This is a genomic window from Arthrobacter sp. B1805 (assembly GCF_002929745.1).
Classification (GTDB): Bacteria; Actinomycetota; Actinomycetes; order Actinomycetales; family Micrococcaceae; genus Arthrobacter_D.
The window spans coordinates 225,031-279,548 of the sequence record NZ_PJIQ01000003.1 but is presented as its reverse complement, the minus strand read 5'-3'; the positions used below and the strand labels follow the sequence as shown (position 1 = coordinate 279,548).

Genomic DNA, 54,518 nt, shown 5'->3' with positions numbered 1-54,518 from the left:
CGGTGATGGAGCATGAAAGGCGGCTGTGAAAGACGGTTCCACCCCCGGGGACGGCCCATCGCCTTCCACCAATCCTTCGCCGGTGGCGGAGGCGCTTCCGGTGATCCAGCGCCCCTTCGACCCTACTGCTGACGAGAAGAAGAAACTGGCTGCGGGCAAGCGGGCCGGAGATGGCGGTGGCGACCGATCCGCCACGAAACCGGGCAGGAAATCGGCAACCCAGCCGAGGCCGGCGCGCGCCGGTCGCCAGCGCCAGCAAGCGGTTCGTCCCACGGACGCCCTGCCGACCACTCCCGAGCGCGTACCCTCAGCGGGGCGCTCCAACGCTGCTGCCCGCTCCATGCTCCGCCGCCTCGTGCAGGGCGAAGCCCCGCCCACGCAGGCGATGAGCATCGTCGAGCGCCTGGCCGGAAGCCCCTATGCCAATCCGATGATCCAGGTCGGCGGCCCCGATGCCAGCGCTCGGAAAGCACTGGACTTCGCGCTCAACCTGGCGGAGACCATGTTCCGGTACGGGGCGGGCGCGTTGGAGGTGGAGACCAGCATCATCGCCGTCACAGCGGCTTTCGGTCTGGACGACATCGAGGTCGACATCACCAACCAGTCCGTCGTGCTGAACTACTCGGCCAAGGACCAGACGCCGACCACGGTGCTGCGCGTGGTGCGGTCATGGACCAACAACTACGCAGGGCTCACTGCCATCCACCGCCTCGTGTCCGACATCGCTGACGGCGGCGTCTCCCGCACGGAGGCTGCACACCGGCTCGACGAGATCACCCACCGACCGAAGCCCTTCCCGCGGTGGATGGTGACGGCGGCCTTCGGAATTTTCTCCGCCGCGATCGTCGCCTTCATCGGAGGCACGCCGCTCGGATCCCTCGTCGGGTTCGTCAGCTGCATCCTGGTGGACCTCGTGAGCCGGAAACTCGGCGAGTGGAGGGTTCCCGAGTTCTTCTCCGTGGCGACGTCCTCCGCGCTCATCACCCTTGTGGCAATGCTGTTCTGGTGGCTCCGGGTTCCGATCGAACCGGCGCTCGTGGTGGTGGGCGGCATCCTCCTGCTGCTGCCGACCGGCCGGCTCGTGTCCGCCACCCAGGACGCGATCAACGGATTCCCCGTCACCGCAGCCGGCAGGTTCCTTTCTGCGATCCTTGTGTTCGCGGCCCTCGTGGCAGGGATCGCCGTCGCGCTGGTCGTCGGGGCAGCACTCGGAATCCCTGAGCTCGAGGTCCTCCAGTCAGCCGGCTCCCAGTACCCCTGGCCCGTTGTCGCCGTGCTGATCTTCATCGCCGTGGCCATGATCTGCATCGCGGAGCAGACCGACGTGAAGCTCGTGATCCCGACGTCGCTCGTCGCAGTGGCCGGCTACCTCCTGCTGGTCAGCGCCATGACGGCCGGCGTCGGGTACCGGCTCGCGCCGGCGCTGGCCGCGATCCTGATCGGCGCGTTGGCCCGCATCGTCGCCCTCCGGCTCGGGGCTCCACAACTCGTCGTCGCGGTGCCCGCTGTCCTCTTCCTGTATCCCGGGCTCACCATCTTCCGCTCCATGTACGCGCTCACGATCGAGCCCGACGTCGGATCCGGCGGAGCGCTGGGGCTCTTCAATGCGCTGACCGTCGTGCTGGCGATCGCCGCAGGCGTCGTGCTGGGCGACAACCTCGCGCGGCCCTTCACGCGGAAGCTCAGCTCCAACGAGAGGCAGCGCAACCGGCGGCGATAGGCTGCCCTGCCGACCTCCGGATCCTGGAGGGGCCGTCCCCTCGAGAGCCGGGGGCAGGCGTCGTACTGGAGACCGTCCCTCGGCGCCGCCGAGGGACGGAGCGCTCAGGCGGCCCGGAGGGCAGTTGTTCGCGACCAGTCGATCGGCTCGGCGCCCTGCTGTTCGAGCAGGCCGTTCACGCGGGTGAACGGCCGAGAGCCGAAGAACCCACGGGAGGCCGACAGAGGGCTGGGATGCGCGGACTCGACCGTGGGTGTCCGGCCGAGCAGAGGCTTGAGGCGGAGGGCGTCCTTGCCCCACAGGACGGCGACGAGCGGACCTCCGCGTGTGACGAGGGCCCGAATGGCTGCGTCCGTCACGAGTTCCCACCCGAGGCCCCGGTGCGAGGCGATCTCGCCGGCGCGCACGGTGAGGACACGGTTGAGGAGGAGCACTCCCTGCTCAGCCCAACCCGACAGGTCACCCGACGCGGGTACCGCCGCCCCCGTGTCGGCGGACAGCTCGCGGAAGATGTTCACGAGGCTACGCGGGATGGGTCGCGTGGAGGGGTCGACGGCGAAGCTCAGCCCGACGGCGTGCCCGACGGTCGGGTAGGGATCCTGCCCCACGATGACGACCCGCACCCGATCGAGCGGCGAGGTGAAGGCGCGGAGGATGTGCTGCGCGTCCGGCAGGACCCGCCGGCCGCTGGAGAGCTCGTCCGTGAGGGCCCCTGCCAGCCCATGGAGGACCGGCTCGACGGGTTTCAGTGCAGCGGCCCAATCAGCGGGCAGCAGGTCCTCCACCCTCGCCGGAGCGGCGAACGGGAACGAAGCGTTCGGCGCGGGCAGCGGAGAGGCCGGTGGTCGCGGATCGCGCACGCTCGGCGTCCGCTGCGTGCCCCGGGGGAGATCCGTCAGGTCGAAGAGCGCGCCGTCGTCGTGGATCATGGTCCCATTCTCGCCTGTGCCGCTCTGAGGTGCCGCGTAAATGACAGGCGTGTAATTCGGAACTACCATGGTCTGAGTTGTGCCGAGTCGACGGAAGGCGGAAGCGGACATGGCCGAGCCACTGCGACGTATCGATGACACGCCCCCCGGTCAGGACGCGAAGCCGACCCTCGGGGACCGGGAGCAGCGCATGCTCGCGCTCGAACGCGAGTGGTGGAAGTATTCCGGCGCGAAGGAGCAGGCCATCCGTGACCTGTTCAACATGTCCGCCACCCACTACTACCAACTCCTCAACGCGCTCATCGACACCGAGGCGGCGCTCGCGCACGATCCCATGCTCGTCAAGCGGCTGAGGCGACTGAGGTCCACCCGCCAGAGGGAACGCTCGGCACGCCGTCTGGGTGCGGACATCTAGCGTCGCCCGAGGCACCCGACACACCGAAGGACAACCCTGAATCATGACTGACCACCCGCGGGACGAGTTCGACAGGATCCCGGAGTCTTCCGCGCGCCAGGGTGTGCACCGGGAACGGCTCATTCCGGCAGGATCGAGCGGTCTGGGACTCAAGATCACGGTGGGGATCCTCGCACTCCTCATCGGGTTGGGCGCCTACTTCATCCTTCCCCGGCTGGGCCTCGCCGGTGCTACCGAAGGTGCATCTGCAACCTCCACCACGAGTGATCCGGCACCGGCTGCCACTGCCACTGCCACTGCCACTGCCACTTCTTCTCCCACTGCTTCCGCCTCCGGAAGCGCACCTTCGGCCGCTGCACCAGCGGCGTCGAGCACGCCGTCACCCGCAGTCACCCCGGACGTGACGGTGAGCACGGATCCGACGGAACAGGTCGGCGCCGCCGCAACTCCGTCCGCCATCGACGAGCAGGCCGGAGTTCCCGACCGGACCCAAGCGGTGAGCGTCCTCAATGGCACGGGCGCTCCGGGCCTGGCGTCCTCGGTGGCCGGTCGACTCGCCGCCGCCGGGTGGAACTCCGCTTTCCCCGGCAACTGGGCCGGTACCCCCGTCGATGCTTCGGTGGTCCTCTACAGCGGTGAAGCACAGCGCGCCAGCGCCGAGGCGGTAGCAGCCGATCTCGGTATCGCGAGCCTCGTGGACAGCCCTTCCGTCGCTTCCGGCATCCTCGTCGTCCTCGGACCCGGATTCCAGTAATCGTTCCGCTGCAGCTCGAGGGACGGCTGGTCCGGATCAGGGACTGGCGAGCGGGGGACCTGCCAATCTACCGCGAGTGGCTGCGCCCCCACCACGAGTGGCATGACTGGGACGGGCCCTACTTCCCCGTGCCCGACGACGCCGAAGCGGACAACCTCGTGCGCTCGCTCGGTGTGCTGCTGAATCAGCCGCGCACCGCTGCCCCACCGCGCAGGGCCGTCGTCGCCGACCGTGGCACGGACTCCCTGATCGGCGTCGTGTCCTGGTACTACGAGTGCGAGGTCTCCGACTGGCGCCGGGTCGGGATCACGGTCTTCGATCCAGGGCTCCGTGGACGTGGAGTTGGGCTCGAGGCACTCACCCTGTGGGCGGCTCACCTCTTCTCCTCGACGGGCATCCGCCGGCTCGACTTCGCGACCTGGTCGGGCAATGCCGCCATGTGCAGGGTCGGGGAGAAGGCGGGGTGGCGGGAGGAGGCACGTTTCCGGGACGCGCGGGAGGTTCGCGGGGAGGTGTACGACGCCGTCGTGTTCGGTGTGACCCGCGGCGAGTGGGAGCGAACCGCCCCCACCCGTTCCGGCGTCAGTCCTTGAGTGGGATGCCCTGGGCGTCCCTGCGGAACTGCTCCGAGCCGACCAGGATCATGATGCCCTCGACGAGTCCCCAGATCCCGGCCGCGATGGCGCTCAGACCGAACGTGAAGATCGCGCCGACCGTGGACATGAGGATCTGCACGATCCCGATCGTGGTGTACCCGAGGTAGAACCGGTGGATCCCGAGCGATCCCAGCAGGATGCCGAGGATCCCGGCGATCACGCGGGATTTCTGCGGCGCGTAGGGCTGGCCGAAGGGCCCCTGGTTGTACCCGCCCTGCTGAAACGCGCCCTGTCCGTACGGGGCCTGGGCGTAGGGTGCCTGGCCGTACTGTCCCTGTGGCGGCGGAGTCTGACCGAACCCGGGCTGGCTGTACTGTCCCTGGGAAGAGGGGCCGGCCGCGTACGGATTCGGCGCGGCTGCCTGCGGCGCAGAGGGGTGCCCATCCTGAGGCGAGTACGGAGGCTCGGAGATGATCCCCGGGCCGCCGGCCTGGGATTCGGGGATACCCTGCGTTCCAGGAGGCCGGGGCGCGGATGAGGCACCGCCTGCCCCGCCGTCCGCGACCTCGTTCCCCTGGCGATGCTCGTCGGATCCCTCGCTGATAGGACCGGTTGCTGGCGTGGACACTGTGCCTCCCGTTGCTTGTGGTTCGCCCAACCTATGCCCTCGCAGGCATCCGCGCCACGGCGTCCCGCCCAGCCGGTCCTCCCCATCCCCCAGCAGCGCGTACCACCGGTTCGGCGGGTTGCACTCATGGGGTGAGAGTGCTAATTATTGACTTAGCACTCACGCGCGCAGACTGCTAAGGCTGGGCGTAATGGGTGAAGCAGGCAAACCTCTGTGGTGGGGGCGGAGCCGGAACGTGAAAGAGATCGTTCCGGCGAGGCCCAGCCGTCGCGGGCACCACACGCAGGCAAGCATTGATGTGCTGAAATGCAACCGTCCCCGAAAGGACCTACGCCGTTATGGCCAAGATCATTTCTTTTGATGAAGAGGCCCGCCGCGGCCTCGAGCGAGGCCTGAACATCCTCGCTGACGCCGTCAAAGTAACCCTCGGCCCCCGTGGTCGCAATGTCGTGCTCGAGAAGAAGTGGGGTGCCCCCACCATCACGAACGACGGCGTCTCCATCGCCAAGGAGATCGAACTCGACGATCCGTTCGAGAGGATCGGCGCGGAACTCGTCAAGGAAGTTGCCAAGAAGACGGACGACGTCGCAGGCGACGGAACCACCACCGCAACCGTTCTCGCCCAGGCCCTCGTCAAGGAAGGCCTGCGCAACGTCGCGGCCGGCGCTGACCCGCTGAGCCTGAAGCGCGGCATCGAGAAGGCCGTCAAGGCCGTCATCGACGAGCTGCTCGCCTCCGCCAAGGAGATCGAGACCAAGGAGCAGATCGCGGCCACGGCTTCCATCTCCGCCGGGGACAAGCAGATCGGTGACCTGATCGCCGAGGCCCTCGACAAGGTCGGCAAGGAAGGCGTCATCACCGTCGAGGAGTCGAACACCTTCGGCCTCGAGCTCGAGCTCACCGAGGGTATGCGCTTCGACAAGGGCTACATCTCCGGCTACTTCGTCACCGACGCGGAGCGCCAGGAGACGGTCCTCGAAGATCCCTACATCCTGATCGTCAACTCGAAGATCAGCAACGTCAAGGACCTCGTAGCAGTCCTCGAGAAGGTCATGCAGTCCGGCAAGCCGCTGCTGATCATCGCCGAAGACATCGAAGGCGAAGCCCTGGCCACCCTCGTGGTCAACAAGATCCGCGGCACCTTCAAGTCCGTCGCCGTCAAGGCTCCGGGCTTCGGCGACCGCCGCAAGGCGCAGCTCGCGGACATCGCGATCCTCACCGGTGGTCAGGTCATCGCCGAGGAAGTCGGCCTCAAGCTCGAGACCGCCACCCTCGACCTGCTCGGTACCGCCCGCAAGGTCGTCGTGACCAAGGACGAGACCACGATCGTCGAGGGAGCCGGCGACGCCGACGCCATCGCCGGACGCGTTGCCCAGATCCGCGCCGAGATCGAGAACTCGGACTCGGACTACGACCGCGAGAAGCTGCAGGAACGCCTGGCCAAGCTGGCCGGCGGCGTTGCAGTCATCAAGGCCGGTGCCGCTACGGAGGTCGAACTCAAGGAGCGCAAGCACCGCATCGAGGACGCCGTCCGCAACGCGAAGGCAGCCGTCGAGGAAGGCATCGTCGCCGGTGGTGGCGTTGCCCTCATCCAGGCCGGTGCCAAGGCATTCGCCAACCTCGAGCTCTCGGGTGACGAGGCCACGGGCGCGAACATCGTCCGCGTCGCCATCGACGCCCCGCTGAAGCAGATTGCCTTCAACGCAGGCCTCGAGCCCGGCGTCGTCGTCGACAAGGTGCGCGGGCTGCCCGCCGGTCACGGCCTGAACGCCGCTACCGGGGAGTACGAGGACCTGCTGGCCGCCGGAGTCAACGACCCCGTGAAGGTCACCCGTTCGGCCCTGCAGAACGCCGCGTCGATCGCAGGCCTGTTCCTCACCACGGAAGCCGTCGTTGCGGACAAGCCCGAGAAGGCTGCTCCCGCCGGTGGCGGCGACGACATGGGTGGCATGGGCGGCATGGGCGGCTTCTAGTCCCCATACCGCTTGCTGCGCCACCTGCGCACACGCACGAGAAGGGCGGTACTCCCGGTCGGGGGTGCCGCCCTTTTCGTGCTCTGCTGGTCAGTGCTCCGGGATCAACTCATGAACATGCGCGCGTTGCTCTGCTCAGCATCCGCGTACTGCTGGGTCGCGACAGTGAGGGCCTGGTTGATGCCGGTGAGGGATTCCTCCACCTGCTGCTGAGTAGCCCGCCATTGCAGGATGAGTTGCTGGAAATTGGTGGCCGCTTGGCCCGTCCACAAACCCTCGAGTTCGCGTAGGCCGGCCTGCATCGAGTTGACCTCCGACTGGAGTCTCGCGATGGTGCCCTGCACCTGGCTGCTCTTGGCCGCCAGGCTGTCGGTGTCTACGTTGAAGAATGCCATGCTCTGCTCCCGTGTGCTCGCGCTTCCTTGACGGAGTCGACGCTAGGGCGCGGTGCATCAGGATCAGCGGTCGTCGCAGCTTTTGTGGACAACCGGTCCTGCAGGGGGCGCCTGTGGAGGAGTGATGGTGACGAGTGGGCGCTGCTGCGCGGGGGTCCGCATGCGCTCTTGTCCGGCATTCCGCTGGACCGCGGCGTCCGCGTCACCGTTCCCGTCGGCGTGGGCGTCGTCCCCCGACTCGGTGAACGGAACGTGCGGTAGCCGGATCGACAGGGTGGCTCCGCCGCCTTCGGTCTCCTCCAGGCGGACCGTGCCGTCGTGCTGCGCTACGAGCGCGGCGACGATCGCGAGCCCGAGCCCTGTTCCGCCCGTCTCCCGATGACGTGACGTGTCCGCACGGTAGAAACGCTCGAAGACCTTTGCGGCGTCGTCCTCCGAGATCCCGGGGCCGTGGTCGCGGACCTCGAGGACGGAGTCGCTGTGGCCGTGAAGGACCGGTGCAACGCCTACCGCGATCTCGATCGGCGAGCCCTCGGGTGTGTAGCGCAGTGCGTTGGTCATGAGGTTGGCGACGACCTGCCGGAGGCGGGCCTCGTCCCCCTTCGTGGGGGCGGACCGGGGCTTCCCGCCGTCCAGGCCGATCACGGTGATGGACCGGTCCGGGGCGGTTGCGCTCGCATCGAAGGCTGCATCGTGCCCGAGCACCATGAGATCCACGGGCTTCACTTCAGGAGGGCGCTGTTCGTCGATCCTGGCGAGGGTGAGCAGGTCCTCCACAAGTTGGCCCATGCGGATCGCCTCGCTCTCGATCCTGCCCATAGCGGCCGCGACGTCCTCCTCCTTTTGGAGTGCCCCATGCCGATACAGCTCGGAGTAGCCGCGGATGGTGACGAGCGGAGTCCGGAGCTCGTGCGAGGCATCGGCCACGAATCGCCGCATCTTCGTCTCCGAGGCGGTGCGCGCGGCAAACGCGCGTTCGATATGCGCGAGCATCGCGTTCAGCGATCTCGACAGCCGCCCGATCTCGGTGGCCGGACGCTCGACGGCTACCCGCCGTGAAAGATCACCGGCGGCGATGGCGGCTGCGGTCCGCTCCACGCGCGCGAGCGGGGCGAACTGACGCGTCACGGTGACGAAGGCGATGAGCGAAGCCAGTGCGGTGGTCACAAGCCCGGAGGTGAAGATGATCTCCGTTGCTTCCTGCAGCGACTCGTTCACCGTGTTCAGGCGGGAGGCGATGGCGAGATAGCCCTCGGTGTTCGCCAGGCGGAAGATGCGCACCCGCCAGCCCTGGCTGTCCGAATCGGTGCTGGCGACATCGAAACCGTCTCCGTTGAGTTCGATGATGCGCTTCTGGGTGACGCCATCGAGGTCGGGAACGTCCACCGCATCATCGGATTGGTTCGCCACGACGATGGAACCGTCGGGATCGAGCAGGGCCGCGTAGTACCTCAGGACGGCGCCGTCCGTCTCCTGTTCCGCGGAGTAGACGTCGCCAGCGACCTTCTCCGCGTTGTTCCTGAGATCGGCGTCGATGCGGTCCACGAGACCGTCGCGGAGCAGCGACACCGTCGCGAGTCCTGTGATGCCCACCGTCACGACCATCAGGAGCATGATGATCGCGACGAGTTGCGATCTGAGGGACGCCGCGTTCCAGCGTTTGAGCACAGGAGACGCTCTACCGCTTGTCGGCAGTCCGGAGCAGGTACCCCACGCCGCGCTTGGTCTGGATCAGGGCCACCGCGTTGGGGTTCCTGTCGATCTTGCGACGGAGGTAGGAGATGTAGGACTCCACGATGGAGGCGTCTCCGTTGAAGTCGTACTCCCACACGTGGTCGAGGATCTGGGCCTTGGACAGTACGCGGTTCGGGTTCATCATCAGATAGCGCAGCAGCTTGAACTCGGTGGGCGAGAGGTCGATGACTTCGCCACCGCGCCGGACCTCGTGCGCGTCGTCGTCGAGTTCGAGGTCGTCGACGCGGATCACGGCGTCGTCGTCCTCCAGGGGATGCGTGCGGCGCAGGACCGCTCGGATGCGCGCGACCACCTCGTCCAGGCTGAACGGCTTGGTGACGTAGTCGTCGCCGCCGACCGTCAGTCCGGTCACCTTGTCGTCGGTGTCGTCACGAGCGGTCAGGAAGACAACGGGAAAGTGCCGGCCGGCCGCCCGCAGCCGGCGCGTGACGGTGAAGCCGTCCATGTCGGGCAGCATGACGTCGAGCACCGCGAGGTCGGGGTTGTGCGTCTCAGCGGCGGCGAGGGCATCACGGCCGTTCGCCGCGGCGACGACGTCGAAACCGGCGAATCGCAGCGAGGTGGACAGCAGCTCGCGGATGTTCGGTTCGTCATCGACGACCAGGAGTTTCGCTTCAGGGCCAGTTTTCTTCACGCCACCAGTATCCGCACGGTGGCTGTGAATTCGCTGTACGCCTGCTGTAAGCCCCTTGTCAGTCCCTGGCTTCCTGGTCACCGATGGCCGACGCATCAAGGATGCGGTAGGCGTAGCCCTGCTCGGCCAGGAAACGCTGCCGTTTCGCAGCGAAGTCCTGGTCCAGCGTGTCCCGTGCGACGACGGTGTAGAAACGGGCGGCACGGCCGTCCGTCTTGGGCCGGAGCAGCCGTCCCAGGCGCTGCGCCTCTTCCTGCCGCGACCCGAAGGACCCGGATACCTGGATCGCCACTGACGCCTCCGGCAGATCGATCGAGAAGTTCGCGACCTTGGACACCACCAGCACATGGATCTCACCCGCCCGGAAGGCTGCGAAAAGCCTTTGCCGTTCCTTCACCGACGTGTCCCCCTTGATGACGGGGGCTCCGAGCCGGGCCGCGAGGTCGTCGAGCTGGTCGATGTACTGGCCGATGACCAGGAGCTGTTCACCCTCGTGTGCTGCGACGAGCTTCTCCACCACGTCCGACTTCGTGTCCGACGTGGCGCACAGGCGGTACTTGTCGGCGTCATCAGCCATCGCGTAGGCGACGCGCTCGTCACGCGGAAGGTCCACCCTCACCTCGACGCAGTCAGCGGGCGCGATGTAGCCCTGGGCCTCGATGTCCTTCCAGGGGGCGTCGTACCGCTTCGGCCCGATCAGGGAGAACACCTCGCCCTCCCTGCCGTCCTCCCGGACGAGGGTCGCCGTCAGCCCGAGCCGGCGCCTGGCCTGGAGGTCCGCCGTCATCTTGAAGATCGGAGCGGGAAGGAGGTGGACCTCGTCGTACACGATGAGGCCCCAGTCGTTCGCGTCGAGCAGCTCGAGGTGGGGGTACAGCCCGCCGCGCTTGGTCGTGAGCACCTGGTACGTCGCGATCGTCACGGGCCGGACTTCCTTGACCGCGCCCGAGTACTCGCCGATCTCCTCCTCGGTCAACGACGTTCGCTTGAGCAGCTCGTCCTTCCACTGCCGTGCCGACACCGTGTTCGTGACGAGGATGAGCGTCGTGGTCTGGCTCGTCGCCATGGCGGCCGCCCCTACCAGGGTCTTCCCCGCTCCGCAGGGCAGGACCACGACGCCGGATCCGCCGGACCAGAAGTTCTCGACTGCGAGCTGCTGGTAGGGGCGCAGGGTCCAGCCGTCCTCGTCGAGCACGATCGGATGCGGCGTCCCGTCGACGTAACCGGCGAAGTCCTCGGCGGGCCACCCGAGCTTGAGCAGCAGCTGCTTGAGCTGCCCGCGCTGGGAGGAGTGGACGACGACGGTCTCGCCGTCGATCCTCGGTCCCAGCAAGGGCTGGATCTTCTTGGCGTGCAGCACCTCCTCGAGCACCGGATAGTCGGAGGTGCGCAGCACGAGTCCGTGCTGCGGGTCCTTCTCCAACCGCAGCCGGCCGTAGCGCGACATCGTGTCCTCGATGTCGATCAGGAGCGCGTGCGGCACGGGAAAACGGGAGTACTTCAGGAGCGTGTCCAGCACACGCTCGGCGTCGAGCCCCGCGGCGCGCGCATTCCACAGACCGAGCGGCGTGAGCCGGTAGCTGTGCACGTGCTCGGGAGCGCGCTCGAGCTCGGCGAAAGCGGCGATCGCATGCCGCGCCTCCGTGGCCTGCTCGTGGTCCACTTCCAGCAGGATGGTCTTGTCGCTCTGGACGATCAGCGGCCCGTCAACCATCTGAGGGACTCCCTTCGAGGATTTCCACGTCCATGACGCGGTGGACGGACACGACCTTCTCTACCTGCTTCTCGGGGTCGAAGACGCGCAGGCGGCCTCCCGACACCGAGAGTGGAACAAGCACCTGCCGCACATGATTCCCTTCGCTGTCCGCGGTTCCGAGGCGGATGCGGCTGCGCGACCTGATCGCCGAGCGCAGAGTTTCCAGGCTGACGAGCGTCTCGCTGTCCGAAGCGGCGGCCGCGTCCGGGGAGCCGGCGCGCGCCGAGCGTAGGGCAGTAAGCTGCGCCGAGATCTCCTCCTCCGCGACCGACCACGGATTCAGCCGCGACCGGAGCTGCTCCGGGGGGACCCGCGCGGCGGGAACGGGCTCGCTCCGCTCCGTGACCGCTCCGATCCCCGCGACGGCGTCAGACGCGGGCGAGAAACCGAGGCTCCTGAGGAGCGCGGCCAGTTCCTGGGGGGAGGCCGGCGCCACCAGGACCGTCGGCGCGATCCGGTTGACCCCGAGCGAGGCCGCACGGGGGTCCGCCATGACCGTCGCGATGACGGCGTCGTCCTCCGTGTGGAGATAGCTGCCCGCTCGGCCCACCCGCAGGCTGCCGTACCGGGACGCGGTGTCCTCCACGAGGTAGGAGAGTGCCTGCGGGATCTCGGTCGCCGAGTGGGTCCGCAGGAACTCGAGGATCGACGGCGCATCCTCGCCGAGGTCCAACGCGGACCGGATGGACTCCGCGGAGAACCGGTAGGTCGTCGCCGGGCCCTGTCCCTCCGGCGTGGACAGCCGCAGCAGCCCGCGCGCCACCTCGGGCTGCAGGTACCCGGGTGCGACGGCGGTGAGGTCCGCCTGGAGGACGACGTGCGCCACCGGGGCGGGTAGGGCCTCCCCGACGGCGCGTGACGCATCCTCGAACCGCCCCTCGGCGACCAGTCGGCCCGCGAGCGTCAGCGCGCCACCTCCGGTCAGCCCGAGGAGTGCGGCCTCGACGAGCATCCCGGGCAGCAGCCGGGCGAAGCGCCGGTGCAGGCGCGGCTGATGCCAGGTGGCGAGGGCGATGACCGGCTCGTCGGTGAGGACCGGCACATCCCCTGCCTCGCCGTCGTCACCTGGTCCCGTGCGGGCGCCGCCCGGCCGGCCGGCCGGATTGTGGCTGGTGCCAGCCGTGCCGGACAGTTCCAGGGCGGCTGCAAGGAGCCTCTGGCGCACCATCGGGGCGTCAGGGCGCGAGGCCTCGGCGGCAAGGGCGTTGACGGCGGTGCCGTCCGGCATCCTGGAGCCGACCAGCGCCGGTGCCCGGTCGACCGAGAGCCATCCCTCGACGAGGAGCAGCCACTGCGCTTCACGGTCGAGCGCCTCCCAGGCGTCGAGTCGCGAGGCCTTCCAGCGTGAATCGTCGGGATCGAGGTTCAGGAGCCCGACGGCGGCGGCGAGTTCCAGCAGCCATGCGGCTTCCGCGTCGGTAGTGCGCAGGACCTCGCGGAGACGACGCAGTTCACGGACGCCCACTCCTCCCGAACGGAGCGTCGCTACCGGGGTGCCGGCGGCCGAACCGAGGAGCGCGGTCATCAGCCGGAGTGTTTCCGCGATCGCCCCGAACGCCGCGTTGTCCCTCACGCGCGCACGGACGGTGCGCCCGACGGCTACCGGCGGCACGGTCTCCAGTGCGGTGTGGACCGCGTGCCCGCGCAGCGCCATCCCCACGCCCCGCGGCAGTTCGACGTGCAGCGCGTCCAGCGGCGCAAGCAGGCACCGTTCCAGCAGCCAGCGCACGGCGGGCGAGACGCCGCCGTCTCCGCCCGTCGACGTCGACCCGACCGGCGCATCGCGTAAGCGGGAGAGGAGCATGGCGGCTCCCTCGGGAGCCTCGGTCATGACGCGGCTCCAGGTCAGGGGATCCGTCACGGCCCTGTCCAGCGCCTGGGCCGCGGAGGCCGAGTTCATGGCCTCGGTATCGATGCCGTCCACCACGAGCCGCACCGCGTCCACGAGTGCCGGACCGAAGCGCGGGATCGAGCGTGCGAGCGTCCGGAAGGGCCGTCCCAAACCGGCGGGATAGGGCCCCAGCGCGTCGGCCAGGGCTCCGACGGGCAGAAGCTCCTGCGGAACGGAACCGATGACGAGGGCCCGGTGTCCGAGCTCGGCGACGATGGCATCGAGGCCGGGACGGTCTGCCGTGGCGAAGGCCGACAGCAGGCGCTCGTAGGCGATGGTGCCGCCGTCGTCCTCGCTGAGTACCACGATCGCCTCGAGGACCTGGAGCTGCGGCCGCGTGAGGTTGTCGAGGGCCCGCTGCAGGCTGGCACGGGTGGATGCGCGTGCCGCGAGCGCGGCGAAATCGGGCACCGGGGGAAGGATGAGATCGGGTCGCACGGCCAGGAGCCTGCGTAGCTCGTCATCGCTCCGGCGGGCCAGCTCATCGGCCAGTGCTCGGATTGCGGACATCACCTCAAGGTTACCCGGCGCCTCCGACACACTTCAGGTCGTTCGACCCGCCCAACGTGCCGCCGAAGGTTCGGTCGGAGATCGCGCCGGCTACGTCGTCACGGTTGCCCCCGGAGTCAGGATCTCCGACGGGTGACGACGTACCAGAGGACGAGCGAGGTCATCAGCAGGAAGGCGATCGGCAGGCAGAGATAGGTCGCAAGCACGAAGCCCGGCCACACGTATCCCCCCAGGAAGGCCGCTAGAAGGATGGCCGCCAGGGACAGCAATCCGATGACGGCGAAGGCCACGGCGAGGATCATGACCACGAACCGCCCGCGCTGCGATTCCTCCGCCCCGCTGTCGCGGACATCCTCCGGCAGGGGCTGGTCGGGGGAGCGGCTCGGCGCTGGTTCGTCAGGAATCATAGCCGTCCAAGACTACAAGAACCACGGCCGGGGAGTGGCGGCAGAAGCTATATCCTAGGAGACACAGACTTCCCCGGCGGTGGCGGTGCCCGAGGGCGCCGGACGGTCCATGCGCGCGGGGCCACGACCGCAGGCGACTTCGCCCGGTACAGCTAAGAAGAGGTAAACGACGTGCCCATCGGCAAAGTTAAGTGGTTCGACGCGGACAAGGGCTTCGGGTTCCTGTCCACGGACGACGGCAAGGAAGTCTTCCTGCACGCCTCCGCCCTGCCTGCCGGCGTCAGCGAGGTGAAGGTCGGCACCAAGCTTGAATTCGGAGTGGCAGACGGTCGACGAGGGCTCCAGGCGCTCTCCGCGCGGATCCTCGAGCAGGCTCCCTCCGTCGTGAAGGCCACTCGCAAGAGTGCCGATGACATGGCCGTCATCACCGAGGACCTCATCAAGCTGCTCGACGGAGTGTCCAACGGCCTGCGCAAGGGGCGCTACCCCGAGAAGGCGCACGCGTCGAAGGTCGCGGCTGTCCTGCGGGCAGTCGCCGACGACCTCGACGCGTAGGCTTCCACCATGACCTCGAGCAACCTGGAGACCGCTGATGGCGCTGCTCCGACCGACACCGGAGCGACTGCGGGCGAGGCAGAGGCCGCGGTCGGGGCGCCCGTCGAGGCACCACGGAAACCGCGTGCGTCACGACGCATCCCGAAGTCGGACGCCGTCCTCGAAGCGGCCGTCGAGCGCGCCCGCCTCGGTGTGCTCGAGATCGCGCCCGAAGCGCAGGTAGGACGGCACGTGTCCGCCACCGTCGAGGGCGAGCGCCTGGTGACCCACCGGTTCGAGGCCTTCGTGCCCGGATACGGGGGATGGCAGTGGTTCTCGACCGTTGCCCGGGTGGCGCGCAGCAAGGACGTGACGGTGTGCGAGGTCGGACTGCTGCCGTCGTCGGCCTCCCTGCTGGCCCCCGAATGGCTGCCGTGGTCCGAAAGGGTGCGCCCCGAGGACTCGCAGCCGGACGAGGCAATACCTGCGGATCCGGCACCTGCGGGCAGTGCAGGCGAGGCCGGCAACCCGCCCGCCCCCGGGACCGCCGGCGGGTCCTCCTCGGATGATGCGCGCGCCGGTGATCCGACAGTCGATCTCCAGGACGCCGGGACGTCCGACGGGCAGCCCGACGCCGAGTGACGGACCAGTGGCGCCGAAGCGGGAGAAGGGGGCGTTGAGCACCTTCCGCTCGCTCGGTATCCACAACTACAGGTTGTGGTTCATCGGAGCCCTGATCTCGAACATCGGCACCTGGATGCAGCGGACCGCGCAGGACTGGCTGGTCTACGACATCCTCACGGAGCAGAATGCGTCCGCCCTCGGGATCGTGATGGCGCTCCAACTCGGTCCGCAGCTAGTCATCGCGCCCTGGGCCGGCCTCATCGCCGACACGGTCGACCGACGACGGCTTCTCGCGACCACGCAGGTGGCCATGGCGCTCCTGGGAGTCGGCCTCGGCCTGATGGTCATTCTCGACGTCGCCGCCCTGTGGCACGTGTATGCGTTCGCCCTGGCGCTGGGCGTCGTCTCGGCTTTCGACGCCCCGGCACGGCAGGCCTTCGTGTCCGAGCTCGTGCGGGACGAATACCTCCCCAACGCCGTGGCGCTCAACAGTGCCTCCTTCAACGGCGCGCGCCTGGTCGGTCCGGCCGTCGCCGGCCTGCTCACGGCCGGCGTGGGGCCCGGCTGGGTGTTCATGATCAATGCGGTGACGTTCGGGGCGATGGTCTACGTGCTGCTCGCCATGCGGAGCTCCGAACTCAACAAGCAGCCCCGGTCAGCGCCGGGCAAGGGGCGGATCCGCGCCGGATTCCTGTACGTTCGGCAGCGTCCGGACCTGATGGTGGTCATGCTCGCGATCTTCATCGTCGGTACCTTCGGCCTGAACTTCGCGGTGTTCATCGCCGCCATGGCGCGCACCGAGTTCGGGCAGGACGCCGGTGTCTTCGGCGTGCTGTCCTCGGTGATGGCTGTGGGGTCGGTCGCGGGCGCCCTGCTGTCCGCACGGCGGGAACGGCCCCGGTTGCGCTTCATCTTCGGGGCGTCGGCCGCGTTCGGGATCGCCTGCGTGCTGGCGGCCCTCGCTCCCACCCTGTGGCTGTTCGGGGTGGCCCTCGTGCCGGTCGGCCTGTTCGCGCTGACCCTCATGACGAGCGCGAATGCGTATGTGCAGACGACGACGGACCCCGCGATGCGCGGTCGCGTCATGGCGCTCTACTTCGCGATTTTCCTCGGCGGGACGCCCCTCGGAGCGCCCGTGGTCGGCTGGGTGTCGGACATGTTCGGTCCGCGGTGGAGCCTCGGAGTCGCTGCCGCCTCCGGGCTCATCGCTGCCGCGGCCGGCATCTTCTGGGCGTGGCGTTACCACGAGGTCCGCCTGCGGTACGACCGTTCCGCGCCGCGGCGGCTCCGCCTCGACCACGAGGCCGGCGCGGGGGACTGATCCAAGCTCCCGCAGCCCGCCTGAGCGGCGTGCCGCCTACAGCAGGTTCTCGACCGTGTAGTCGATGCAGGCGATCAGCGCGGAGACGTCGTCGGGCTCGATCGCCACGAACGTGGCGACGCGGAGCTGGTTCCGACCGAGCTTGCGGTAGGGCTCGACGTCGACGATCCCGTTCGCGCGGAGGACGGCGGCGATGCGCGCGGCATCGACGTCGCCGTCGAAGTCGATCGTGACGATGACGTTCGAGCGGTCCTCGGTCCGGGTGACGTACGGCGCTGCCACGGGCGAGGATTCGGCCCACGAATACAGCCGTCCCGCCGAGTCCGCCGTCCGGGCGGCAGCGAACGGGAGACCGCCCTGTTCGTTGAGCCAGGCGACCTGCGCGTCCAGCGTGACGAGCGTGGACAGCGACGGCGTGTTGTAGGTCTGGTTCAGGCGGGAGTTGTCGATGGCCGTCTGCAGGTTGAGGAAGTCCGGTATCCACCGGTCACCGGCGGCGATCCTCGCGGCACGCTCCAACGCCGCGGGGGAGAAGAGGCCGAGCCACAGACCGCCGTCGGACGCGAAGTTCTTCTGCGGGGCGAAGTAGTAGGCGTCGGCCTGCGCGACATCGACGTCGAGCCCTCCGGCGGCGGACGTCGCATCGACGAGGACGAGCGCTCCGTCGTCCGCGCCCTCGATCCTCCGCACCGGCGCCGCGACGCCGGTGGACGTCTCGTTCTGGGGCCAGGCGTAAGTATCGATCCCGGCCTCTGCGACCGGGTCCGGACGCGTTCCGGGTTCGGAGGTGACGATGCTGGAGCTCTCGAGGAACGGCGCCTTGTCGGTCGCCGATGCGAACTTCGAGCCGAATTCACCGAAGGACAGGTGCTGCGCCTTCCGGTCCACGAGGCCGAATGCCGCGATGTCCCAGAACGCCGTCGAGCCGCCGACCCCGAGTACTACCTCGTAGCCGTCGGGAGCCCCGAAGAAGGAGCTGAGGCCTTCGCGCACGCGGCCCACCAGGTTCCGCACGGGCGCCTGGCGATGGGAGGTCCCCAGCAGCGACCGGCCTGCGGAGACGAGGGCGTCGACCTGGCCGCTCCTGACCTTCGAGGGACCGGCTCCGAAGCGGCCGTCCGACGGCAGGAGGTGGTCGGGAATGCGGGGCGATTCGGTCATGGGTGCTCCAGCTGATCGACTGAGGGTGTGGCCCTCATTCTGCCCCAGCGGAGAGATGCCCTCCATTTGTTAACACCCTTCGTGGGCATCATCACCGGCGCCGCTCCACGTCGCCGATCCGTTTGCCAGCCTTCTCCCGCCATGGGTTAACCTTGGGAGGCGTGGGGCGGAACAGGCTGTGGCGGCCGTGCAACCCCTCATCGGCGTGAGGCATTCCCGCCGAGCACCCGCACCGCACCAAGGAGCTGACCCGCATGACGGACCTCATCGACACCACCGAGATGTACCTGCGGACAATCCTTGAACTCGAGGAGGAGAACATCGTAGCTCTCCGCGCGAGGATCGCGGAGCGATTGCGTCATTCCGGCCCCACGGTCTCCCAGACCATCGGCCGGATGGAACGCGACGGGCTCGTCGTCGTCTCGGGCGACCGACACCTCGAACTCACAGAGCTCGGCCGTCATCGTGCCACAGGCGTCATGAGGAAGCACCGCCTCGCCGAGCGCCTGCTGAGCGATGTCATCGGGCTCGATTGGGCCTACGTCCACGACGAGGCCTGCCGCTGGGAGCACGTCATGAGCGAGCGCGTCGAGCGCAGGTTGTACGAACTGCTCGGCAAGCCCTCCGAATCCCCCTACGGCAATCCGATCCCGGGCCTCGAGGCCATCGGCGGCGTCCAGTCGGAGCTGATCACGGATGGTGTGGTGACCCTGCTCTCGGCGATGGGGACGTACTCCCCGGACAAGCAGGTGACACTGATCCGGCTGGCCGAACCGATCCAGGTGGATCCCGAGCTGCTCACGCAGCTCGACGAGGGCGGGTTGCGTCCGGGAGCCCACCTCACCCTGGAGTCCGTGGGAGGGTATGTGTCCGTGCGCGTGCCGGGAGTGGAGGGCGCCCTCGAACTGCCGCCCGAGGTCGCCTCGCACGTCTTCGTGTCCGTCGCCGCCTGACGCTCAGCCACCGCCGTCGTCACCAATAACATACCGTTCCGTGATCTGAACGTGACATACCGGCGTATCTGTTGTAGCCTTCATCTCGTGCCAAATTCGCTCTAGATCCGGCACCCTCGTGCAAATCGCCTAGCTCTGCCATTGCCCGAGGTCCGTTCGCACCATCGCATGGCAGAGGCGGGGGAACCAATTTTTGGGTTTCGTCACAGAAATCCTTGGGGTTAAGTCGCTGTTTACGCAGCGGCCGGGTGACTCCCATCCGAATCCGACAGCTCACCTCGCAGGCGTTGGGAGAGGTAATCCAACGTGTCCAATAGCTCTTCGCTGGGCCGCCACCGCGCGCCCCAGACCACCAGCCCCCTGACTGCTCTTTCCACCGCTGTTGCGTCGAACGCCGGATCGGTGGGCCGCCAGGCAGCCGTCATCGTCGCCGCTTCGGGCCTGGTGCTCACCGCAGGCCTCCCGGCCCATGGAGCCACCACGGCCGAGCGTGAGGTGCAGTCCTCGACCGCTCTGACCGTCAGCCGCGTCGTCGCCGCCGAGGTCAGCGTCCCGGCCACCGCGAAGGTGTCCTTCGACCGCGTAGCCGTCGAGGTGACGCCGGCTCCCGAGGCGGTTGTGGAAGCTCCCGTCGTCGAGGCCGAGCCCGTCGTCGTCGAAGCCGCCGCCCCGGTCGCACTGCCCCAGGCCGCACCGGTAGCGGCCGCGCCGGTCGCAGCCCCCGTCGCCGCACAAGCCGCTCCCGCACCTGTCGCCGCACAAGCCGCTCCCGCACCTGTCGCCGTGCAGGCCGCATCCGCTCCCGTCCAGTCCTCCGGCGTCGCTGCCGGACTGGTCGCCTCCGCCTACGCCCAGATCGGCGTTGCGCAGGACTGCACCGCCATGGTCGAGAAGGCGCTGCGCTCGGTCGGCAAGTCCGTCGGTGACCTCGCGCCGGGACAGTTCTACCAGTTCGGCGACGTCGTCGGAACGCCCGCTGTGGGCGACCTCGTGATCACCGGCGGCCACGTAGCGATCTACGTCGGCAACGGCCAGGTCATCAGCGGTGGCCTCAACGGTATGAACACCGGCCTGCACAGCCTGTCAGACCTCCCCGGCGCCAGCTTCGTCCGCGTCCGCTAGAACACCCCCCACACTCGGAGTAACCCCCCATGTCTTCACGCGTCACGATCGCACGCCACCGAGGAGAAGCGCAGAGCGCTGCCGGCTTCTCCGCTCTCGCACAGTCCGTCACGACCAACGCCGGGGGGATGGGCCGCCAGGCCGCCGTCATCGCCGCGGCCTCGGGCCTCGTCCTGACCAGCGGTGTCGCAGCCAACGCGGCTGACCTGCAGCCGCAGCGCGAGGTATCGGCCTCGAACGTCACCGTCAGTTCGGATCGGCCGGTCGTCGTCGCCTCGAGCCAGACCGCCGTCTCCTTCAACATGACGCCGGTCAAGGTCAATGCGAAGCCCGTCGTCGTCGAGCAGGCACCGCTCGAGGAAGCTCCTGTCGTCGAGGAGCCTGTCGTCGAGGAGCCTGTCGTCGAGGTCCCGGCCGTCGTCCAGGCTCCCGCCGTCGCCGCCCCTGCGGTCACAGCCCAGTCGGCTCCCGTTGCTGCCGCCGGCGTCGCAGTTGCGGCCGCCACCCCGGCTCCTGCCCCCGTTGCTTCCTCCGGCGTCGCTGCCACCATCGCGGCAGCGGCCAAGGGCCAGCTCGGCGTCATGCAGGACTGCACCCGCCTCGTCAGCAACTCCCTCGCTGCCGCCGGCATCAACTTCCACGGCTGGCCGGCGGGCTACCTCTCCCTCGGCCGTACGGTGAGCGCCGGCGAGGCCATCCCGGGCGACCTCATCTACTATGCGGACGGCGGCATGGGTCTTGCCCATATCGCGGTCTACATCGGTGGTGGGCAGGCCGTGCACGGTGGCTTCAACGGCAACACCACGGTGATCGCCCCGGCCGAGCTCGGATCGGGCGGCGTCTACATCCGCGTCGGTGGCTGACCCAGCACCACGATGATTCGAGGAGGAACCGGCACACTGTGCCGGTTCCTCCTCGTTTAAGCAGGTAATCGAGTGCGTGCACCGGATGTGAGCGGCACGTCAAGCCCGCGTGGCGCTGATTAGCCCCCCGGGGGTCTCCGGCTTACCCTTGCAATGTCACATCCGAAGCTCTTCTCCCGCGCCCCGGGATGGCAACCGGTTGCGGGGAACAGGTCAGCAATGAGGCCAACGCATGCGCACTCTTGTTCTGAATGCAGGGTATGAACCACTGGCGGTCGTCACGTTCCGCCGGGCCCTGGTGCTTGTGCTCACCGGGAAGGCGAGTGTGGTCGCGGAGGACGACGATCCCGTCGTTGGCCCGACCGAAGTCCTCGGCCGGCCCTCGGTGATCCTCCTGAACAGGTATGTCAGGGTCCCCTACCGGCACGAGGTGACAGCCACGCGGCGAGGAGTCCTCCGTCGCGACAACCACCTCTGCGCGTATTGCGGGAAGACCGCCTCGACCATCGACCACGTCATGCCGCGTTCGAGGGGCGGTGCGGACACGTGGGAGAACCTCGTGGCGTGCTGCCTGAAGTGCAACAACGCGAAGGGGGACAAGACGCTCAGCAGCCTCGGCTGGAAGCTGAGGATCGTCCCGCTTCCGCCGAGGGGTCCACAGTGGCAGATCCGAGAGCTCGAGAAGCCGGCGCCGCAGTGGAGCGAGTTCCTCGCGGAGAGAGCTGCGTGACGGTACGGAAGCCACGGTTCGACGCCGTCGTCCTGGCCGGCGGTCGTTCGTCCCGCCTCGGCGGGGTGCCGAAGGCAGGCCTCGTGCTGGACGGCGCCACCCTGCTGGAGCGCACCTGCACGGCTCTGCGGCAGGCGGAGTCCCTGACGATCGTGGGCCCACAGGGCGATGCGTCCGGACCGCTGGCCGGAGAGCCTTCGTTCGTCCGCGAGGAGCCGGCCTTCGCCGGACCGGCAGCCGCACTCGTGGCCGGCTTCGCGGCGGGACCCGTTCCGAGGGCGCCCTGGTGCGCGGTGGTCGCCTGCGATATGCCCCGCATCGCCGGCCTGGTCGAGGCCCTGCTCGAGGAGGCCACGGGTGGAGGCACGACGTCGCTCGTCGCATTCGACGACGGCCGCGAGCAGCCCCTCGCCGCGCTCTACCGGAGCGAGGACCTCGCCGGAGCAATCGATCTCATCCTCGCTACCGGGTCCGCCGACAACCTCTCGATGCGCAGCCTCCTTGCTAGTGTGAGGACCAGACCCGTCCCGGTTCCGCCGGGAACAACGCACGACGTCGACACCTGGGCAGATGCACGAGCGCTCGGAGTCGACGTTCCCTAGCACCCCCGGAGGGCCCGTGGACGATCGCCAGAGACTACTGCAGGACTGGACGGAGACATTGCTCGCCGCCTTCGAGATCGACGGCACGAACGTCGATATCGACGCCGTCCTGGGCCTCGCGGGGAAGGCGGCGCACGGTGTCGTCCGCCCGGCAGCGCCCCTGACCACCTTCGTCGCGGGCTACGCGGCGGGGCTCGCCGTGGGCAGCGGGCAGGCCGACGAGCAGGTCGCGATGCGGTCCGCGATGGCTGTAGCCGATGCGTTGTGCTCAGAGGCCGCGGCAGGGGGAACCGCCGAATGAGCGAGACTGCAGGCGCACGCAACGTCGATTGGTCCGTCGCGCGCAGGCTCGCGCACGAGGCCGGGCGACCGCTTCCGTTCCAGACCGTGAACCTCGCCGATGCCCTGGGTCAGACGCTCGCCGAACCGGTACGGGCGTTGCAGGACATCCCGCACTATGCGTCGTCGGCCATGGATGGCTGGGCCGTGAACGGCGAGCCGCCGTGGACGCTCGTCGGCCATGCCGAGCCGGAAGAGCATCCGCGGGGCAGGGCCGCGCCGCATGCCGACTCGGGGGAGATCTCGCTCGCTCCCGGCGAGGCGACCTTCATCCTCACGGGAGGTGTCGTTCCCCGGAACGCTTCGGGCATCCTGCGGACGGAGCACGGCTCGGTCCGCGGCAGCGTCCTGGAACGCAACGAGTCCGCGCGGCAGGACGAGCCGGCACACCATGAGCATGTGCGCCCTGCGGGGGAGGAAGCTGCTGAAGGAGCCGAGGCGATCCCGGCCGGCGTCGTGCTGAACCCGGCACAGATCGCCCTCGCCGCCGTGTGCGGGCATGACACCCTCACGGTCCTTCGTGCGCCGAGGGTGTCGCTGCTCATGACGGGCGACGAGGTCATCGACCATGGACTTCCGCTCCCCGGGCAGGTCCGCGACACCTTCGGACCGCAACTCCCCGGGTTCGTCGCGATGCTGGGAGGGCACGTCGATGTCGCCGGTCGGGCGAAGGACGACCTCGACGACGTCATCGCCGCCATCAGCGCGGAACCGACCGATGAGTTCTCGCTCGCGAGGGCATCCGGCGACGTGCTGATCACGACAGGGGGAACCGGCAGTTCGTCCGCAGATCACATCCGGCGGGCCCTGACCGAGCTCGGTGCGGAGATGATCATCGACGGCATCTCGATGCGGCCCGGGCACCCGACACTCCTGGCGCGGTTGCCCGACGGGCGGTTCCTGGTGGGGCTGCCCGGCAATCCGCTGGCAGCGATGATGGCCATGCTCACGGTCGCGGGCCCCCTGCTCGCCGGACTGCGGGGCTCACCCCTGGAGGATCCGGCGACGGTCAGCATCGCGGACGCCTTCGAGCCACTCCCCGGTCGCAGCCGTCTCGTGCCCTATCGGCTCGAAGCCGGCCGCGCTGTCCCGAGTACGCACCAGCGTTCCGGGATGCTGCGGGGGCTGGCGAGCGCCGACGGCGTCCTGGTGGTGCCGCCGGCCGGGTGCGCACCGGGCGACGTCGTTCCGGCCCTGGCACTGCCCTGGACGGCACGCTGACGCCAGCTCCGATGGCCGTGCCGAAGTAGGGCGCGAGAAGTTGATCGAAGTCAACTAACCTCAGGGTAGGGCCGAGGTAAGGAGTGCCGGATGAACCGGGTCACGCAGCGACGACGCATCACGAAGTTCCGCATCGGAGCGCAGACGGGACGGCGCGAGGACGTCCTGGCGGGGGAGGAACCGCTGGAGATCCGGCTCGGTGGTAGCGCGTTCACCGTCACGATGCGTACGCCGGGCGAGGACTTCGACCTGGTGGCAGGGTTCCTCGTCTCCGAGGGTGTGGTCTGGGAGCCCGGACAGCTTCCCAGCCTGCGCTACTGCGCCGGCGTGGACGAGAACGGCCAGCAGACCTTCAACGTGGTCGAAGCGCAGCTGCGCCCGGGCGTCGAGCTCCCGGACACCGCGATGGAACGCCACGTGTACACGTCGAGCTCCTGCGGCATCTGCGGAACCGCGTCGATCGACGCCGTCCGCAAGTCGTCGCGCTTCGACCTCCGCACCGATACTGCGTCCGTCGACCTCAGGGTCCTGGCGTCTCTGCCCGACCGGTTGCGTGAGAGCCAGAAGCTGTTCGACCGCACGGGCGGGGTCCATGCCGCGGGCCTCTTCACCGCCGAGGGGGAGCTGCTGTGCCTGCGGGAGGACGTAGGACGCCACAATGCCGTCGACAAGGTGGTGGGCTGGGCGTTGCGGGAGGGCATGCTGCCCCTGCGTGGAACCATCCTGCAGGTGTCGGGCCGGGCGTCCTTCGAACTCGTGCAGAAGGCGCAGCTCGCGGGGATCCCCGTGCTGGCCGCCGTCAGCGCCCCGTCGTCGCTGGCAGCCGACCTGGCCGACGACGCCGGGCTCACGCTGGTGGGCTTCAGCCGCGGGACGTCGCTGAACTGCTACTCGCACCCGGAGCGGATCGCAGCCTGAGCGGCGCTCCCTCGGGGACGTACGGCAGGGTCGTCGGTCAGAACGGGTTGAGCAGGCGTTGCACGAACCGCCGGGTGCGCTCCTCCCGGGGAGATCGCAGCACCTGGTCCGGGTGGCCGTGCTCCACCACCACCCCGCCGTCCATGAACACCACTTCGTCGGCGACCTCGCGGGCGAAGGCCAGCTCGTGGGTCACGATCACCATGGTCCACTTCTCGTCGGCGAGCTCCTTGATGACGGTGAGTACCTCGCCCACCAGTTCGGGATCGAGGGCCGACGTCGGCTCGTCGAAGAGGAGCAGATCGGGCTGCAGGGCCAGCGCGCGGACGATGCCGACGCGCTGCTGCTGCCCGCCGGACAGGTTGAACGGGTAATCGTCCCGCTTCTCGGCGAGCCCGACGCGCGCGAGCAGCCGCTCGGCATCGGCGACGGCGTCCTTCCGCGGTACCTTCTGCACCTGGACAGGACCCTCGATGACGTTCTCGAGGACCGTCATGTGAGGGAAGAGGTTGTAGTTCTGGAAGACCATGGCGCTGTGGTCCCGAAGCGACAGCGCTTCCTTCTTTGTGACCTTCGCGCTGAATTCCACCGGCGGGGCACCGCGGAAGGTGATGGTTCCGCCGTCGGGGGTCTCCAGCCCGTTGAGGCACCGCAGCACCGTGGTCTTGCCCGAACCCGACGGGCCCACCAGGGCGACGACCTGGCCGCTGTCGATGTGCAGGTCGATGGACCTGAGGACCTGGTTGCTGCCGAAGGATTTCTGCAGGCCGGTGACGGTCAGGAGCGGACCTTCCGCGGCGGGCGGACGCAGGGGATCAGTGGGCAACATAGCGGTCCAACCTCTTCTCGAGCGCGGACTGGCCGCTGGACAGGACCAGGCAGATCACCCAGTAGATCGCAGCCGCCTCGACGTACACCAGCATGAACTGCTGGGAGAAGGCGGCAATCTGCTGGGCCTCGCGGAACAGCTCGGTCACCAGGATCACCGACGCGAGCGAGGTGTCCTTGACGAGGCTGATGAACGTATTGGACAGCGGCGGTACCGACACCCGCGCCGCCTGCGGCAGGATGACCCGACGCAGGGTGACCGCGCGGGACATCCCGATGGTATGGCACGCCTCCCACTGGCCCTTCGGCACGGACAGGATCGCCGCCCTCAGGATCTCGGCCGCATAGCCCCCCACATTGAGCGAGAACGCGATGATGGCGCTCGGCCAGGGGTCGATGGTCAAGCCGATCGACGGCAGTCCGTAGAAGATGACGAACAGCTGCACCAGCAGGGGCGTGCCCCGGATGACGGATACGTAGAACCGCGCGATGCCGGCAAGCACCGGCTGCCGGCTGATGCGCATGAGCGCGACGACGAGCGCGAGGGCGAGGCCGATCACGAAGGACGCGAGCGAGAGCGGGATCGTCCCCATCAAGCTGCCCTGGACCATGGGCCAGAACGAGGTGCGCACCAGCTCCCAGTCCATCAGTCAGCCCCTCCGGGTCGCGGGCCCCGCCTGGTCGGGGCCGACACGATCCACCCTAGCGCCGGAGTCACTCGCTGACGTCGGAGCCGAAGTACTTCTCGGAGATGGCGGCGAGGGTACCGTCCGCGCGCAGTTCGTCCAGCGCGGCGTTGATGGCGTCCACGAGTTCGGTGCTGCCCTTGCGGACCGCGACCGCGCTCTCCGACGTCTCGTCGGTGGTGGCCGCGACCTTGATGCCCTCGTTGTTGTTGGTCTTCTGGTAGTCGAGGTAGGTCAGCTCGTCGTTGATGGTCGCGTCCACCCGACCCTGCTCGAGGAGGGTGATGGACTGCGCCCAGCCCTCCACCGGTTCGACGTCGGCGCCGGCCTCCTGCGCCAGCTCGTACCAGTTGCTGGTCAGTGACTGCGCGGTCGTCTTGCCGGAGAGGTCCTCGAAGGAGGTGATGTCGGTGTTGTCCGCCGTCGTGACGATCACGCCCGAGCTGACGGTGTACGGCTCGGAGAAGTCGTAGGTCTCCTTGCGCTCGTCCGTGATGGATACCTGGTTCGCGATGACGTCGAAGCGGCCCGCTTCGAGGCCCGCGAAGATCGCGTCCCACTGCGTCTCCTCGAACTCGGCCTCCACGCCCATCTTCTCGGCGACCGCCGTGATGACCTCGACGTCGTACCCGGTCAGCTCGCCGCTACCGCCCTCGTGATAGCTGAAGGGCTTGTACGTGCCCTCGGTGCCCACTGTGAGCACGCCGGCGTCCTGGATCTCCTGGAGCGAGGTCGGGGCCGCGGCCTCGGACGCCGCTCCACCTTCGCCCGCTGGTGTCGAGGAGGAAGCACAGCCGGCGAGCGCGAGCGCTGCAGCGGCACCGAGGATGGACAGGCGGTTCTTCATGGGATTTCCTTCGGTCTGGTTGGACGGGCACGGCAGGTGGGGGAAATAGAAGGGGCTGTGGACAGCTTGAACCCTCAGTAGGACCGCTCCACCCAGCCGGGACCGGAGTCGAACACTACTGTGATCAACACCGGAGCATCCACTTATTGTTCCGAAGTGTTGCGGCAGGGGTCCAGGAACCGGCGACCTACGCTGGAACTGGCATCCACGGAAGGAATCGCTATGAGCATGGAAGGCGCGGCCTGGAGCTCGCTGTACAAGATCTCGACGGCGAAGGACGGCAAGCACGGCTTCTCGAAGGAGTCTGTGCGCCGCATCCTCACCTTCGCCGTCCCCTACCGGTCCAAGCTGGTGCTCTTCATCCTGCTCTCCGTCGTGGGGGCCTTCCTCGCTGTGGCGACACCGGTCCTCGCCGGGCAGTTGGTGGACGTCATCGTCGCCCGCGGGGAGGTGCGCACGGTCGTGTGGCTCGCCGTCGTCATCGCCCTGGTGGCCGTCGCGGATGCCGCGGTGTCGCTCGTCACGCGCTGGTACTCGGCGCGCATCGGCGAGGGCGTCATCCTCGACCTCCGCACTGCCGTCTTCAACCACGTGCAGAAGATGCCGGTCGCCTTCTTCACCCGGACCCGCACCGGCGCCCTGGTGAGCCGCCTGAACAACGATGTCATCGGTGCCCAGCAGGCCTTCAGCGGGACGCTCTCCGGCGTCGTCACCAACCTGGTGGCCCTCATCCTCACGCTGATCGTCATGCTGAGCACGTCGTGGCTGGTGACCGTACTGGCCGTCGTCATGCTGCCCATCTTCCTGGTCCCGGCCCGCCGGATGGGAAGCCGGCTGGCCGCCCTCCGGCGCGAGGCGGCCGACCACAACTCCGCGATGAGCACGCAGATGACCGAGCGGTTCTCCGCGCCCGGCGCCACGCTGGTTAAGTTGTTCGGCAGGCCAGACGACGAGGCGGAGGAGTTCCGGGTACGTGCCGCCCGCGTCCGCGACATCGGCGTGAGGACGGCGATGCTGCAGTTCGTGTTCTTCACGGCCCTCATGCTCGTCTCCGCGCTGGCCCTGGCCCTGGTCTACGGACTCGGCGGCTTCCTGGCGCTCGCCGGGCAGCTCGACACGGGCGAGGTCGTCACCCTCGCGCTCCTGCTCACGCGCCTCTACGCGCCGCTGACCAGTCTCGCGAACGCGCGTGTGGAGATCATGAGCGCGATCGTCAGCTTCGAGCGCGTGTTCGAGGTGCTGGATCTCGAGCCGCTCATCCAGGAGAAGCCCGACGCCGTCAGCGTGCCGCCCGGGCCCGTCGCCGTGGAGTTCGACGACGTCCGCTTCGCCTACCCCTCCGCGGACAAGGTGTCCCTCGCCTCCCTCGAGGAGGTCTCGACGCTCGACACCCGGGGTGGCGAGGAGGTGCTCCACGGCGTGTCCTTCCGGATCGAGCCCGGACAGACCGTCGCCCTGGTGGGTACCTCGGGCGCAGGGAAATCGACCATCGCCCAGCTCCTCGCCCGCCTGTACGACGTCGACAGCGGGGCGGTCCGGCTGTCCGGGATCGACGTCCGCGACGTCACCTTCGCCTCGATGCGCCATACGCTCGGAATGGTGACGCAGGACGGCCACCTGTTCCACGAGACCATCCTGTCCAACCTCAGGCTGGCCAGGCCCGAGGCCACCGAGGAGGAGGTGTGGGACGCCGTCCGGCGCGCGCGGCTCGAGCCCCTGGTCAGGTCGCTGCCCGACCAGCTCGACACGATGGTCGGCGAGCGCGGGTACCGGCTGTCCGGCGGCGAACGCCAGCGCATGACGATCGCGCGGCTCCTGCTCGCGCAGCCGCGCGTCGTGATCCTCGACGAGGCGACGGCGGCCCTCGACTCGACATCGGAAGCCGCCGTGCAGGCAGCGCTCAGCGAGGCGCTCGAGGGCCGCACCGCCATGGTAATCGCGCACCGGCTCTCCACCATCCGCAGCGCGGATATGATCCTGGTCGTGGAGAACGGCTCGATCGTGGAGCGGGGCACGCACGATGAACTGCTGGAATTCGGCGGCCGCTACGAAGAACTGCACCGGACCCAGTTCGCGGTACAGAAGAACGTCGCGGTGGACGAGGCACCCGAAGCCCTCACCGGGGCCTAGTCCGGCTCCCGCGCCAGCGCCAGCAGTTCGGGGACGACGAATTCGGTCAGGAGTGGAGCGAGATCGCGCCGACCCTCCATCTCCCCGACGTCGAGCCAGTCCAGCTCCTCGATCTCGGCGGCCGGTACCGGGAGGCCTCGGAGCGGGCAGAGAAAGACCGTGGCCCTGAGGAGGGTGTCCGGCTCGTTGGCCGCCGGCCCTTCCCAGGTACCCAGCGGGGTGAGCTCCGGGGCATCGACGACGAGACCCAGTTCCTCGACCAGCTCGCGCACACCGGTCTCGGCAGGTGTCTCGCCCGGCTCCGGCTTCCCACCCGGCTGCATGAACACTTCGGTGCCACGCTTCCGGACGAGCAGCAGGCGTCCACGGTCATCGAGCAGGCAGAGAGCCGTGACGGCGATCACCGGGTCAGCCACGGGCCTCACCAGCGGCTTCGTCGCGGAGTACGTCGACAGTCCAACTGGTCCAGCCGATGTCCTCGGGGTAGAGCGCGATGGTCCTGTCCTCCGACCGGGCGGAGTAGTCCAGTCCGAAAGTCGGCATCCCTGCCGGAACTGCTCGGCGTCCGGGCCGGCCCACAAGGTGGCGCGGGCTGCGGTTCCGACGGGGCGGTCCAGGGCGGTGCGGGATGACAGGCATCATCGGGATGGACCCGCGCGAGGTCAGGGGCCTCGCCCGCATGCTGGACGCCTCGTCCCGCTCGCTCGAGGACGCCGCCGTCGGCCGGGGACTCGTATGCCCGCCGCCGCGCACGGCTGCCGTGGCCATGTCCCATGCCTCGCTCGAGATGCGCATGAGGCGGGACGGCACGGTGGATGATTTCCCCATGGCGTCCAACCTACCCGCCGTGAATGGCGAAGGAGGATGGGCAGAACTGCCCATCCTCCTTCGCTGGTCGGAAAACCCGTCCGACCCACTCGTGCCCCTGGCCGGAATCGAACCGACGACCTTCCCTTTACAAGAGTGACGGTTCCAACGTCGTCGAGCTTCGGCCGGCGAGCGCGGCACCCGCGTACACCTACGCGGCCTAACCTCCGCCAGCACGAAAAAGCCCGTCGGATGCTTGCAACATCCGACGGGCGAGGCAACCAGTCCAGCTATGTACGTGGTTGCGATCGCCAGTCTACCGGCGACCGCCCCTGCCCGACTAGCTGTGACTGACGCCCATCGCGTCTCACAGCCCCTCTCGCGATAAACCAGTAGGGGCGCGGTATAGGAACCCTCCTGAGTCGTCAGAACCGCCTGACGTAGGAACCAGACAGCTACTGGAACCGAAGGCCACATAGAGCGACGCACTCCTACGGGGTGGGTCTACTCGTCGTGGGTGAATGCTGAAGAGCGGGGTCGGGGTCAGCGGGTCACTGGGGCTGGGGACCAAGCAAGACCAGAGCTCCCGCAGGGAGTCCGCAAGATCTCCCCAGCGTTCGTTCCTACTCGCAGGTACCCGTAACGTTCCAGCTACAGAAGGTCTCTCCGTTGCCACAAATTGACGTTCCTCGCCTACAACTGATTCGTATGGGAAACGACACTATGGGGGTGCTCCGATCCTGGAGGAAGTGGCAGGAAGCTCAGGGCCTGTCGCCTCGTACGATCCAGGACCGGGAATACCTCCTCACGCTCTTCTTCGCGACGACCAACGCTGGCCCTCTCGCAATCACTCCTGAGCACGTCATCACGTTCATCGGCCGGCCTGGCATCGGACAGTCGACCAGGGCGACCTACCACAAGCACTTGCGCGCCTACAGCAAATGGCTTGTCAGGACTGGGAAACGGACCGAGGACCCGACCGCGCAGACTCCGATCCCGCGGCAGCCGAAAGGACTGCCGCGGCCGGTCAGCAGTCACGACCTGCCACTGATCCTGAAGGCATGCAACCGTCGGCGCACGAAGATGATGGTGCTGCTCGCATCCCTGCAGGGACTCCGGATCCATGAAATCGCGAAGATCCGCGGGGAGGACGTCGATGTACGAACGATGAGCCTGACGGTGACGGGGAAGGGCAACAAGACCGCGATACTGCCGCTGCACCAGACTGTCGCAATGTTCGCGACGTCGTTCCCCAGCTGGGGACCATGGTTCCCGTTCGGCACCTCGAGCGAGACGATCGCCCCGAACGGGGTAGGGAAAGCAATCCGCTCGGCTATGCGACGGGCCGGCGTTCAGGGCACCCCGCACCAGCTGCGGCATTGGTACGGTTCGACCCTCGTTCACAACGGAGTCGACCTCAGGACCGTGCAGGAGCTGCTACGCCACGAGAGCCTGGCAACCACACAGATCTACACTCAGGTCCTCGACAAGGACCGCAGGGACGCCATCGACGGGTTGTCCATCGTGGCATGAGTGCCCCCGATACGATTCGAACGTACGACCTGCCCTTTAGGAGAGGGCTGCTCTATCCCCTGAGCTACGGAGGCGGGACCTGAAGAGTCTAACCGAACCTACTCAGCGAACTCGAACCACGCAGTAGAGCCCCCGTCCGATGAAGGGCGGGGGCTCTACTGCACTAAGCCGGATCTATTGAGAGGGCTGGACGTCCTCTTCGCTCTCCAGTTCTTCGTCGAACTCGTCGAGTTCGGGGTTGTATCCAAGTTCCATCCACCCGTCCATGGAGTCCGCCTTTCGTTGCGCTTCCCTACTATCCCGGATTCATGATGAGTAAGAGGTGGGGCATAATCTATGCAGGTCTCTAACAGTGGGGGAAGCACGTGCCGTCAGTACGCAGAACGAAGCGCCGCCCGTCCATCACGAAGCGGGCGAAGATTACCACCGTGGCCTGCCTCGGCACCGCCGTCGTGTTGACTTTCACTGGTTTGAACCTAGCTAACCGGGAATCGTTGGCCGAGAACGCGGCAGCGGCTGAAGCGTACAACGCGAAGGTCACCACACCCGCGATAGCCACCTCCCCGGCGACAGGAACGGCGACTTCATCTCCAGCGCCCCAAACATCTGAACAGGTTTCACTCGACGGCGCTTCCATAATCAGCGTTCTTGGTGACTCCACAGGCAACAGCTCCGGGGAATGGGTGGACCTCTGGGCACAGGACCTCGCGAAAAACGCGACCGTGACTGTACACATGTGGGACCAACTCAAACAGCAGTACTACTCCCAGCCCAAGGTCTATGGCACCGCCGAAAAGCAGATTACGATCTGGAACGGCTCGATGTCAGGTGCGTCCGCCGACTACCCGGTCGACAAACTTTCGGTCATCCAGCCGGAAACCCCAGACATAGTTCTCCTGTCATTCGGGCACAACGGAACACCCCAGAACATCGGCCCCGCATTCCAGGCAACCTATGACGCCATTGCCTCCGCAGCACCTGAAGCTGAAACTTCAGTCATCATTCAAAACCCCGCCAACCCGCCGCGAACCGAGCGGACCGACGAGAACCAGGCCGCAGTGAAGCAGTGGGCGGGAACGAACGGCCTGCCCACACTAGATGTGAGGTCAGCGTTCGACACGAAACCGGACCTCACCGCATTACTCCTAGACGACGGGACGGGCGTCCACCCAAACGACGCAGGTTCACGTGTCTGGGCAGACGCCATAATCACAGCACTACGGTAGTGAGGTAATGGCCGGCACTGTTCCCACTTGCCGCCGTGAGTTGATGATCGAGAGCCACACTGAGGCGGTGAGGGTGGACCCGGACCAGCCAAGGGAGATCGTAGGGCTCGACACGGTTGGGTGGATGCCGTCTGACTGGATGTATTGCACCCCGCCGTCCGGCTGGTTTCTCCACGCCTCAAACACGGGAATGTACTCGTAACCCTTGGACATGGCGTAATCGCGGAGTGCTACCTGTCTGCGGGCATGTGCCTCGACGGTGGTGGAGGGCGCGTACTGCGGGTTCTGCGAGCTGATGACGATGAGCGTGTCCGGGTGCGCGGCTTTGAATGCGGTGATGAAAGCATCAACCTCAGCAATGAACTCCGCTGCTGTTTGTGTGCCGTTGTTGTGTCCTCCCGTGACTAGCAGAGAATCAAACGCCGTTCCGGTCGGGAACATGGTCGCCAGCCGCTCATGCTGATACGTGAGCTTCGTGCCAGGTACAGCGGCGTTCCAAAACTCGATCCGGGTAGCCACACCAGCCGTGAACGGGGTTTCCATGGTGATGGAGTCGAGTTTGATGCGCCCGTCCGCGGCACCAGCTTTCACTCCTGAAATTGTTCCGATTTTGGGCACGTCCGTTTCAGTGATGGTGCCACTGAGCACGGTGTCGGTGCCGTTGAATGTGATGGTCGCAGTGACCTGCTGGATGGCGATCTGCAACTTGAGCGTCGCTGCCTGCGCTGCTGCAGTATTGCTAGTGATTCCGGTTGCGTAGCTGGTGGAGCCGATTTGCGCGGAGACACCGCCGATCCTTTTCCAGAGGCTGAATCCAAAAAGGCCTGTACTGGTGACTGCTATTTGCGCGAATACGTCGTTGTCACCAAGGGACAGGCCTGTGCTTGACGCATGGAGTTGCAGGATAGTCTGCGTCCCTGTGTTAGTGGTCACGACCGTGAATGGCAAAGTCAGGGTGACATCTTTCGCCGCCGCGTTGAACGACAGTGCGCCAACTCCTGCCGGGGTAGCAACAGTCCCGTTCGATGACCACGACCCGGTCGAGTTGCCCGCCCACGTTTGCCCGCCGCTTGTGGCTGAACCGACCAGCTCTGCAGCGGTCCGATTGAAGTTATCTGAAAGCACCGTGCCGCCCGTGTCAGGGGTAGCAGATCCAGCCTTGACCACGATAGGGCTACCGTAGGCGTTCGTGCTGGTGCTCCACTGCTGCTCCTGGGAGCCGACACTGGCGGGTGTGATTTCAGCGATTCGCGCCAAGACTTTGCGAGGCGGGTCGCCGCCGTCATTCCAAGTCGAATCCCCGGCGATAGCCATTCGGTGAAATCCGGAAGCGAAGTCCACAACCTGAGCTAGCGACTCACACGGCGTACGCGCCGGGATCAGGGGGCGAACCGGGACCGCCTCCGCAATGGTGGCACTTAGTGCAGCGTTGAACTGGGTTCCCGGAGTTGTTGCGAACTCGGTCAGGGCCTCGTCGTTGCTGGCAGCATCGGTGGCAGGCATGCCCTTCGGCCCTTTGTCGCCCTGCGGCCCTGCCGGCAGCGGTACAGGGCCGACTACCGTGCCGTCGGACAGCGCGAAGTTGGCTGTGCCATCACCGTTCGCGTGGACCTCGACGACTGATGCGCCGGGCGGCCCGGGAATCGGCATCGACGTCGTCAGCGGGGCTACGAAGTCACCGGACTTCCACATCACCGATGTCTGGTCCTCGACGAAGAACGTCGGCAGGACGCAGTTCTCGTTGGAGCGCAGTGCGATCGGGGTTCCGGCCGCATCAGTAGCAGTGAGAGGTAGCGAGAACTGAGTGTCGTCGACGTCAAAGATCTGGCCCTCGGCGTTCGGCGCTGCTTGCTTGGTTACCGGGTCGATGGTGACGTCACCGCGGTAGGGGAAACGGGTCATGCGCTACTCCAATGCAGGTAGGGCCTGGCGGCCGAAAGGGTCGTTAGCCGGCGCGCCGGTGGTCAGGGCCGGGCGTGCGATCGAGGGAATGCCCGTGACGGTCTGTGAGCTCACCGGGAATTGTGTTCGCGTTCGCGTAGCTCACCGGGGCCTTCGGCAGCCCGAGCAGGATCCCGAGCTGGGGGAAACGCTGCTCGATAATCCTGACCAGCACGTAATACGCGATCGTCACGAGTGCGGTGATTACGGTCTCCGCGGCCCGGACGATGCCCTCGTCTGTGGCCTGGTCAAAGTCGATGCCGAGGGTGACCAGCCAGCCGAGCAGGCCTCCGATGATGACTGGGACGACGGTGCGGATGATGGATGCTGCGAGTGTTCCCATCACGGGTTCCTTTCGAGAGCTTCGGCGACGATCTCCAGCAGGGCAGAGGCGCCCTCCCAGAGCGTTAGGAGTGCCCAACAGAGCACGAGGGTTACGAGCCCGACAGCGACCGCCGCGAGCGCGAGCAGGCGGAAGCGCATCAGGGTATGCGGATCTGCTGGCCGGGTTGGATCACGTCCGGGTTCGCGATGCCGTTGTGAGCGGCGAGGGTCTGCCAGTCGGACCCGTAGGCGGCGGCGATCGATGACAGTGATTCGCCGGCCTGAACCGTGTGCACGCGAGCGCCCCCGCTGCCGCTGATGGTGAGGACCTGCCCGGGCTGGATCAGGTCGGGGTTGGTGATCCCGTTCCGGCTGGCCAGAGTTTGCCAGTCGGTGCCATAGAGGGCTGCGATCGAGGACAGGTACTCGCCGGCTTGCACAGTGTGTGTTCGGGCGCCCGCTGCAACTGGAGCTGCAGCTGAGCCTGGCACCTTGAGTGTCTGGCCGACGTGGATCAGGTCCGCGTTGGCCAGGCCGTTGAGGGCGACGAGGGTTGGGACCGTGGTGCCGAAGCGCTGCGCAATGGAGGTCAGGCTGTCGCCGCCCTGAACCACGTACATTCCGACGTTGCCAGTCTCGACGACAGCGGTGCCGCCGCGCGGGATCACGAGGATCTGTCCGACGTCGATTCGATCGGCGTTCGCGATCCTGTTCGCCTGGACGAGCGCCTCGAGGCTGACGCCGAACCGCTCAGCGATCAGGGACAGCATGTCGCCCGCCTGCACCGTGTACGACCCCGTCTGGTCAACCACGACAGGGGTCACGACGGCGCCGATCTTCGGCTCGACAGGCTTTCCACCGGCGAGCGCGAGCCAGTCGTCGTGTGAGCCGTAGAAGACGTTGAGATCGAGGCCTCCGGCGTAGCCAGGGAGGGATCCGGATTGCGTGTACTGCCACATGATGGTGGACCAGCGGCCGGTGTTCGGTCGACCGGCCAAGGGCCCGTAGCCTTGGCGGGCGCTTGACGGGTACTGGGCCAGCCACAGCTTGTAGCCGGCGTCGATGACCGAAGACCAGTCGTGAGACATCGCGGCGTTGAGGTTCATGTAGATCAGGGGTTTCACCCCGTTGAGGGCGGCCGCGACGGTGTCGAGCCAGGTCTTCGCCCAGCCGACGTCGTGCACGTTGTCAGCTTCCCAATCGAGGACGGGCACAGTGTTGCCGTCCCAGCGGTTTCGAGTGCGGGACAAGAAGTGCTGCGCTTCCTCAACCGGGCCGGCCTGCTGCCCCTCGCGGGCGAAGTGGTAGAGGCCGCGGAGCTTCCCATCGGCGCCGTCGAACTGGTGGCCAAGCTCGGGGTTCTCGTACCAAGTGCCGCCGGTTGCCTTGACGATTACGAAGTCGGCGGGCACAGCGTCCAGGTTGATGCCCGCTTGATGTGAGGCAATGTCGATGCCGGAGAGCGCCTGCGGCGAGGACTGCCCTGCAGGACGCGCGGACTGGTCGAGGCCTTCGAGCTTCGGGCGGAGCCAGCCGCGGACGGTAGTGACGCCGCCGAGGCTGTAGTCGTACCGGGCCTCGTGGGCGGGCTTGTTCGAGTACCAGCCGCCGTCGACGAAGATTAGCGGGGGAGCGAAGCCGTCCTGCTGTGCGAGGTTCGTGCCGTCTTGGTCGGCCTGCAGCGGGATCCCGACGTGTCCCCACTGGTTTGCGCCCCAACCCTCGTAGATCACGACGTCGCCGCGCTGCGGGATCAGGTCGACTGACCCGTCGTTCCAGATTTTGGTCCAGTACTTGTCAGGTGCCACGTCCATGAGGTCGCGGGCTCCTGCCACTGGCCCGAGGCATTGCGCCCATGGGACGCCGAAGAGCTGCTCGGCGTACCAGTCCGCCAGGTCGACGCACTGCAGGCCGTAATGCTGGTCGGGGTTGGCCGCTACTCCGAGGATCCGGGAGAGGACGTGCTCCTGAACTTCAACTGTCATCGTCGTGCCTTCCACGCTAGGTCCTGCATGAAGAACCTCGGCCCCTGTCGGGCACGAGGGCTAATCGGTGAGAGTGTTGTCTCTGCGCTTCGGCCACGGCGGCAGCTCGCTGACCGGTACCCCACGGTTCACCAGCCACACACGTAGGCTCCCCGCGTATTCCTGGATCTGACGGCGATACTCGGCTTCGCCATCGGCCTTTGCCTCCGCGAGTGCGAGTCGATCGACAAGGCTCTTGTTTGTCGCCTTCTCCTCGAGCGCACGACCTGAACGCCACGCCTTAACGCCTTCGATCGCTTTCGGGATGATGAGGGCGAGCCCACCGGTTCCCAGCAGTGCGGTGATCAATTCCGGAGTCATCCCCGTTGTCCCTCCGGTTACTTGGTCGGGTCCAGGTAGGCCCAATCAATGCGCCGGTACCGCTTGTAGATGTCCAAGAGCGCGATCGCGACGAGGATCAGGAAAAAGCCGCGAAGGAGAGCGCGCAGTGGCACGTAGAGCAACGAAGGAACGAGGAGAGCCCAGCCGAGGCCGACAAGCAACAGGGCGATCCGTTCAAGCCACCAAAGCCCACGCAGACAAGCGAACGCACCGATGGCCCCGCCAACCCCAAGGATCCCGCCGACCAGAATTGCTACCGGGCCGAGTGCTTCGGTCAGCAAGAACGGGAACCCGCCAGCCACGGCGACAATCCCGGCAGCCGCAGCGAACAGAAACGTCCCTACCTGCGCCGCAGTCATGGCGGCTGGTTCTTCCAATCGACCCCAGATTCGTCCGTACCAACGCGCAGGAGAGGCTCCCGACAGCTGCAGATCGAGTCGTTGCGCGCGAGACAACCTGCCGCCCCGCCTCATGCAGGAACCACGAGGGCGGTGAAGAACTGGTTGAAAGCGGACTGGCCGAAGTTGCCGCTTCCGAACTGCTTCCGTGCGATGACCCGTACGGTCGTTGCACCGGTAATCGGGGAGCGTGGGCCGGCGCCGTTGACCTTGAACCACGGGGCGACGGCGTCGCCGCGCGCAGCATCCAGCCAGGTGCCGGCTACTTCGAGGATGACGTCCCACCTTGTGCCCGCTCCGCCGCCGCCGGCCTCGACGGTCGCGCTGGCCACGACGTGGTAGGGAAACCCGGGGTCGGGTATCTCGTGGGAGTAGATGACGTAGTCGGCTCGGGTCCCTGAGTTTGGGGGTTCGTAGTATTCCCCGACTCGGCCGTAGGCCCTGCTCTTCGGGCCGAATCGCTGCCAGGAGAACTGGCCGTTGGTGTCGGCGACGTACGCCCAGTCTGTGTCCTGATGCATGACCCGGGCGCCGGGGAAGTTGAGGTATTCACGGGCGAGCAGGTCGAAGATGCGTACGCCGCCGCCGCCTGCGAGCGCGCGCAGGTCGATGATTTCGCGGATGTCGGTTCGGTCGGGGTCGACGCGGACGAGAGCGAGGGGCTGGTCGTCGAGTGTGCCGGGGTTGTGCTGCCTGCCGTCAGGGATTGTCCGCGTGGCGGATCCGGGGACGACGGTGAAGGCGCTGGGGCCTCCGCCGACTGGCTGCCAGTTCCTTCGGTTGCAGATGAGGTCGTAGCGGGGTGAGCCCATTGCGGCCGCGAGGGCGATGGTGACATTCCCGTCTGCGGCAGGCCATATGTCGTGGACGCCGGGGCCCCAGCCGCCTCCGGGTTCGATGCTGATCGTTCGGTCCTGGCCTGCGACGGCGGTTACTTTCCAGTCGTTGAGGCCGTCGACTCCGTAGAAGGAGCTGCCGATGCGGGGGAGTGCCTGCTGCCAGTCGATTTCGGTGACGCCGTTTTCGGGTGTGGTGTCGTACCCGATGCTGCGGAATGTCATCAGCGTGTCCTCTCTGTTCGTTGGCCGGCGGCGAGTGTCCGCAATGCCCTTCCGATTTCTTCGTCCGGATCGTCGGTGATGTCGCCGATCTGGGGTGACACTACGAGGCCGTCGTTTCGTGTCCAGGGCATGGCCACGGATCTGACGATGTCCTCGATCTGTAGCTTCGGCCCGATCTGGAGCTTGAGCCTGTTGCCTTCCACGAACCCGTCGAGGCCGCCGTAGGCGAAGCTCTTGCTTTCCATGAACTTGATGGCCAGTCCTGACTTCTCGCCGGTCTCGGCGAAGGTCTCGGCGGCTCGCTCCTCATAGACCAGAGGGTTGTCGGTGTCGCGTGCGTCGCGGAATCCTTCGGACCGTTCGCCCCACAGCTCCGCGAGAGCGGGGTCCGTGAAGCCTCGGAAGGTCCGCTCGACGCCTTCGCCCTGCCCTCCGACGATGACGTCTGTCAGTTCCGGAGGCTGGTTGTTCCATGTGACCGATTCGATTGTGCCGCTGGATTCTTTGATGGTGCGGGGGAGCGTGACGAGCTCGGAGACCGAGAGGCGAAGGCCGGCGCCGTCGTGTCGAACGGTGACCTTCAGGCCGGCGGCTTCGATCACGGGGAACAGCTTGTCGAGGATCGGGGTGAACCGCAGGGAGACCGTGATGTTGGCGCCCCTGCCTTCGTCCGGCTCAATCGTTATCGGCCAGCCGAGCCGGTTGACGGCGTTGGATTGCACGACGGTTTTGAGCACCGTCTCGGCCGGCCCCGATACGGTGTGGTACTCGCTGGTCTGCGCGCTCAGGGCTGCACCTGGTACGGGCCAGCCCTGAACGAGGCGGAACACCCGGAAGTGATCCTCGACTGTCAGCGTTATCTCGCCGTTGGCCCCCGACCACTTCCCGCCCCTGCCCCGGATTGGTCCACCGATCCGGTAATCCCCGTCTTGCTCAATGACGACTCGGGAACCCGGCTCGATGAGGTCCGGGAGCTTCGAGTTGCTTAGCCCGAGGGTGAGGGTAGCTGTCCCCATGTCGTTGCATCGCAGGACCGGCTCCACGGCAAGCGCGTCACCGAGGGTGCCCTGCTTGACGTAGTGCCGGTCATAGATGCTGATCTTGTACGGAGACCTCACAAGACCCTCCAATGCAGCGGCGTGATCTCGACCTGCACGGACCCGGCGCCGGTCAGTGCCAGCTGGAGCTTGACCTTCTGGCCCGGTGGGATCGGCGCGAAGTCGTCCCGTCTCGTCAGCTCCGCTGTACGGGACACCGGGTTGATGAACTGTGCGGCCTGACCAGGGGTCGCGGGAACGTAGTCGTACTGGATGAGGCGCTGGTCGACGGGGTCGGTGTCGATGACAATGACCTTGCCTGCGTCCACGACGGGCAGGTCGACGATCATGCCTGCAAGTCCTACCTCGACCGTTTCGAGAGGGCCGAAGGCCCGCCAGATCGGCCATGCTTCCTCATCTCCCGGGTTGTCGAACGACGCTGAGCCGATGGTGTGGCCCGAGGCGATGTTCACCAGGTGCGGACCGTTCTTCTCGAAGAACGGTAGAGGTGCGGGGTTCGCCTTCCAGCTCTCGGCCCTCGGCAGCCCCCGGAAGAACGGAGCGTCGGCAACCAGGGTCACGCCGTACGCCGCCCACCCGTCGTGGATCGGGTCGCTTGCGAATGCCTTGCCAGCTTTCGGCTTGAACCTCGCTGCGATCGTGAACCGGCGGCCGCCCGGGAGGACGACGGTGACCTCGCCGTATGCCCTCGGGCTGAGCGACTTCCACCACTGATCGTTCTGCTGGGCCCACTCCGCGGACCCGTTCTCGTTGTAGACCTCGATCGGGAAGAACAGCTCACGGGGTTCGGCCTGCGCGCCGTTGAACTGCTGGCCGGGGACAGTCGGTGACTTCTGCACCCACTCCTGGAAGTCAACGTGGTGCAGCCCCTCGACGCCGTCCCGGTTCAGATACACGCCCGAGGTCGGATCCGTAAGATCCCACGTCGACCCATCGACGCCACGCCAGATGATTCGGACGTCCTCCCACTGGTTGTTCGGCAGCGACGACGGGGCGAGTGGTACGCCCAGCAGGATTCCCATTACACCTCCACGATGATGCGCCGCGTGCCGGTGAGGACGTTCGCCCGGCGTTTCCTCTTGTCGACCTCGTCGATGATCTGCTCAGCGCTGCCGAACAGGTCCCCGAAGAACTGGAAAGTGTTGCCTTCCCTGGTCTCCTCGCGGGTAGGCACTCGGCCGTCTGAGTCACGGGCGGCGAGCGCAGAAGTGGGACTCATGCTCGAGCTGATCGTGGCTGCATCAGGAGGAGCAATGAGCCGTTCCATCTCGGCGTTCACCCGGGCACCCATGCGGCCGAGGCCTACCGCGTACCCCTCGCCGGTCTGTTGCCCGATAACGGTGAAGACCTTCGACGGGGAAGCGATCCCGAGGATGTCCTTAGCGAAATCAACGACGTTCCCGATGACTCCACGGACGGCGTCGCGGATCCTGCCAGCCATGGCCTGGACGCCGTTGACGAGCCCTTGGATCAGGTTGGTGCCGGTGCTGTAGAGCCAGGAGCCGGCGCCGGAGACCGCGCCCGTGACGCTGCCCGCGAGCCCGCCGAGGAAGGACCAGACGCGACCGATGGTCCCGGTGATCCCGTTCATCAGGCCGGAGACGAGGTTCTGCCCGGTGCTGAGCAGCCAGCTGCCAGCTCCGGAGAGGACCGCGAGGATTCGCCCCGGAATGGAGCTGAAGAACGCGAACAGGTTCGAACCCATCTGCGTGGCGCCTGCGACCATGTTCTGCCAGGCACCGGTGAGGAACGACGTGATCGCCGTCCACATGCCGTTCCACCAGCCCATGAAGCCGGAGACGACTCCGGTCAGCCAGCCGACGTAGCCCTGCCAGATGCCTTGCACGACGCCGACGAGACCCGCCCACAGCCCTTGGAAGAAGCTCGTGAAGCCGTTCCACATGCCGTTCCACCAGCCCATGAAGCCCGCGACAACTCCGGTGATCCAGGCGACGTAGCCTTGCCAGAGGCCCTGTACGACGCCGACCAGCCCCGCCCAGAGCGCCTGGAAGAAGCCGGCGAAGCCAGCCCAGAAGCCGTTCCACCAGCCCATGAAGCCGACCACGACGGCGGTGATCCAGGCGACGTAGCCCTGCCATGCCGCCTGTAGGAAGCCGACGAGGCCAGCCCACAGCGCCTGCATCCAGCCGGCGAAGCCAGCCCAGAGGCCGTTCCACCAGCCGACGAAGCCGCCGACGACACCTTGCAGCCAGGTGAGGAAGCCGCCCCATACGGTGGATATCCATGCCACGACGACGTCCCAGTTGGCGATGAGCAGGGCGAGCGCCGCGATGAGGGCGATCACGCCGACGATGATCCACGTCATGGGGTTGAGGGCCATGACGATGTTCATCACGGTGACGGCTGCGGAGAGTATGCCGATGACGCCGGCGAGTACTCCGAGGGCGATCGCGAAGCCTGTCACCAGGCCCGCGTTCTGACTAATCCACGTTGCGGCCGCGGTCGCGATCTCTGCGAGCTTCGTCATGGCCGGCAGCAGGGTCTCCCCGAGTTTGGCGCCGGCGTTCTCGAAGGCGGCTGCCTGGCGTTCCTGAGCGCCAGCGGCTGTGTCCGACTCCTTGGCGAAGTTCCCCGCAGAGGTCGCGGACTGCTGCATGATCAGGTCCATCGTGGCCTGCTTCTTCGCCGCCTCCAGCGCTGCACCGCCGAGATTGTCCTGTCCACGAGCGGCAAGCTCCGCTTCCACCTGCGCAGCGGTCAGGGTCAGGCCGTACCGCTCGAGGCTGTCGAACTCGCCGCGGAAGGCCGCACCCATCGCGCCGACAGCCTCTGTCGTGGTGCCTCCGAAGACGGACGCGAGGTCAGCTCCACGGGTGATCAGCTCGTCGTTCTTCTTCGCGAGCTCGTCCATTGGGACGCCCGCCGACTTGAGGGCTGTCCCCGTGACAGCTGACAACTCGTTGTAGGCGCTCGAGGAGAGACCGACAGCATCCGCTGCCCGGGTTGCGTACCCCTCGACGTCCCCGGCCGCCGTACCGAACACGGTGCCGACGGCGCCGGCGTTCTGCTCCGCAGTGGCTGCCATCTGACCGAACTGAGCACCGAGCCCGACGACCGCCCCGCCGATGGCGGCAGCCCCACCGAGGAGGATCGGGGATGAGAGCGCCTTCGAAGCGCGCTGGCCCGCGGGCCCCAGCTTGGACTCCATAGCGTCGGCGCTGCTGACGATGGAGTCGAAGGTCTTCTCGACGCCCTGCGACCTGGCGAAGATGTCGAACAGCAGCTGCTGAGTAGCCACGGGCACCGCCCTTCCCTATTCACTTCTTCTTGGTGCGCTCTTCTTCCCAGACGCGAGCATTGCGGACGAAGAGCAGCCACATGTCGTAGCGCATCTCCCAGACGTTCAGAGGCGTGATGCCGGGCCAGACATGGGCGATCGTCGGGATCCAGCGGAAGACGGACAACTCGATGTCGTCCGTCTCCTCGATTACTGGGGTGCGGGCGGCTCGCCTGCCGGATCGGAATCCGGAGGAGTTACTTTTGGGTCCGGGGCCGCCTCTGCCTCGGGCTCTGGTTCATCGGACTCGAAGCCGATCTCGTTGAGCGGGCAGGAGTTCGCCTGCTCGATGGTGAGGTTCTCGCCGGCGAAGCGACGGCACAGCCAGATCATTGCCTGCAGCGCCATGAGGTTGTCGGCCTCGTCGAGGAAGTCGAGCGGATCCTCGTACGTCTGCATCTTGATCAGGTTGTCCTTGAGGCTCTTGATCCCCATTCCGGAGCGGACCTTGAGTACGTAGAGGTCGTTCAGCGACGCCTTCTGCATCGATTCGTCGAGCTCGTACTTCTTGCCGCTGATGATCAGTTTCACAGTCCGGTGCTTCCTATCTGCTCGAGTGCTTTGTCGATCGCGGCGAGCGCGTTGGTGCGGGCCTCTTGCTGGCCGCGCTTGATCGGGTCCCACCAGTAGGGCTGACCGAATTGGGTCACGTACGTCTTCTTCCCGAAGACGGGGTGGCGGAAGGTGCGCTTGTTCCAGGTCTTCGTCATCGCTCCGCCGACGCTCTTGTCCGCGCGGATGGAGATTCCGGAGCGGGTGGCGCCAGTGACGACCCGGGTCTTCAGGCCGGACTTGAGCCGGTTCCTCATACCTGTCGACCGTGAGCGGCTGGCACTCTCGGCCTTGTAGGTGTTCACCGCGCGGAGGTATTGCTTCTTCCCGCCCTTGCCGCCCACCAATCGGATACGCTGCCCGGTCTTTACCGCGTTGCCGGGCAGCGGTGCTGACAGCAGCGCGCGCTGGTCGGCGATGATGTGATCACCGACCGAGCGGAGGGACTTGCGCAGCTCGCGCTGGAGCTTCGGGCTGACGGCTTTCGCGTCAGCCATGACCTGCCGGAGGTTGACAGCGGTGATCTGTATCTCCGGAAGGTCTGGCCCGCCCCCGCGCTGGAAGGCCGGGCGTGCCACTAGATGTCGGTGTCGGTGGTGCGGTACACCGCGTACACGGGTGCGACGCCGGCGAGCGCCGGGTCCAGTCCGGTGAAGTCGATCGACTGCGTGATGACCTCGCCGCCGTTGGACTTCGGCACTTCGCCCTCGAGCTTGATGACCGGCAGGAAGATCTGCAGCGCGGCCTTCACCCCCGGGGCGATGTCGGTCGGCGTCTCGAAGGTCATGACCAGCGTCAGCGGGAGCTGGTTGAGGTAGGCGTCCCGGAGCACGTTGCTGCTGTACTCGGCGGTGATCTTGCCCTTCACCTCGGCGAGACCGACGGCCTGCCTCCGGTTGCGCTTGCCCTGGCCGCCGAACGTGAAGCCGCCCTCGTCGAGCTTGTTGTCGATGGTCAGCGAGAACTCGGTGATGTTCGCGGCGTCAGCACCTCCGTCCGCGAGCGCAGTCGCGGTGGGAGGAGTGACGTCTCCGCCGATCCTGATTGCCCCGTGGACGAAGGTGAGGAGATCCCCGTCGACGGCGTAGGACGGCGGCGCGTACGCCGTGTCGGTCTTGATCTCGCGTGCGGACCAGCTCGTCTTGAGCTTGACGATGTCCGCGTTGGACGCGGACAGCTCGGCCGAGGCGCACATCGCGCCGAGGAACGTCGTTGCGGACACCTCGCCATGCAGAAGCGGCGTGCCCTTCTGGATGGTGTAGGAGGGCAGTGGACTCGTCGTGGTGAGGGTGTGCACCTGCTGGAACGCACCGGAGGCTCCGATCGCGGTGCTCGTCGAGTTGCCGAAGAGCGCCTTGAGGAACAGGCCCATTCCCTTCGTCGTCATCTCGAGCTCGATGTCGCCGCCGGCGGACTGCTTGACCAGGGCCCGGCGGGATGCGCGGGGGACGCGGGATCCGAGGCGGAGGCCTGCGCCCTGCTTGAACTCGGGAGTCCAGGCGAGGGACTCGCTGACGAACTCGGTGAACCGGTCGGGGACAACCGCGGTGCCGTAGCCGGTTTCTTCCTTGAGGCCGATGGAGCAGTCGAGCTGTGTGTTCATTCGGAGTCATCTCCTTCGTTGCCGGCTTCGACCAGCTCGTAGTTGTCGGACTGCAGCAGCAGCTGGTCCGCAGTCTTGTTCTTGACCGAGATCTCCTCGCCTGGCTCGAGCGTCTTCCCGAGGAGTGGGACGTCGAGAGCGCCGAGCGGCGAGATGTTCCTGATGATGCGCATGAGCGGTTCCTATCCCTTGACCCGGTTGCGGGCTTCGAAGGTTGCCACGACGTCGACCGCGCGGCCCTGGCTTGTGTACTCCGGAGGCGTCTCGCCCTCCGTCTCGATCTCGGTGAGGAAGCAGTGCCGGACGACGCCGCCGAGCGTGGTGTCGGTCAGGCGGACGTGGCGCTCGATGAGGCCGAGCAGCTGCAGGGCACGTTCCTGCGATTCCTCCTCCGCTTCCTCGCCGCCGCCAACCAGGCAGGAGAAGGTCGCGGAGCAGGACAGGACTTCCTCGCGCTGCCGCTGCGGGCCGAGGTTCGCCCGGTCCTGCCGGGAGCTGGCCCGACCGAAGGCAATGATGTCGTCGGGCGCGTAGGTGCCCGGCGTGCCGGCGGTGACGAGGACCCTGATGGTGTCCTCGTCCGCTGCCATCAGTTCGCGGGTTGCGGCGACGAGCGCCTTCTTGAATGCCCAGACGGCGGAGACAGGACTGCTCATGCGAAGCCTCCGATCTGCTGGTGCGGGCTGCACAGTTCGACGACCCGTCGAGGGACCGCGAAGCCTGACGGCGTGAAGGCGTCGGCCGTGGGTTCCTGCCCGCGGACTGCGCCCTGTCCCTGCATGCCGATCTGCCACCAGTGCCGGACCAGTTCGCGGGCTGCCAGGCGCACGTTGGGCGGGATGATTGGGGAACCGAACGAGTACGTCACCGCGACGTCGCCGGCGACGAATGACGCAGGGTGGTAGCGAGTGCCCGCGTAGACGATGCCCGACTGGAAGTCCGCGTAGTACTCGACCACGGGCAGCCCGTCGATCGTCACGGCGATTACCTGGCTCGGGATATGTGGGAGGACGACGGAGCCGCCGCCGGCCGCGTGGTGTATGTAGGTCGAGGCGACCATCGGTCCGACGATGTCCTCGATTACTTCCGTCGCCGCGGCGATGTACAGCCGGAGGTCCTCGCGGTCCGCGGCCGAGGGGTTCCTCCACCGCAGCCCGTTCTCTGCCTCCTCGAGCGAGATGATGAACCGCGGGTCGGCGGGCCACACGTCGAGGACGTCGGTGAAGACGTCAGTCTCCGTGCCCGTCGCCAGCCATCGGAGCAGGTGCCGGCCGGGCATAGTCGGGACCAGTGTGGCTGTCTTCCCCTCCTGATCGACGATTGGTGCCGGGTTGAGGGTCAGACCGTCAGGCTGCGTGACGGCGAGCGCGATGTTCGCGCCCGCCGCCACGGTGCCCTTCAGGCTGACCTTGGCGGTTCCGCCGAGGTCCACGGAGCCCATTACTTCGCGTCGGCCTTATCGGCGTTCTTCGTCGCGTTGGGTGCCTTGCCGGCCGAGGACTTCGCTGCGTCCGCTGTGAGCTTCGCAGCTGCTTCCGCGGCCGCCAGGTCACTGGCTGCCTGTTCGGCCGCGAGAGCGTCGGCGCGGGCCTTCGCGTCGGCTGCCGTCTCGGTGACCAGGGGCCGGTTGCCCGAGGTCGTGGCGGTCTCGACGCCGGCCTTGGCGGCGAGCGCCTTCTCCTCGACTGTGGGATCGGCGGCGAGGCCGGAGGCAATCAGCTGCAGGGCCTCCGTCTCGGGCAGGGTGATCTTCTCGCCGGGCGCGGGCCAGTCCTTGCCGTCGCGCGTGCCGGAGATCCTGCCGATCATCCGGACTTCCTTCTTCTTCTCAGCCATGATCATGCTCCTCAGGTAGGGCTGTTGCTTGGTGCGTGGTCGCTGACGGGCAGGGGAACGGTGTCCGCCTGCCCGTCAGGAGTGGAGCTGCTGGTTACGCGCCGGCGCCGGCGAAGTGCTTGACCGCGCCGGTCTGGTCGACCAGGATGCCGTCGCCTCGGATGAGCGTCCGGTAGGTGATGAGGTCGCGGTCGAATGCGAACTCGTCGGACCGCTCGAAGCGGACACCGTTGACGATCCGTACGAAGTACGCGGACAGGTCACCGAAGGCGACCGACCGGGCGCCGGCGCCGGAACCCGGCACCGTTGGGTCGGTGTAGATCGGCTTGCCCAGCAGCGCGTCGGGCTGGCCGAGGACCACGGACGGCTGCCAGATGTACTGGCCGTTGCCGTCCTTGATGACGCGCAGCTGCGCGGCGGTGGAGTCCTTGATCAGCCAAGCGGCCGAAGGGCTGTTGCGGTACGGACCGATGACCGAGTAGAAGAGCTGGATCAGCTCGTCGAACGTCGGCACCGCTCCCGCACCGGTGACACCGAGCAGGCTGGTCGTGATCAGGCCCGAGGGCTCGTTCACGCCGGTACCCGAGACGAGCTTCGCGCCCAGGGCATTGCCGACCGCACGGCCGGCCTGGCGGGCGATGAAGCCCTCGATGTCGAACGCGGCGTCGTCGGCCAGCTCGCGGCTGACCTGGTTGAGGTCGCCGTACTTGTAGGCGCCGAGGCTGCGCTTCCCGAGGACGGGATCGGAGACCGGGATCGGCTGACCCTCGCCCACCTGAGCACCGGTCGGCGCGTTGATCGTGACGGGCACCTGGATCTCTTCACCGGTGGAGGTGTAGAGGATCGTCGCGCCAGCCGAAAGGATCGCCGACGTCTCGATCGCGTGCTCCATCAGCTGGCCGTAGAACGTGGTCGGGACCAGTGCGCCGCCAGCAGCCTGCGTTCCCTTAACCATCGCGCGGACTTCCTTGCGCTCCTCCGTGGTAGGAACGTAATCGATCGCGGCGTTGCGGCCGCCGGCGATGAGCGAACGGATCTGCTCGTCGGCGTCGGCGTTCCCGCCGCGGTGCTCGTCCCCGGAGCCGGGGATGCTGCGGAAGGACTCCTCGATGTCCTTCCGCTCGTTGTCGAACGCGACGAGGCGGTCCGACTGGGCGCGGAGGGAGTCCATCTCCTGAGTGATCTGGTCGAACTCGACGCGCTCCTCAGCCGAGAGATCGCGCTTCTCGGCTTCGGCGCGGTCGAGGATGACCTTGCCCTTCTCGTGGGCGGCTCTGCGCTGCTCGAGCAGCTGCTTGGCGAGCGTAAGGCTCATTGCATTCCCCTTTCCGGAAATGACAAACCCCGGGCCGCGGTGGCGCCGGGGTGGAAGTTGTGTTGCGGGGGAGTGCGGGTGGATTTCGTCCTGCCCACAGGATGGATCAGCCGCGGCTCGCTAGGTCGAGCCGGTGGCGGAAGGCGCTCAGGTCCGGGTGGATGTCGTCCTGCCCGGGCTGCTCGCCCTGCCGCTCCTCGTGAGGAGCGGAGTCTGGGTTGAGGAGCCGCTCGCGCAGTTCCTCGGGTTTGGCCTGGCGAACCTCTGCGAGGTCCATGTGCAGCCGTTCGGCCAGCGAGCGCAGGCCGGTCGTGGTGTCCCGGTACGCCGGGTTGTTCACGGGTGCGACGTCGACCAGCTGGACGGCCGTCAGGGTTCGCAGCGGGAATCCCTGCTCTGTGAAGTCCCATTCGTCGGAGACGGTGCGGAAGGCGAAGGACGAGTATCGGAGGTCGCCGCGCTTTGCGAGCTCGCTGACATCCCTGCCGGTCGTCGTGTTCGGCAGATCCACCTCGTACAGCAGGCCGGTGCCGTCGACGCTGAGGCGCAGCGTTTCGCCCTCGGTGGTTCCGAGCAGGCCGTTGTCATCGTGGTTGTACCGGCCGAGGACGGGCACGTTGTCGGCGAGTGACTTCGTGAAGGCGCCCGGGTCGACCCGTTCGACGAAGCCGCCGAGGTTCTGGGACAGCTTGTTGAAGACGGCAGCGTACCCGCTGAGCACTCCGAGCGCGCCGTCGACGGCTCGGAACTCGACGGGCATCGAGATATTGCGAAGCTCAAGATCGCGCACCGGGTGCACCTCCCTGTTGATTGTTTTCAGGCGCGGAGAGTGCTCCGCTGTACCACTTCTGCCACTGCTCGATCTCGGTGTCCGTGAGCATCGCAGAGTCCTCGAACTGGCGGACCTGCGCGAGCGTGTAGATGCCGTTCTTCAGCCCAACTGCATATGCGTCCAGGCGCGACTTCAGGTCGCTGCGCACGGTCGCGTTGAGGTTGAACTTGAAGTACTGCGATTCGGGCAGCAGCCTGGTCAGGTGGTGCTCGAGCCGAATTGCCGTCGGCTGGACGGACCGCATGTTGAATTTGATTTGGTTCAGCTCGAGCGTCGAGTAGGTCAGGCTGCCATTCGCCGCCTCGCCGCCGATCTCCTCGGGCGGGACCTTGAAGATTGCAGCGATTTGGTTGGCCGAGGCCTTGATCGAGTCGAGGAACAGGGAGTCGGAAGGCTTGAGCCCAATCTCCTTGTACTCCCAGTCCTTTCCCGAGACGAAGACGTCGTTGTTGGCAACGGCCGCTTTGAAGCGTTGCTTGGCGACCGAGGACTGCAGGGCATCGAGCGCTCTTTCGAGGTAGCGGAGATGTCCTGACGGGATACCCGACTGCTTGTAGGCAGCGGCGCCGAAGGCCTGTGCTTCCTCTGCCATCTCGAAGTTCTTCCGGAACAGCTCGACCGGGCCGAGGCCGACGACAGAACCAGGCAGCACGAAGTCGGCGACGTGGACTACCGTCGCCGGGTCGAGCTTCTCGCGGTTGTGCAGGTACACCGGCAGCGGGCCGGACTCGTCGACGCGGATCGACTCGGGGTTCAGCCACTTGATCTTCGAGGGAACGCCGAGCCGGTCGACGGCCACGATCACACCGTAGGCATTCCCGCGAAGCTTCATCGACGCGACGTACTGGTGGATCCACTCGACCCGCGTCCCGGAGGGGTTCGGGTTCGGGTTGTCCGCCAGGATCGACGGCCCGACGCTGGTACGTGTGCCGTCGGGGTTGCGCTTGTAGACGCCGGCCGGAGTGGTTGCGAGTGCTTCCGCGATCAGGCTCACCGCGGAGAAGACGGCCACCGTGCGGAGCGATCGCTTCATCGAGGTGGAGCTGAGACTGCCGACGTCGAATCCTCCGGGCAGTCCCAGAGTTGGGTCAGGCGCTGCGCGGCTCTCTGAGGGGCCAAACAGAAGGCTCACTTACTCGCCCTCCAAGAGATGGCCAGCAGGCCCATCCCGGCGGCGAGGAACGCCGCCGGGATGTAGATGAGGGCGATGCCTGCGACCAACAGCGCGATGCCGCACAGGTCGAGGACCGTCGTGATGGCCTGCTTCATGGTTCGCCTCCTAGAGGATTGAGTCGAGTGGATCGCCGTCGTCCTCCGCTGTCTCGATGAGGAGCCAGCGGGCGAAGGTCACCGCGTAGAGAGAGCTGATGTCCTGCTGTGTCCGGCCGCGCGCGAAGATGAACGCCTTGCCGCCGATGTAGTGCTTCTGCGCTGCGACCATCGCCGCGTTGAGTTCCGGGTCGTTCAGGTACCGCAGATCGTTCGCCAGGGCGTCGTCGTAGAAGCCGCCACACGCCGCGATCCTTTCCGGGCCCGGGACTTTCACGACTTCGAAGCCGGCCGCCTCGAGGTCAGGCACCAGCGACCGGGCGCCGCCACCGGCGTCGATCGCGACCTTCCACCCGCCGAACTGACTCGCGAGGGCGGCCAGCTCGTCGACTGCACCGGCTGTTCCAACGCGATGCTCGTACAGCTCGATGTAGGCCTTCGCCTCCGGATCCGTCGACCTGGCGGCCATTCCGATACTCGTCCACTCCCTGTCGGGGGAGATGTCGAGCGCCCAACGCGGCGTACCCTCCCATGCGGACTCGTCGGAGGTGATGTAGCCGTCCTCCCACAGTGACGTCGGAATGATCCTCGGCGGAGCCTTCGCCTGTGGCCACCAGCCGTACCAGGCGCGCTCCCACTCGGCGAGATCGGTCGAGTTCTCACGCAGCCCCATGACTCGTTCGACGTCGATCGTGTGGCCACCTGCAGGGTGCGTGTTGGCCAAAGTCTCGGGGTCGTTCGGGTCGGCGTCCTCCGGTGCCGAGTACTCGATGTAGCAGGTCCTCGACTGGCGCCCGGACTCGATCAGTGCGCGGCCGATATCCCTCTTCTCAGCTAGGTAAGTTGACCGGGTGTTGCCGGCCGCGGAAAGGATCCACAGCTGCGAGCCAACGACGGTGAGCAAGGTCGGTTGGATGCCGCCCTCGAGGGTGTTGTCGGAGTGCGCGTACGCCTCGTCGATGTGGCCCTCGTGGTTCATATCGCCGTGCCCGGAGTTGTCGGACACAGCGTCGATCGCCAGCTCCGCGCCCGTCTTGTACCGGACCGCCTCCTCGCCGCCCCGCCAACGCGGCTTCGCGAGCGATTCCTTGAGCTGCGGCGAGCGCAGGGTCGGCAGGTAGAAGTCGTCGCGGAGTCGCTTGAGTGCCTTCAGTCGGTTCTGAGCGGTGTAGATCATGCGGCCGTCGACCGTTGTCAGAGCCCGGTGTGTCAGCTTCGCGCGGCTGATCGTGGTCTTTCCCGCACGCCGGAGCACGATCGCGATGACGGTGTCGTACCAAAACCCTCCTGTTGCCGGATCGATCTCGCAGGCCACGGCGAGCGCGTCCCGCTGCCAGGGCATCGGAGTGTTGCCGGCGGCCTGCATGACCTTGCAGACGGAGCCGCCGAGGGTCTGTCGGGCGGGGTTGCGCGGCGTGGCGAAGCGAGGTGGAGGGTTCCGGGGGTTACTGCTCATCCGCCGCGTCAGGCTGGAGCAGGCCGGACATGTCCCACGAGCCCGCGCCGGGCGCCGACTCGACGCGGCGGAGCCGGTCGAAGACGTTGAACAAGCGGGACTCCATGCCGGAGACGAGGTCGAAGCGCTCGGCCGCGGGGATCTGATCCAGCACGCGGGCGTTGTACCTGGCCAGCACGATCAGGGTCTTCTTGAACGGAGGCTCCCCGATCAACGCCGCGAGCTCACCGTCGAGGGCCTGCTCGATCGGTCCGGCCGGCGCATCCCAGCTGATGCCGACCGACGACGGCTCGACGAGCGGCGCTGCGGGCTCGAAGGCCGGCGCCGGGCCGCCAGACTCCTTCAGCTTCTTCGCGGCACGGTAGGCCGCCTGGTCCTCACGCTTCGCCTTCCGGCAGCCAGCGCACCGGCAGCCCTTCCGGTAACCCGTGGCGCTCGGGCCCGCATTGCCATGACGGAACGGAATCGGCTGGTCGGTCATCGGTCCGCCTTTCTCTCAGAGCCTCGATGGACGATCTGCGGGCCTAGGGTCGGCGCCCCTCCCGCACCAGAGCGGCCTCCCGCTTCGCTGCGAAGTGAGCAGCGTGCGCCTCGGCCGAGGTCAGTTCCTCGATGGGCTTGCCTGCGGGCGGTTCGTTCGTCCGGTTGATCCCGGTGCGCTCGTACTCGGCGCGGACCTGCTCGGGGTCACTCCAGTCGGGAGTGACCGCCACGTTCAGAGCTTCGAGGACGTCGCGCAGAGCTTCCTTATAGCCGGAGTCCCACTGCTCCGTGTGGTCGTTCTTGGCGTATGAAGCGTGGCGGGGGTTGGTCTGAAGTTCCTTGACCACGTCCTCGACGGAGTAGACGACGGAGGCCGGCTCTTCCGAAAGCTCGCCGTCGTCCACCGCCTCGAAGGTCACGAGGTAATTTGCGCCCTGCTCAAACTGCTCAGCAACGGATTCCAGCACAGTGATGCTAATTGAGAGGGCCGGCGTGTACTTCGCCCAAGCCTTATTCCGCTCGTCGTTGTAGTCGGCGTAGAACGACAGGCCAACTGTGCCGCTGATCGATGCGGCCTTCCCGGTGAGCTTTGCTACAGCGGTCGTCTTGCTCATGCGGCTGGTTCCAATCTGTATCGGGATTTCGAAGGGTGCCGGCGGCGAGCGCGGCCAGCGAGATCGCCCCTCATCTGTAGGGCGCTACCCGGGGTTTCGCGGGGGAGAGAAAAAATGGAAGATGCGCGGGTCGCCCACACTGGCGCGGGCTCAAAAACCCGGACCGATTTCGCGCGAAGGTGACTCTGACTAGCGGCGATTACGTGCTGCGCGGAGTTTCGACACTGGCCGGAGTACCGGCTGTGCCAGCTTCCGGCGCCGCGCGGCTTCCTTCTTCGAGTTGCACCCGAGATGCATGGGTTGCAAGTTCCATTCAGCTGTTGGATGCCCGCCATCCTCGAGCGCAACGATGTGGTCAAGCGATGGGCCAAGCGAATGCCGAGGCCGGAGACCGAAGACGATCTCGGTCCCGCACCAGGCGCAGATCGCACCGGGCACGCAGTACTTTGCGACCAGTCGTTGCCACGGCCGGCCGCTGCGGCCGCGTCGTGGGTCCCACTCGTCGAGCTTCGGCATGCCCGCACCCCCGGATACGGCAAGAGCCCCGACCCGCTAGGGTCGAGGCTCTTCGCTCTGGGTGCAGAACACCACCATCGAGGATCAATGTACTGGCTTGTCAAGCACCCTGCTGGGACGCACCGCGCAGGCGGCGTGTCGGCGCGCTCGTGTACTTCTTCGCCAGCCTGTCCCTTCTCGTCTGCAGCATCAGCCACTCGTCCATCGGGATCCAGTGGTCCGGGTCCTCGCTGCATTGAATGGTGGTCGTCCCGTCCGGCATCACAACTCCGACCAGCTGACCAGGGCACGGACGCCGGCTACCGTCGCCCGGGTCGTGGAACTGATGGCAGTGCGACTCGATCGGCTGGGTGGTGATGGGCGGGTGCGTCACCTTCTCAATATCCCGCGCCGCCTTCCATGTCGCAATGTACGCGGCCTCGGTCACTTGCTCGTCTGGATGGCTTGCGATGTACCCAACATGTCTGCGAGCTAGCCGACCCGCGAGCGCCCAGGTTCCCTCGGTCGTAGTGAATACCTCGAACGGCTGGTCCTCCACCAGAGTGCGGAGGATCGAATACACCGCGTGCCGAGCCAGTCCCATTGCCTCGGAGACCCGCAGGTCGATTGGAGCAGCGGAGCCCTCGGTGCTGGATCCTGCCCGCTCCCCGTCAGATGGTCGACGGCTGGTCATCAGTGCGTCGTCGAGGTTGTCCCACCGGTCATGGATCAGCTCGAGGTCGTACTTGAGTTGCTTCCAGCATCCGAAGCACAGGTTGGACCGGGCCTCGGCCGGCTCGTGCTGGTCC

General features: G+C 67.0%; 60 protein-coding genes, 2 tRNA genes and 1 riboswitch (1 of these 63 running past the window's edge). Of the genes, 20 read left to right on the top strand and 42 right to left on the bottom strand.

Features of this window, described 5'->3' with window-relative positions; all coding sequences use genetic code 11:
* Positions 1-25 precede the first annotated feature (25 nt).
* Positions 26-1,720, top strand: a complete 1,695-nt coding sequence (locus CXQ96_RS05420) for a threonine/serine exporter family protein (protein ID WP_258058881.1) — start codon at positions 26-28, stop codon at positions 1,718-1,720.
* A gap of 104 nt (positions 1,721-1,824) precedes the next feature.
* On the opposite strand, the gene CXQ96_RS05415 is transcribed toward CXQ96_RS05420, so the two are convergent.
* Positions 1,825-2,649, bottom strand: a complete 825-nt coding sequence (locus CXQ96_RS05415; RefSeq protein ID WP_104117006.1) for a uracil-DNA glycosylase — start codon at positions 2,647-2,649, stop codon at positions 1,825-1,827.
* Between the two features lie 109 nt (positions 2,650-2,758).
* On the opposite strand from CXQ96_RS05415, the gene CXQ96_RS05410 reads away from it, so the two are divergent.
* The 3 genes from CXQ96_RS05410 to CXQ96_RS05400 are packed head-to-tail and all read left to right on the top strand — an operon-like array spanning position 2,759 to position 4,411.
* Entirely contained in the window at positions 2,759-3,064 is a 306-nt protein-coding gene (locus tag CXQ96_RS05410; protein ID WP_104117005.1) for a DUF3263 domain-containing protein, read from the top strand.
* A 43-nt stretch (positions 3,065-3,107) separates the two neighbouring features.
* On the top strand, positions 3,108-3,818 hold the full coding sequence (locus CXQ96_RS05405) for a LytR C-terminal domain-containing protein (protein WP_104117004.1): 711 nt from the start codon (positions 3,108-3,110) through the stop codon (positions 3,816-3,818).
* Positions 3,809-4,411: a GNAT family protein gene (locus CXQ96_RS05400; protein ID WP_308662542.1), complete on the top strand. Its 603-nt coding sequence runs from the start codon at positions 3,809-3,811 to the stop codon at positions 4,409-4,411. Before CXQ96_RS05405 ends, CXQ96_RS05400 begins: the two co-directional genes overlap by 10 nt.
* On the opposite strand, the gene CXQ96_RS05395 is transcribed toward CXQ96_RS05400, so the two are convergent.
* Positions 4,401-5,042 carry a TM2 domain-containing protein gene (locus tag CXQ96_RS05395; protein WP_181036369.1) on the bottom strand — a complete coding sequence of 214 codons (642 nt, stop codon included), beginning with the start codon at positions 5,040-5,042 and terminating at the stop codon, positions 4,401-4,403. The two genes, CXQ96_RS05400 and CXQ96_RS05395, sit on opposite strands and share 11 nt — an antisense overlap.
* A gap of 338 nt (positions 5,043-5,380) precedes the next feature.
* Here CXQ96_RS05395 and groL point away from each other — a divergent pair, with 338 nt between their 5' ends.
* Positions 5,381-7,015, top strand: coding sequence for a chaperonin GroEL (gene groL / locus CXQ96_RS05390; RefSeq protein WP_104117001.1), 1,635 nt, complete (start codon positions 5,381-5,383; stop codon positions 7,013-7,015).
* A 104-nt stretch (positions 7,016-7,119) separates the two neighbouring features.
* On the opposite strand, the gene CXQ96_RS05385 is transcribed toward groL, so the two are convergent.
* The 6 genes from CXQ96_RS05385 to CXQ96_RS05360 form a co-directional block, all read right to left on the bottom strand.
* The gene (locus CXQ96_RS05385) at positions 7,120-7,410 is read right to left on the bottom strand and encodes a WXG100 family type VII secretion target (protein WP_104117000.1); all 291 of its coding nucleotides are present in this window, start codon (positions 7,408-7,410) and stop codon (positions 7,120-7,122) included.
* 63 nt (positions 7,411-7,473) lie between these two features.
* Entirely contained in the window at positions 7,474-9,078 is a 1,605-nt protein-coding gene (locus CXQ96_RS05380) for a HAMP domain-containing sensor histidine kinase (RefSeq protein WP_308662529.1), read from the bottom strand.
* 10 nt (positions 9,079-9,088) lie between these two features.
* Positions 9,089-9,799: a response regulator transcription factor gene (locus CXQ96_RS05375; protein WP_104116999.1), complete on the bottom strand. Its 711-nt coding sequence runs from the start codon at positions 9,797-9,799 to the stop codon at positions 9,089-9,091.
* Between the two features lie 58 nt (positions 9,800-9,857).
* On the bottom strand, positions 9,858-11,513 hold the full coding sequence (locus CXQ96_RS05370) for a DNA repair helicase XPB (protein ID WP_104116998.1): 1,656 nt from the start codon (positions 11,511-11,513) through the stop codon (positions 9,858-9,860).
* Positions 11,506-13,956 (bottom strand): helicase-associated domain-containing protein, encoded by a 2,451-nt coding sequence (locus tag CXQ96_RS05365; protein WP_104116997.1) that lies wholly within the window; start codon positions 13,954-13,956, stop codon positions 11,506-11,508. Before CXQ96_RS05365 ends, CXQ96_RS05370 begins: the two co-directional genes overlap by 8 nt.
* A 116-nt stretch (positions 13,957-14,072) precedes the next feature.
* Complete coding sequence (locus CXQ96_RS05360) at positions 14,073-14,363, bottom strand: hypothetical protein (RefSeq protein WP_104116996.1); 291 nt, start codon at positions 14,361-14,363, stop codon at positions 14,073-14,075.
* 171 nt (positions 14,364-14,534) lie between these two features.
* Between CXQ96_RS05360 and CXQ96_RS05355 the strand changes: the two genes are divergently transcribed.
* From CXQ96_RS05355 to CXQ96_RS05345, 3 genes are read left to right on the top strand one after another with little or no spacing between them, the layout of a single operon-like run.
* Positions 14,535-14,918 carry a cold-shock protein gene (locus CXQ96_RS05355; protein WP_104116995.1) on the top strand — a complete coding sequence of 128 codons (384 nt, stop codon included), beginning with the start codon at positions 14,535-14,537 and terminating at the stop codon, positions 14,916-14,918.
* 9 nt (positions 14,919-14,927) lie between these two features.
* The gene (locus CXQ96_RS05350) at positions 14,928-15,539 is read left to right on the top strand and encodes a DUF3027 domain-containing protein (protein ID WP_104116994.1); all 612 of its coding nucleotides are present in this window, start codon (positions 14,928-14,930) and stop codon (positions 15,537-15,539) included.
* A gap of 34 nt (positions 15,540-15,573) precedes the next feature.
* Positions 15,574-16,842, top strand: a complete 1,269-nt coding sequence (locus CXQ96_RS05345) for an MFS transporter (RefSeq protein ID WP_104117051.1) — start codon at positions 15,574-15,576, stop codon at positions 16,840-16,842.
* Between the two features lie 36 nt (positions 16,843-16,878).
* Here the strand turns inward: CXQ96_RS05345 and serC are convergent, their stop codons facing one another.
* On the bottom strand, positions 16,879-18,003 hold the full coding sequence (serC, locus tag CXQ96_RS05340; RefSeq protein ID WP_104116993.1) for a phosphoserine transaminase: 1,125 nt from the start codon (positions 18,001-18,003) through the stop codon (positions 16,879-16,881).
* A gap of 254 nt (positions 18,004-18,257) precedes the next feature.
* On the opposite strand from serC, the gene CXQ96_RS05335 reads away from it, so the two are divergent.
* The 8 genes from CXQ96_RS05335 to fdhD all read left to right on the top strand — a co-directional run bounded on the left by CXQ96_RS05335 (position 18,258) and on the right by fdhD (position 24,751).
* A complete protein-coding gene (locus tag CXQ96_RS05335; RefSeq protein WP_104116992.1) occupies positions 18,258-18,956 on the top strand; it encodes a metal-dependent transcriptional regulator in 699 nt (232 codons plus the stop codon).
* Positions 18,957-19,072: 116 nt separating this feature from the next.
* A riboswitch (cyclic di-AMP (ydaO/yuaA leader) is annotated at positions 19,073-19,257 on the top strand.
* Positions 19,258-19,262: 5 nt separating this feature from the next.
* Positions 19,263-20,078, top strand: coding sequence for an NlpC/P60 family protein (locus CXQ96_RS05330; protein WP_104116991.1), 816 nt, complete (start codon positions 19,263-19,265; stop codon positions 20,076-20,078).
* Positions 20,079-20,107: 29 nt separating this feature from the next.
* A complete protein-coding gene (locus CXQ96_RS05325; RefSeq protein WP_104116990.1) occupies positions 20,108-20,941 on the top strand; it encodes an NlpC/P60 family protein in 834 nt (277 codons plus the stop codon).
* A 232-nt stretch (positions 20,942-21,173) separates the two neighbouring features.
* Positions 21,174-21,671: an HNH endonuclease gene (locus tag CXQ96_RS05320; RefSeq protein ID WP_104116989.1), complete on the top strand. Its 498-nt coding sequence runs from the start codon at positions 21,174-21,176 to the stop codon at positions 21,669-21,671.
* Positions 21,668-22,273, top strand: coding sequence for a molybdenum cofactor guanylyltransferase (locus CXQ96_RS05315; protein ID WP_104116988.1), 606 nt, complete (start codon positions 21,668-21,670; stop codon positions 22,271-22,273). Before CXQ96_RS05320 ends, CXQ96_RS05315 begins: the two co-directional genes overlap by 4 nt.
* A 16-nt stretch (positions 22,274-22,289) precedes the next feature.
* The gene (locus CXQ96_RS05310; protein WP_104116987.1) at positions 22,290-22,574 is read left to right on the top strand and encodes a DUF6457 domain-containing protein; all 285 of its coding nucleotides are present in this window, start codon (positions 22,290-22,292) and stop codon (positions 22,572-22,574) included.
* Positions 22,571-23,833: a molybdopterin molybdotransferase MoeA gene (locus CXQ96_RS05305; protein WP_104116986.1), complete on the top strand. Its 1,263-nt coding sequence runs from the start codon at positions 22,571-22,573 to the stop codon at positions 23,831-23,833. The genes CXQ96_RS05310 and CXQ96_RS05305 overlap by 4 nt, the downstream gene beginning before the upstream one ends.
* 90 nt (positions 23,834-23,923) lie before the next feature.
* Entirely contained in the window at positions 23,924-24,751 is an 828-nt protein-coding gene (gene fdhD, locus CXQ96_RS05300) for a formate dehydrogenase accessory sulfurtransferase FdhD (protein ID WP_104116985.1), read from the top strand.
* 37 nt (positions 24,752-24,788) lie between these two features.
* On the opposite strand, the gene CXQ96_RS05295 is transcribed toward fdhD, so the two are convergent.
* From CXQ96_RS05295 to CXQ96_RS05285, 3 genes are all read right to left on the bottom strand, one after another.
* A complete protein-coding gene (locus CXQ96_RS05295; protein WP_104116984.1) occupies positions 24,789-25,580 on the bottom strand; it encodes an amino acid ABC transporter ATP-binding protein in 792 nt (263 codons plus the stop codon).
* Complete coding sequence (locus CXQ96_RS05290) at positions 25,567-26,226, bottom strand: amino acid ABC transporter permease (RefSeq protein ID WP_104116983.1); 660 nt, start codon at positions 26,224-26,226, stop codon at positions 25,567-25,569. The genes CXQ96_RS05295 and CXQ96_RS05290 overlap by 14 nt, the downstream gene beginning before the upstream one ends.
* Positions 26,227-26,293: 67 nt before the next feature.
* Positions 26,294-27,112: an amino acid ABC transporter substrate-binding protein gene (locus tag CXQ96_RS05285; protein ID WP_104116982.1), complete on the bottom strand. Its 819-nt coding sequence runs from the start codon at positions 27,110-27,112 to the stop codon at positions 26,294-26,296.
* A gap of 222 nt (positions 27,113-27,334) precedes the next feature.
* Between CXQ96_RS05285 and CXQ96_RS05280 the strand changes: the two genes are divergently transcribed.
* Positions 27,335-29,242, top strand: coding sequence for an ABC transporter ATP-binding protein (locus CXQ96_RS05280; RefSeq protein ID WP_104116981.1), 1,908 nt, complete (start codon positions 27,335-27,337; stop codon positions 29,240-29,242).
* On the opposite strand, the gene CXQ96_RS05275 is transcribed toward CXQ96_RS05280, so the two are convergent.
* Complete coding sequence (locus tag CXQ96_RS05275; protein ID WP_219816092.1) at positions 29,239-29,658, bottom strand: NUDIX domain-containing protein; 420 nt, start codon at positions 29,656-29,658, stop codon at positions 29,239-29,241. The genes CXQ96_RS05280 and CXQ96_RS05275 overlap by 4 nt on opposite strands.
* Positions 29,651-29,785, bottom strand: coding sequence for a hypothetical protein (locus CXQ96_RS18790; protein WP_258058880.1), 135 nt, complete (start codon positions 29,783-29,785; stop codon positions 29,651-29,653). Before CXQ96_RS18790 ends, CXQ96_RS05275 begins: the two co-directional genes overlap by 8 nt.
* An 85-nt stretch (positions 29,786-29,870) precedes the next feature.
* On the opposite strand from CXQ96_RS18790, the gene CXQ96_RS05270 reads away from it, so the two are divergent.
* Positions 29,871-30,209 (top strand): hypothetical protein, encoded by a 339-nt coding sequence (locus CXQ96_RS05270; protein WP_104116980.1) that lies wholly within the window; start codon positions 29,871-29,873, stop codon positions 30,207-30,209.
* Here CXQ96_RS05270 and CXQ96_RS18365 read toward each other — a convergent pair.
* Positions 30,163-30,269, bottom strand: a tRNA-Thr gene (locus tag CXQ96_RS18365). The genes CXQ96_RS05270 and CXQ96_RS18365 overlap by 47 nt on opposite strands.
* Before the next feature lie 488 nt (positions 30,270-30,757).
* On the opposite strand from CXQ96_RS18365, the gene CXQ96_RS05265 reads away from it, so the two are divergent.
* Positions 30,758-31,582 carry a tyrosine-type recombinase/integrase gene (locus tag CXQ96_RS05265; protein WP_104116979.1) on the top strand — a complete coding sequence of 275 codons (825 nt, stop codon included), beginning with the start codon at positions 30,758-30,760 and terminating at the stop codon, positions 31,580-31,582.
* 1 nt (position 31,583) lies between these two features.
* Here CXQ96_RS05265 and CXQ96_RS05260 read toward each other — a convergent pair.
* Positions 31,584-31,656: transfer RNA gene (locus CXQ96_RS05260), tRNA-Arg, on the bottom strand.
* A 354-nt stretch (positions 31,657-32,010) separates the two neighbouring features.
* Between CXQ96_RS05260 and CXQ96_RS05255 the strand changes: the two genes are divergently transcribed.
* On the top strand, positions 32,011-32,808 hold the full coding sequence (locus CXQ96_RS05255; RefSeq protein WP_181036367.1) for an SGNH/GDSL hydrolase family protein: 798 nt from the start codon (positions 32,011-32,013) through the stop codon (positions 32,806-32,808).
* On the opposite strand, the gene CXQ96_RS05250 is transcribed toward CXQ96_RS05255, so the two are convergent.
* The 26 genes from CXQ96_RS05250 to CXQ96_RS05145 all read right to left on the bottom strand — a co-directional run.
* Positions 32,800-34,710 carry an SGNH/GDSL hydrolase family protein gene (locus CXQ96_RS05250; RefSeq protein WP_104116977.1) on the bottom strand — a complete coding sequence of 637 codons (1,911 nt, stop codon included), beginning with the start codon at positions 34,708-34,710 and terminating at the stop codon, positions 32,800-32,802. The genes CXQ96_RS05255 and CXQ96_RS05250 overlap by 9 nt on opposite strands.
* Before the next feature lie 43 nt (positions 34,711-34,753).
* Complete coding sequence (locus CXQ96_RS05245) at positions 34,754-35,092, bottom strand: hypothetical protein (protein ID WP_219816091.1); 339 nt, start codon at positions 35,090-35,092, stop codon at positions 34,754-34,756.
* Complete coding sequence (locus CXQ96_RS18360; RefSeq protein ID WP_181036366.1) at positions 35,092-35,232, bottom strand: hypothetical protein; 141 nt, start codon at positions 35,230-35,232, stop codon at positions 35,092-35,094. Before CXQ96_RS18360 ends, CXQ96_RS05245 begins: the two co-directional genes overlap by 1 nt.
* A complete protein-coding gene (locus tag CXQ96_RS05240) occupies positions 35,232-37,058 on the bottom strand; it encodes a LysM peptidoglycan-binding domain-containing protein (RefSeq protein ID WP_146070822.1) in 1,827 nt (608 codons plus the stop codon). The genes CXQ96_RS18360 and CXQ96_RS05240 overlap by 1 nt, the downstream gene beginning before the upstream one ends.
* A gap of 60 nt (positions 37,059-37,118) precedes the next feature.
* Positions 37,119-37,406, bottom strand: coding sequence for a hypothetical protein (locus tag CXQ96_RS05235; RefSeq protein ID WP_146070821.1), 288 nt, complete (start codon positions 37,404-37,406; stop codon positions 37,119-37,121).
* A gap of 29 nt (positions 37,407-37,435) precedes the next feature.
* Positions 37,436-37,798 carry a hypothetical protein gene (locus tag CXQ96_RS05230; RefSeq protein WP_104116974.1) on the bottom strand — a complete coding sequence of 121 codons (363 nt, stop codon included), beginning with the start codon at positions 37,796-37,798 and terminating at the stop codon, positions 37,436-37,438.
* Between the two features lie 110 nt (positions 37,799-37,908).
* Positions 37,909-38,898 (bottom strand): hypothetical protein, encoded by a 990-nt coding sequence (locus CXQ96_RS05225; RefSeq protein ID WP_104116973.1) that lies wholly within the window; start codon positions 38,896-38,898, stop codon positions 37,909-37,911.
* Positions 38,898-40,016, bottom strand: a complete 1,119-nt coding sequence (locus CXQ96_RS05220) for a hypothetical protein (RefSeq protein WP_181036365.1) — start codon at positions 40,014-40,016, stop codon at positions 38,898-38,900. The genes CXQ96_RS05225 and CXQ96_RS05220 overlap by 1 nt, the downstream gene beginning before the upstream one ends.
* Positions 40,013-40,978, bottom strand: coding sequence for a hypothetical protein (locus CXQ96_RS18355; protein ID WP_181036364.1), 966 nt, complete (start codon positions 40,976-40,978; stop codon positions 40,013-40,015). Before CXQ96_RS18355 ends, CXQ96_RS05220 begins: the two co-directional genes overlap by 4 nt.
* On the bottom strand, positions 40,978-43,215 hold the full coding sequence (locus tag CXQ96_RS05210) for a hypothetical protein (RefSeq protein ID WP_146070820.1): 2,238 nt from the start codon (positions 43,213-43,215) through the stop codon (positions 40,978-40,980). Before CXQ96_RS05210 ends, CXQ96_RS18355 begins: the two co-directional genes overlap by 1 nt.
* 19 nt (positions 43,216-43,234) lie before the next feature.
* Complete coding sequence (locus CXQ96_RS18350; protein WP_181036363.1) at positions 43,235-43,381, bottom strand: hypothetical protein; 147 nt, start codon at positions 43,379-43,381, stop codon at positions 43,235-43,237.
* A gap of 23 nt (positions 43,382-43,404) precedes the next feature.
* Positions 43,405-43,785, bottom strand: a complete 381-nt coding sequence (locus tag CXQ96_RS05205) for a hypothetical protein (RefSeq protein WP_104116969.1) — start codon at positions 43,783-43,785, stop codon at positions 43,405-43,407.
* On the bottom strand, positions 43,782-44,384 hold the full coding sequence (locus CXQ96_RS05200) for a hypothetical protein (RefSeq protein WP_104116968.1): 603 nt from the start codon (positions 44,382-44,384) through the stop codon (positions 43,782-43,784). Before CXQ96_RS05200 ends, CXQ96_RS05205 begins: the two co-directional genes overlap by 4 nt.
* A complete protein-coding gene (locus tag CXQ96_RS05195; RefSeq protein ID WP_104116967.1) occupies positions 44,384-45,409 on the bottom strand; it encodes a phage tail tube protein in 1,026 nt (341 codons plus the stop codon). Before CXQ96_RS05195 ends, CXQ96_RS05200 begins: the two co-directional genes overlap by 1 nt.
* Entirely contained in the window at positions 45,406-45,582 is a 177-nt protein-coding gene (locus CXQ96_RS18345) for a hypothetical protein (RefSeq protein WP_181036362.1), read from the bottom strand. The genes CXQ96_RS05195 and CXQ96_RS18345 overlap by 4 nt, the downstream gene beginning before the upstream one ends.
* Positions 45,583-45,591: 9 nt before the next feature.
* A complete protein-coding gene (locus CXQ96_RS05190; protein WP_104116966.1) occupies positions 45,592-46,065 on the bottom strand; it encodes a hypothetical protein in 474 nt (157 codons plus the stop codon).
* Complete coding sequence (locus CXQ96_RS18340) at positions 46,062-46,850, bottom strand: hypothetical protein (protein WP_181036361.1); 789 nt, start codon at positions 46,848-46,850, stop codon at positions 46,062-46,064. The genes CXQ96_RS05190 and CXQ96_RS18340 overlap by 4 nt, the downstream gene beginning before the upstream one ends.
* Positions 46,850-47,245 (bottom strand): hypothetical protein, encoded by a 396-nt coding sequence (locus tag CXQ96_RS05180; RefSeq protein ID WP_146070818.1) that lies wholly within the window; start codon positions 47,243-47,245, stop codon positions 46,850-46,852. Before CXQ96_RS05180 ends, CXQ96_RS18340 begins: the two co-directional genes overlap by 1 nt.
* A 94-nt stretch (positions 47,246-47,339) precedes the next feature.
* Positions 47,340-48,560: a phage major capsid protein gene (locus tag CXQ96_RS05175; protein ID WP_104116964.1), complete on the bottom strand. Its 1,221-nt coding sequence runs from the start codon at positions 48,558-48,560 to the stop codon at positions 47,340-47,342.
* A 106-nt stretch (positions 48,561-48,666) separates the two neighbouring features.
* Positions 48,667-49,350, bottom strand: coding sequence for an HK97 family phage prohead protease (locus CXQ96_RS05170; protein ID WP_104116963.1), 684 nt, complete (start codon positions 49,348-49,350; stop codon positions 48,667-48,669).
* The gene (locus CXQ96_RS05165; RefSeq protein WP_146070817.1) at positions 49,337-50,524 is read right to left on the bottom strand and encodes a phage portal protein; all 1,188 of its coding nucleotides are present in this window, start codon (positions 50,522-50,524) and stop codon (positions 49,337-49,339) included. Before CXQ96_RS05165 ends, CXQ96_RS05170 begins: the two co-directional genes overlap by 14 nt.
* Positions 50,521-50,661 (bottom strand): hypothetical protein, encoded by a 141-nt coding sequence (locus tag CXQ96_RS18335; protein ID WP_181036360.1) that lies wholly within the window; start codon positions 50,659-50,661, stop codon positions 50,521-50,523. The genes CXQ96_RS05165 and CXQ96_RS18335 overlap by 4 nt, the downstream gene beginning before the upstream one ends.
* A 10-nt stretch (positions 50,662-50,671) precedes the next feature.
* Complete coding sequence (locus CXQ96_RS05160) at positions 50,672-52,117, bottom strand: hypothetical protein (RefSeq protein WP_146070816.1); 1,446 nt, start codon at positions 52,115-52,117, stop codon at positions 50,672-50,674.
* Positions 52,107-52,598 (bottom strand): hypothetical protein, encoded by a 492-nt coding sequence (locus CXQ96_RS05155; protein ID WP_104116960.1) that lies wholly within the window; start codon positions 52,596-52,598, stop codon positions 52,107-52,109. Before CXQ96_RS05155 ends, CXQ96_RS05160 begins: the two co-directional genes overlap by 11 nt.
* Positions 52,599-52,641: 43 nt before the next feature.
* On the bottom strand, positions 52,642-53,214 hold the full coding sequence (locus tag CXQ96_RS05150) for a hypothetical protein (protein ID WP_104116959.1): 573 nt from the start codon (positions 53,212-53,214) through the stop codon (positions 52,642-52,644).
* 616 nt (positions 53,215-53,830) lie between these two features.
* Positions 53,831-54,518 carry the 3' portion of a hypothetical protein gene (locus CXQ96_RS05145; RefSeq protein WP_104116958.1) on the bottom strand. Its footprint extends 122 nt past the window's final position, so 688 of the gene's 810 nt are visible here — the last part of the coding sequence; its start codon lies beyond the right edge, outside the window; its stop codon occupies positions 53,831-53,833.

What these genes read in the sequence shown, in the direction of transcription:
- CXQ96_RS05415 (WP_104117006.1), bottom strand. Translation starts at nt 2,649, where the DNA reads ATGATCCACGACGACGGCGCGCTCTTCGACCTGACGGATCTCCCCCGG.
- CXQ96_RS05410 (WP_104117005.1), top strand. Translation starts at nt 2,759, where the DNA reads ATGGCCGAGCCACTGCGACGTATCGATGACACGCCCCCCGGTCAGGAC.
- CXQ96_RS05405 (WP_104117004.1), top strand. Translation starts at nt 3,108, where the DNA reads ATGACTGACCACCCGCGGGACGAGTTCGACAGGATCCCGGAGTCTTCC.
- groL (WP_104117001.1), top strand. Translation starts at nt 5,381, where the DNA reads ATGGCCAAGATCATTTCTTTTGATGAAGAGGCCCGCCGCGGCCTCGAG.
- CXQ96_RS05385 (WP_104117000.1), bottom strand. Translation starts at nt 7,410, where the DNA reads ATGGCATTCTTCAACGTAGACACCGACAGCCTGGCGGCCAAGAGCAGC.
- CXQ96_RS05370 (WP_104116998.1), bottom strand. Translation starts at nt 11,513, where the DNA reads ATGGTTGACGGGCCGCTGATCGTCCAGAGCGACAAGACCATCCTGCTG.
- CXQ96_RS05365 (WP_104116997.1), bottom strand. Translation starts at nt 13,956, where the DNA reads ATGTCCGCAATCCGAGCACTGGCCGATGAGCTGGCCCGCCGGAGCGAT.
- CXQ96_RS05360 (WP_104116996.1), bottom strand. Translation starts at nt 14,363, where the DNA reads ATGATTCCTGACGAACCAGCGCCGAGCCGCTCCCCCGACCAGCCCCTG.
- CXQ96_RS05350 (WP_104116994.1), top strand. Translation starts at nt 14,928, where the DNA reads ATGACCTCGAGCAACCTGGAGACCGCTGATGGCGCTGCTCCGACCGAC.
- serC (WP_104116993.1), bottom strand. Translation starts at nt 18,003, where the DNA reads ATGACCGAATCGCCCCGCATTCCCGACCACCTCCTGCCGTCGGACGGC.
- CXQ96_RS05335 (WP_104116992.1), top strand. Translation starts at nt 18,258, where the DNA reads ATGACGGACCTCATCGACACCACCGAGATGTACCTGCGGACAATCCTT.
- CXQ96_RS05325 (WP_104116990.1), top strand. Translation starts at nt 20,108, where the DNA reads ATGTCTTCACGCGTCACGATCGCACGCCACCGAGGAGAAGCGCAGAGC.
- CXQ96_RS05320 (WP_104116989.1), top strand. Translation starts at nt 21,174, where the DNA reads ATGCGCACTCTTGTTCTGAATGCAGGGTATGAACCACTGGCGGTCGTC.
- CXQ96_RS05305 (WP_104116986.1), top strand. Translation starts at nt 22,571, where the DNA reads ATGAGCGAGACTGCAGGCGCACGCAACGTCGATTGGTCCGTCGCGCGC.
- fdhD (WP_104116985.1), top strand. Translation starts at nt 23,924, where the DNA reads ATGAACCGGGTCACGCAGCGACGACGCATCACGAAGTTCCGCATCGGA.
- CXQ96_RS05295 (WP_104116984.1), bottom strand. Translation starts at nt 25,580, where the DNA reads ATGTTGCCCACTGATCCCCTGCGTCCGCCCGCCGCGGAAGGTCCGCTC.
- CXQ96_RS05290 (WP_104116983.1), bottom strand. Translation starts at nt 26,226, where the DNA reads ATGGACTGGGAGCTGGTGCGCACCTCGTTCTGGCCCATGGTCCAGGGC.
- CXQ96_RS05285 (WP_104116982.1), bottom strand. Translation starts at nt 27,112, where the DNA reads ATGAAGAACCGCCTGTCCATCCTCGGTGCCGCTGCAGCGCTCGCGCTC.
- CXQ96_RS05280 (WP_104116981.1), top strand. Translation starts at nt 27,335, where the DNA reads ATGAGCATGGAAGGCGCGGCCTGGAGCTCGCTGTACAAGATCTCGACG.
- CXQ96_RS18790 (WP_258058880.1), bottom strand. Translation starts at nt 29,785, where the DNA reads ATGCCGACTTTCGGACTGGACTACTCCGCCCGGTCGGAGGACAGGACC.
- CXQ96_RS05270 (WP_104116980.1), top strand. Translation starts at nt 29,871, where the DNA reads ATGACAGGCATCATCGGGATGGACCCGCGCGAGGTCAGGGGCCTCGCC.
- CXQ96_RS05265 (WP_104116979.1), top strand. Translation starts at nt 30,758, where the DNA reads ATGGGAAACGACACTATGGGGGTGCTCCGATCCTGGAGGAAGTGGCAG.
- CXQ96_RS05250 (WP_104116977.1), bottom strand. Translation starts at nt 34,710, where the DNA reads ATGACCCGTTTCCCCTACCGCGGTGACGTCACCATCGACCCGGTAACC.
- CXQ96_RS05245 (WP_219816091.1), bottom strand. Translation starts at nt 35,092, where the DNA reads ATGGGAACACTCGCAGCATCCATCATCCGCACCGTCGTCCCAGTCATC.
- CXQ96_RS18360 (WP_181036366.1), bottom strand. Translation starts at nt 35,232, where the DNA reads ATGCGCTTCCGCCTGCTCGCGCTCGCGGCGGTCGCTGTCGGGCTCGTA.
- CXQ96_RS05240 (WP_146070822.1), bottom strand. Translation starts at nt 37,058, where the DNA reads ATGACAGTTGAAGTTCAGGAGCACGTCCTCTCCCGGATCCTCGGAGTA.
- CXQ96_RS05230 (WP_104116974.1), bottom strand. Translation starts at nt 37,798, where the DNA reads ATGACTGCGGCGCAGGTAGGGACGTTTCTGTTCGCTGCGGCTGCCGGG.
- CXQ96_RS05225 (WP_104116973.1), bottom strand. Translation starts at nt 38,898, where the DNA reads ATGACATTCCGCAGCATCGGGTACGACACCACACCCGAAAACGGCGTC.
- CXQ96_RS18355 (WP_181036364.1), bottom strand. Translation starts at nt 40,978, where the DNA reads ATGGGAATCCTGCTGGGCGTACCACTCGCCCCGTCGTCGCTGCCGAAC.
- CXQ96_RS05195 (WP_104116967.1), bottom strand. Translation starts at nt 45,409, where the DNA reads ATGAACACACAGCTCGACTGCTCCATCGGCCTCAAGGAAGAAACCGGC.
- CXQ96_RS18345 (WP_181036362.1), bottom strand. Translation starts at nt 45,582, where the DNA reads ATGCGCATCATCAGGAACATCTCGCCGCTCGGCGCTCTCGACGTCCCA.
- CXQ96_RS05190 (WP_104116966.1), bottom strand. Translation starts at nt 46,065, where the DNA reads ATGAGCAGTCCTGTCTCCGCCGTCTGGGCATTCAAGAAGGCGCTCGTC.
- CXQ96_RS18340 (WP_181036361.1), bottom strand. Translation starts at nt 46,850, where the DNA reads ATGGGCTCCGTGGACCTCGGCGGAACCGCCAAGGTCAGCCTGAAGGGC.
- CXQ96_RS05180 (WP_146070818.1), bottom strand. Translation starts at nt 47,245, where the DNA reads ATGGCTGAGAAGAAGAAGGAAGTCCGGATGATCGGCAGGATCTCCGGC.
- CXQ96_RS05175 (WP_104116964.1), bottom strand. Translation starts at nt 48,560, where the DNA reads ATGAGCCTTACGCTCGCCAAGCAGCTGCTCGAGCAGCGCAGAGCCGCC.
- CXQ96_RS18335 (WP_181036360.1), bottom strand. Translation starts at nt 50,661, where the DNA reads ATGAAGCAGGCCATCACGACGGTCCTCGACCTGTGCGGCATCGCGCTG.
- CXQ96_RS05160 (WP_146070816.1), bottom strand. Translation starts at nt 52,117, where the DNA reads ATGAGCAGTAACCCCCGGAACCCTCCACCTCGCTTCGCCACGCCGCGC.
- CXQ96_RS05155 (WP_104116960.1), bottom strand. Translation starts at nt 52,598, where the DNA reads ATGACCGACCAGCCGATTCCGTTCCGTCATGGCAATGCGGGCCCGAGC.
- CXQ96_RS05150 (WP_104116959.1), bottom strand. Translation starts at nt 53,214, where the DNA reads ATGAGCAAGACGACCGCTGTAGCAAAGCTCACCGGGAAGGCCGCATCG.